The organism is Parahoeflea alexandrii (assembly GCF_027214025.1).
In the GTDB taxonomy this organism is placed as follows: Bacteria; Pseudomonadota; Alphaproteobacteria; order Rhizobiales; family Rhizobiaceae; genus Hoeflea; species Hoeflea alexandrii_A.
This window is the reverse complement of record NZ_JAPWHB010000004.1, coordinates 564,828-616,086: the sequence shown is the minus strand read 5'-3', so window position 1 is coordinate 616,086 and position 51,259 is coordinate 564,828. Positions and strand designations below refer to the sequence as shown.

Sequence of the window (51,259 nt, the reverse complement as noted above, 5' to 3'; positions counted from 1 at the left end):
TTTGGCGGCCCGGGTGACGGCGCCGCCGGCGGGAGCGGCTGCCGCCGGGATCGAGGCGGTGATGATCGGGTCGCGGGTGGTCTGTGCGGTGAGTGAGGGAAGCTCAAGAGATGCCGAGGACAGGCCAGCCGTACCCAGGTCAGGACCTATGGGAGCGAGGCCTGCACGCGTGAGGCGGAGGGTTGTGGCTGGGTGGGCCTGAACAAGCCATTGCGCAACCGGGGATTTGGCTTTTTGGAAGATGGAGGATGTGACTGGCAGGTCCAAGGCCTGGGGTTTTGTGCCGCCGATCTCGTAGACATTGGCCAGTGCGGCAGACGCGCAAAGCAGTGAGATTGCAAGAGTAGTATTGGTGCGAACGATCGCCTTTTTTACTTGGCTATACATTTGCTTTGCCTTCCCCGTTTGATGGGAGAAGTCTATTCGAGCAAATATAAGATCTTGAAAATAAACAAAGACAATAAATGAATATCTAATTCAATAGAAATTGAATGAATTCCCGCAGGAGGCGATAAGCCGAGATGTCGGAATCGGAGGGATAAATTAAGAAATACTAAATTATATATCGCTAAAAACATAAATAATTATGGTTTTCCGTTAACCATTCACTGATTTTCCCGGTTATGGCATAAAATGTTATTCCAATCCGCTTTTATGAAATTGTTTAAGAGATACTAACTGGTTAACAGGGTGTAATTGCCATTCAGGATTTTAATTATGTCTAAGACAAGCCGCCTTGATAATTCGGAAACCATTATCGAAAACGCAGAGGCCGACGGCGGTCTGGATGTGGTCCTGATGGCTCAGGCAGACACCGGTTCCGGAACCGCATCGGGCAGTGAAGCTTCCGGTGGCACTCCGGGGGTCAGCGTGATCGTTCCCGATGCGGAAAACCGGGTGACGCTGGCGGCCAGCGCCAGCATCGAGAATATCCAGCTCGATGGCGACGACCTGCTGCTGATCCAGCCGGACGGCTCGCAGATCCGGATCATCGGCGGTGCGCTGAATGTGCCGACCTTCGTCATCGGCGACATCGAGGTGCCGCAGGAGGTGCTGGTTGCGGCGCTGGAAACCAGCGGCTTCAATGTCGCGGCAGGTCCGAACAACACGCTTTCGGTTACGCCGCAAGCGCCGACTGGCTCGGGGGGTGAACTGGAAGATTCCAGCGGCGCCACCATAATCGACGGCCAGCAGCAGGTGCTGGGTTTGCTGACCGATGATGCAGACGGCGGCGACGATGCTGCCGCAACTGGCGAGATCGTTGACCCTGGCAACATTGCCTCGTCGTTTGCAGGCGGCGTTTCGACCGGCGGGATCGTGGAATCGGTCGACAATCCGGGCGGCATCGATGCCGATCCGGTTGCGGCCACGGGCTCGATCACATTCTTCGATCCGGATTTCGGCGAGACACGCAATGCCGAAGTGGCTGCGCGCACGGTTGTATCGCAGGTGCTCGGCAATGGCGGCACCTTGACCGCCGCGCAACTCGATGCGCTGCTCGCCGGCTTCAGCCTGGACACGCCGGGCGGCATCACCGTCGAATCGACAACGGCCGCAGGCGGATCGATCGCCTGGACCTATGCCGTCGGCAACGCCGCGGTGGATTTCCTTGCCGCGGGCGAAGTCATCACCCTGTCCTTCGATGTGCAGATCAATGACGGCATCTTCACGGCCACCCAGACGGTGACGATCACGGTGACGGGCACCAATGACCAGCCGGTGATCGAGGGGACGTCGGTTCTTGTCGACACGCTCACCGAGCAGACCGACACGACGGGTGCTGCAACGCCGCTGACGGCAACGGGGCAGATCGTTCTGTCCGATGTCGACCTGACCGACACGCACACGGCCAGCCAGAACTTTGTCTCGGCAGTATGGTCGGGCGGCGCCTACCCGGCGACTGATCCGGGAGCACTGGTTATTGATGCGGTCAACCAGGGCGCTGACACGGCTGACTGGACCTACACGGTCGCCGATACCGCGCTCGACTTCCTGTCGGCCGGCGAGACGCTGACCATCACCTATGACGTGACGGTCCAGGATGACAGCGGAACCGGAAATGCCGCCTCGTCCGTAAGCCAGATCGTGGTCACCGTCACCGGTACCAATGATGTGCCGGTCATTGATGTCACGACAGGCGCCTCGACCTCTGAACTCGTCGATTCGACGCTCTCGCTTTCGTCCGTCACGGCATTCGGTCAAATGACATTCACCGATGTCGACCTGTCAGATACTGGGCACAGCGCCAGCGTGGTCGGCGCGGTCAGCCGCTCGGGCGAGGCCGATGGGTTGTCTATCCTCGGATTTCCCCTACCTGACAGCGTTTTGCGCGCTTTCCTGAGTATCGACGGCGTTGCAAAGCCTGCCGGGACCGCCGATGGCACGATCGACTACAGGTTTTCCGCTGCTGACCTGACGTTTGATTACCTGGCGAAGGGACAGTCGGTGACACTGACCTACACGGTGGAACTGAGGGATGGCGATGGCGGAGTGACCACCCAGCAGGTGCCGATCACGATAGCCGGCACCAATGACCGACCGGAAATCCTGTTTGCGGCCACAGCGTCCGGGCGCGAGAACCGCAACCAGACCGGTTCAGACTCGCTGGAAACACACAACGGCACCATGCTGTTTTATGACGCGGACCGGGACGATGTCGGTCACAGCGCGGACGCGGAGTTTGCAGGCGCCACCGGAGTGACAACCGGCCTTGATACCGCGCTGATCGAAAATGCGGTCTCCATCAGCTCTGTCTCCAAGGCGATGAATGCGCAATTCGGATCCGTGTCGTGGAGCTTCAGTGCGGTCGACCGAGCATTCGACTACCTGGCGGTTGGCGAGCAGGTGACGCTTGAGTACACGGTCACTCTTGACGACAATGAAGGCGAAGCCAACAGCACCACCACCTCCACCGTTTCCGTGACCATCACCGGGCGCAATGACCGACCGGTGATCACGTCGGGCGCGCAGACGGGGTCAGTCGAGGAGACGGCCGACGTCGTGGGCGGCGTCGATCCCGATCCGGCCGCTGCGACCGGTATCATCAGCTTTCTGGATGTCGACCTGTCGGACGATCCCGAGGCCAGCCATGACGGCGGCACGGTCACGAACATGTCATTTGCCCATGGCTACACGCCGACGGACGCACAGATTGCGGCGCTGAAGGCGGGTTTCACGCTTGACGATGCGGCCCTGTCGAACTTTTCCAACACGACAGGCGTAGGTTCGACCGGCTGGACCTACCAGGTCGCCAACTCAGTCGTCGATTTCCTCGGCGACGGCGACAGCGTCGAATTGACCTATGTGGTGACCATCGACGACGGCAATGGCGGTACCGTCACGCAGAACGTGGTGGTCACTGTGACCGGCACCAGCGATGCGCCGACGGTCAGCGCGGCTGACGACTTCGTGGTCAACGAGGCAGACCTGACAAATGGCAACAGCGACGCGCTGATCTTCACGGGCGATGTCGGCCTTAATTTCAATGACTACAGTTCCGTCGGCCTGTCCGCCCGGCTCAAGACCTCCGGCGCCATTCCGCTCGATCCTGCCGGGGGGCTCATCCTCCTGAGCTCCGATGGCCAGCAGTTGGGCTACTCGTTGTTGACGCGGCCGAGCGCAGGCTCACAGACACTTTCAGGCTTCGATTTTCGGACCGGCGAGATCATCTTCGTTCTCAAGGTCGAGGTAGTTGCCGACGGCTCCGGCGGATTCAAGGTGGCGTATACCTTCGAACTTCGCGGCAATCTCGATCATATTGGTCCCGGCGACGGGGACAGCATGCCGCTGGATTTCACCGTGACGGCGACCAACAGCGTCGGCGAAACCGCTTCGAACACGTTCACCGTCACCATCAACGACGATGCACCCGATGCGGTGAACGTAACGGCAGCGATGGAAGAGAACACGGCCACGCTCATCTCTCTTGTCGAAGGGGACGGAGCGGATCTCGATCCCGGCGATGCCTACATTTCCGGTGCCGACGATGTGACAGTCACCCTTGGAACGCCGACCTATTCCAACCTGCCTGCGGGTGTGGTGCCGGGCACGCCCGGCCTCAGCCTGGTGCAGACCGCAACCGGTTACGATGTCAGCATCACGCCGGGGACAGCGTTCGATGCCCTGGCGGAAGGCGAATCCCTGCTGATGGAGATCCCCTTCACGGTGGAGGACGGTGACGGCGATACGGTCACCAAGGTTATCGCGGTGACGGTCACCGGCACCAACGACCAGCCGGTGATCGCGGTCCAGACCGATGTTTCGGAAGTCCTCACAGAAACCGATGCCGCATTGTCGACCACCGGATCGTTCGATGTCGCCGATGTGGATGTCAGCGATGTCGTGACGATCACCAGGGTGACGGTCGCGACATCGGGAACCGGTGCCAACGCAGCTACGCCGGATACGGCGGCGCTGCTGGCCATGTTCGGGCCCAATTCGGGCGTCGTTATCGACGGTCTGTCGAACTCCGGAACGGTCAACTGGTCCTTTGATGCGGGTTCTGACGCTTTCGATTATCTCGCGGAAGGTGAAAGCCTTGGCTTGACCTATACCGTGCATGTTGCAGACGGAAACGGGGGCACCGTTGCGCAGGATGTCACCATCACCATCAATGGCAGCAACGACGCGCCAGTGATTTCGCCAATCACGCAACCAGCGACCATTGCCGAGGCCGTCGATGCATCCGTGCAGGATATCGAGGCGGTCACCGGTACATTTTCAGTCTCCGATGCTGATGCCGGCAATACACTCACCGCGCAGGCCGGCACGCCGGTGATCAGTTGGAGCGGCGGCACGCTGTCGCCGGCGCAGATGAGCGCATTGATGGCGGCACTTGGAACCGGCGCGCTCAGCCTCGGAACAACCGTTTCCAATGGTGGTGCTGCCGGCATCGGCTACAGCTGGGATCCGGCCGCCGCCGATCTCGATTTCCTCGCTGCAGGACAAGTTCTGACAGTCAGCTATGACGTTGTTGTCTCTGACGGCACGGCAACATCCGCCGCCCAGTCGCTGGTTTTCACCATCCAGGGCACCAACGATCTGCCGGTCGCAAGCAACGACAATCCGAACGGCTCGCTTCCGGAGTTCAAGATCAACGAAGACGAAACCGTGGCCAGGGTGTTCGACGTGCTTGGCAACGACAGACTGGACGTGGATGCGGGGAGCGCCAACAGCATCAGCCTGGGTACGATCCGGGGCTACGGGGTTCCCGGGGTTGCCAGTGGCGGAGTTCTCGACCCGTTGGCGTCGGGATTCTTCACTATCACCGTCGATGTCAACAACCAGATCCAAGTGGAACTGAATTCCAGCGCATGGCAGAGCATGCGGCGTGGCGAAACCGCGAAGATCGACATCAACTACCGGCTCCATGGAGATGGTTCGGATGTCTCGACCGGTACGCTTCAGGTCGAGGTGACCGGCAGCAACGACGCGCCGGTGCTTGATGTTGCGGCCTCTCCTACGATGACTCAGGCCGAGGATGCCGCCCTGCCGTCCGGCAATGTCGGCACGCTTGTCTCAACGCTGGTCAGCGCTCCGGGTGGCAGCATCGGAAATGTCAACGATGTGGACGGAAATACCTTCGCACCCGGCATGTCGATCACTGCCTTCGATACGAGCCATGGCGTCTGGTACTATCATTTGGACGGGTTCGATGCCCCGGATGGCAGTCCGTATTGGTTCAATGCCAATCTGGCGCCCGGCCAGGTGCTGAACCTGAGGGCCCAGGACCAGCTCTATTTCGCACCCAATGCAGATTTCGTGGGCACCGTCGATCAGGCAATCACCTTCCGTGCCTGGGATGGTGTAGCGAGTCCGGTGGACAAGATACTGGCGCCCGGCAGCGTAGGAGGCGAAACTGCCTATTCTTCCGAAACCGACACCGTCAGCCTGACGGTCGAGAGCGTAAACGATGCACCGGTTCTGGTGACCGGCATCGCCGACGCGACGGTGTTCTCCAACATCGCCGTGGACATTGATGTGTCGGGTTCCTTCGCCGATATCGATCCAGGCGATGTCCTGAGCTATTCGGCGACATTGAACGGCGGTGCACCACTTCCGGCGTGGCTGTCGATCGACGCCACCACCGGACGACTGACCGGAACGCCGCCTTCCGTTGGCGATGCTGGCGCGACCCTCGATGTGATCGTCACCGCTACCGACACCGGCGGCCTTTCAGTCTCCGATACATTCGAACTGGCGATCGACAATGGCAACGATGCACCGGTTATTACGGCGCACACCGACGGCGGGGTGACCGAAGACGCTTCCTTTGCAGGAGCCACGAACCTGATCACCAATGGCGGCTTCGAAACCGGCACAAGCGGATGGGTCGTGACCAACTCCGGCAATGTCTTTGTATCCAGCTACGCCCCCAATGTTCATTCAGGTGGATCTGCAGCCGGGGGATGGAGTGTTTATTCGCACGATATCCCGGTGACCTACAGCCAGACCTTCAACACCGTGGCCGGAGCGACCTACACGATCGGTTTCTGGGCACAGAACAAAGGGAGCGGTCTTCCTGCCGACAATTCGGTGCTGGTCACATGGGATGGTGCGACGGTGGGCTCAGTAATCGACATGCCCTATGGCGGATCGGCCTCAAACTACACCGAGTTCAGCTACACGTTTACCGCAACTTCAAGCAGCTCCACTTTGGTCTTTGCGGTGGTCAACAATGTCAATTACACCTTTCTGGATGATGTTTCGGTGGTACAACAGCCGGGAACGGAAACCACAGGCGGCACCATCAGTTTTACCGATGCTGATGTCGGGGAAACGCACACGGTTTCCTTCGTGCCGTCGGCTGCCGGTTATCTTGGGATATTCGCTGCTGCGGTAAGCACCGAATCGAGCGGCGGTTCGCTTGGCACGGTGGACTGGACGTTCAATGTCGCGGATGCCGACATCCAGCACCTGGCGGCGGGCGAGACTGTCACCCAGACCTATACCGTCACGATCGATGACGGCAATGGCGGGACGGTGAGCGAGGACATCGACGTGACCCTCACCGGGGTCAATGACGACCCAACTTTGACGGGGCTGGACGGGGTGACCTTCCTCGAAAACACCGTCAATAGCGCGCCGCAACTGATCGATGCAGACGTCGACTTCGCGGATGTTGATGCCGGCAATCTCGACACAGGCACTCTGACGGTTTCCGGTTTCGTCAGCGGAGAGGATACGATCGGCATCAACGATCAGGGTGCGGGCGCAGGCAACATCACTCTCAGCGGCGCCAATGTCCTGTACGGTGGAGCGGTGATCGGAACATTCGCCGGGGGCTCCGGCGCCAACAATCTGGTTGTGACTTTCAATTCGAGCGCTACTGCGGCGGCAGTCGATGCCCTCATCGAGAACCTGACCTATGCCAATGCTTCGGATACGCCGACCGCATCGCGCGCACTGACGATCACGGTGACCGATGGTGATGGAGGCACTGTCTCGGCGACGAGCGTGGTCGATGTGACCGCTGAAGCGGATGTTCCCCCGGCTATCGCCGCAAGCGACTTCATAGATCCGATCCCGGTTGGCTGGACCTGGCTCGCGGACAATGGCCACATCTACAAGTATGTCTCCACCAACCATTCCTGGTCCGGTGCGGTGACTGCCGCTGCGGGCGAGATTGCCGGGCAATCCTATCTGGCGACCATCACCAGTGCAGCCGAAGATGCCTTGATCGATACGCTGGCGACCGGCCGGACTCATCTGGGCGGCTCTGACGCGAGCGCGGAAGGCACCTGGCAATGGGTGACCGGACCGGAAGCCGGGCAGGTTTTCTGGATCGGCGGAGCCGGCGGTGCAGCCCAGAACGGTGCCTTCACCAATTGGTCCCCGGCCAATCCGGGCAATGTGTCCGGATATGGAAGTGCGGAGAATTACCTCGCCACGGACTTGTCCGACAACTGGAACGACGTCGACGCCAGCAACAGCGGGTTGCCCACGATCGGTTACATGGCCGAAGCCGGCGGACTCAACGGTCACACCTATGCGGCGATCACCGAGGATGCGGCCTTCACATTTTCGGAAAGCTGGCTTCTCGCCAACGACACGAATGCACCTGATCATATTCTCTCGGTTTCGGCGAGCACGAAGGGGGCAAGCGTGTCCTACAATGCCGGTACCGGAGAAATTACCTACAATGCGATCGGTTCTGCAGAATTGCAGGCATTAGGCGCTGGGGAAACCACGACTGACACGTTCACATATACCATCTCTGACGGCAATGGCGGAGTGAGTTCTCCCATCGTGACGATCACCGTCAACGGTGCGGACGAGCTTCCGATAACAGGCGACGCGGGTGACAATGTGCTTCTCGGAGGCGCCGGTGGCGATCTCCTCAATGGAGGCGCTGGCAGTGATATCTTGATGGGCGGAGATGGGGCCGACACCTTTGTATTCGATGCGGATGCCCTGGCCGATGCAGGCGCAAACATTCGTGATCTGATCGCCGATTACGATTTTGCCGAAGGCGATGTCGTGGATCTCTCGGCCCTGCTCGGAGATGAAACAGTCGCCGGCCATGTTGCGGACTACGTGAAGATAAACGGGGCTTTCCTGGAAGTCGACGTGGATGGAACCGCGGGTGCCGCCGGGTTTGTCCGGATCGCGGAATTCACCGATGTTCCAGCGGCAAACGGGCTTAGAATCCTGGTTGACGACGACCCGGCCCATGTGACCGTGGTTATCTGATCGGTCGAACCGACGCCGGTGAAGTGAGGCGACCGGTGGGCAATTCCGGCTTCGCCGCATCGGCCAGATATGACCCAGGACCTTGCAGACGTTGGAACCACGCCGTCGAGCAGGTCCGGCGGGCCAGCCTCACTGGGCCGGTCCTCATGAATTGATCGATATCATCATGTCCAGCCTTCTCCGCTGCTATCTTTTGCGCGCTCGACCAAAAGAAGAGGGAGCCTGAGGGTATGAAGATGTTTCGTGCGGCCTTGCCTTTTGCCGTTTTAACAGGCTTGGCGCTCGGGCCGACGCCGGCCTCTGCTTCCGAAACCTGCTGGACCGAGGGGGCCAGGCAGTTTTACGATGCTATCCATTATTGCGTCTCCTCGATGCTGAAACCAAGCGGCAAGTGGCGTTACGGGCCGGACAATCTCGTCGGAGACGAAGACGGCCAGCATCTGGCCTGGTGCGAGGGCGTGCGCGGGCCGGGTATCGGCGAGGCGATCACGCTGCGCATCGACAATGGTGCACCGTTCCGCCGGCTGATCATCGCCAATGGCTACGGGAAGTCGGAGAAATCCTATTTCGAGAATGCCCGCGTCCGGATCTTCCACGTGACGACCGATACCGGGCTTTCGACCTCGGTCATGCTGCCTGACCAGCCGGAGCCGGTGCTGTTGCCATTGCCGGACGTTGGCGCGTTCCGCTGGGTGCGCCTGGTGATCGGCGACATCTATTCGGGCAGCCGATATGATGACACCTGCTTCGACAATGTGTGGCCGGACTTCGCGTACGAGAACGAGCTCGCGGCCGAGCAGACGACTCCGCTCCCGGTTCCGCCCGTGGCGGCAGCGCCCCTTGAAACGAAGCCTGACATCGCGCCGCCTCACACTGTCACGCCACCGACCCAACCGCCTGTGGGTGCGGGCGATCCGTTCGGTGATCTCGGCATGCCCGATAGCGATCAGTTGCGGCTGCCGGGGCAATGAGACACGCCGGCGGCATCCTCGTTGTCCTCCTGATGCTCGCCGCCGGCGCTGTTTCCGCTTTGGCCGAACCGGTTCTGATCGTCGAATACCATCCCGATCCGTGCCGCGAGATCGCCAAGGCTGGCCGCGACAAGACCGCGACCATAGGCAAGGTCACGATCTCCTACGAGCCTGTCTACTACGCGGCCTGCGAGCGGGTGCGCACCTCGATCGTCGACAGCATCAAGGCACGCGCCGACCAGCTGCGCGATGATCTGGAAACCGAACTCCAATCACGTGTCGCACCGATCTATGACGGCTTCCTGAAATGGCTGAGCCTTGCGGTCTATGACAGCCTGCCGGAAGCCGACAAGGCAAGGATCAAGCCGGAGGAGCATTTCCAGGAGTGGCTGCAGCATCCCGATCAGGAGTTGGCGACCTATGTCAATTTCTACATGACGGAGCATCTGCCGCTCGTCATGCAAGCGCTGGAGCGCTACCAGAACGACAGCTCGCGCGAGATCGTCGACGGGCTTCGGGCGCTCTGGGAGTCAGGCAGGAAGAAGCTCGAAGCCCTCGACAAGGCTTATGACGACCTCCAGGAGGCGGCACCGGAAACGCCCTATACCGACATTCTGATCAAGCACGGCCTGTCGGGCGAAGGCATCGAGAGGCTCAAGCACTATGAAGGGCAGTTCGACCTTCTCGACAAGAACTACAACATCATCGATACGGCGCGCACGATCCACGGTGCGTTCACGGCCGAGACCTATTCCGGCCGGCTCGAAGGCATGTTCACGCTGATGGAGAAGTTCGGCGGCTATCTGTCCGACACCAATGTTCCCGGCGTTTCGCTGATGGGCACGTTGATCGAGGCCTATGGCCAGATGGCCAAGGAAGTGCTGGCGCGCGCCAACGAACTCGAACAGCTGATCCGCGCCCGCGAAGGTTTCTGCATCGGCGCCGACACGCACACGCTGCTCAATGACCGGTCAAAAGCGCTGGCGGCGCTGGTCGGCGACGGCGTGCAGGCCTGCCCGCTCGATGAAAAGGCGCCGCTGCTCAGCGACATCTATGTTCAGACCGATCCGAACGATACCAACCAGCTTTATTTCTGGGCGACGGACGCGTTCGTGAAGGGGCGTGAGGGCGGTGGCGGCGAAGCCGGCCTGCGCCGGGTTCGCGATTTCATCCGCGAGGCCGCGGCCATCGGTTTTGCGGAATATGTCGGCAAGGACGCCGACATGAAGACGATCGTCGCCGTTTACAACACACCCTACGGGCCGGAGCACTATCTCGCCGACCTGCCGGGGCACCGGCCGTCGCCCGGCCTGCCGGGACTTGTCGCGGAAGCCGACGCGGTGATCGACGCCATCGTCCGCCGGATCGGCGAGTTGCGCGACCATCTGCGTCTTGATGAAAGCTGCGGCGACGACCCCTTCGCCCGGCTGATCGAGGCTGAAACCGGGCTGCGGCTGTCGGCTTTTCCGCTCGATGATCGCGACGCCCAGGCGAAGCTCAAGACCTCCTATGCGCTCGGTTTCATCCAGTCGCATGCCTCGTGGGCAGGGAGCGGACGCACGGAGGCCTACCAGCGCTACCACACTGTCTGGGAGGGGTTGAAGTTCCTGTCGCTGGTGCGCGTCGAGGGGCAGCTGCTCGACAAGGCGAGATCTGATTCAGCATGCGAGAAATGCGCTTCCGCCGCCATCACACTCAGTGTCTCCGAAGGCGCCGAGATGCCGGGGTGCCGGGTTTCGGCTGCCGGGTTTCGGCTGCCGACGGGATGGGTCGTTTCACTGCGCGGATCGTGACGCGCTCGACCGGCGTGTCGCTGCAGCCGCAGGCCAGGGCCGGCGACGTGGTCTCGGAACCGGCGGGCATCGATGCGCGCCATCTCGGGCTCGAGGGTGCAGCCCTGCCGTTCCTGCGTTCCTTTGCCGTCAACCTGTTCATGCCGTTCGAAGCCGACGGCGACTTCGGCGAAATGCTTGATGCGCTGCGCGGCCTGCAGGGCCAGGCCGCGCAGGCTGCCACAGGCGGTCGCACGGCCTGCAGCGAAGCTCGCACCGCCGTCGCCACCATCAAGGCCAAGGCGACCGATCTCGACACCCGGCTCACTGCGCTGAAGCAGGACTACGAGAGGCTCAAGCCTCAGATCGCGGCGCTCGACCGCGGTGTTGCCGATGCCGGCCGGCTTCTCACTGAAGCCGAAGCGGCCGCGGAGAAGGTGGTCAGCGCAAAGCAGGACGCGGAGACCTCCGCACTTGCCGCCTGCAACAAGGCCTCCGAGTTGCGCGCCGAAACAGACGAGGCGAAACAGCGGCGGATGCTGACCGAAATCCGAAGCGCTGTCACCGACGCCGGGTTGAAGGCGCGCGAAGCCGGCCGGTTGCACGGTTCATCCGTGAAGGCAGCGCAGACGCTTGAGGATCTGGTTGGCAAGAGCCTACCTGCCGTCGAGGCAGCGGAGCGGCTGCCCGGGCGGCTTTCCGAAGCCAAGACGCTGGCCGGTGAGATCGAGGTCCTGCGCGGCCAATTGCCGGACCACATCGCGGCGCTTCGCGAGAGCAAGGCGGCGGTCGACGAACTTGTCCCGCGCGCCGAGACCGCGCATGCAGCGGCGACCGGCCTGGCGCATCTGGCCGACGATCCCGGCGTCGCGAAAGCCGAAGCCGACCGTTTGCTGGCAGCGATCAAGGCGATTGCCGCCGAGCTTGCGGCCTGTCTCGGCGAACTGGAGAGGGCGTCCGACGATCTCACCAGGCAGGACCCGGGATCCGTACTGCAGGATATCGCACCCGGCATCGATGCGCTTGCCCGGCAATCCGATGGTGCCTCACCGAAGGACCTGCTCGAAACCAAAGCAAGCGCTGCACGCGCCAGCGCCGACGTCGCCGAGATTTTCGCGGAGGCAGCGGAGGCGGCGGCCGCGGATGCAAAACACTGTCTCGATCTCGGCGAGAGCGCGCTCACCGAGGGACGGGGCGACGACCTTGCCGCGGCGGCCGCTGCGGCGATCGCGCAGTGCCGGTTTGCCGAAGCACGCGAGTTGCTGACCCGGATGACCGGTCATCCGCGCTATGGCGAGCTTGCCGGCAGCTATCAGTCAGCGGTCGATCGCGAGACCCGGACCAAGGCGGAGTATGAGCGCGCCCAGGCACTCTACCAGTCGGGCGACACGGAAAATGCGCTCAAGGTGCTGGACGCCGCGCGGGCCAACACCGCCTGCGACAGCTTCCGGGTGAACATTGACGCGGCGATTGCCGCCATTCGCGGTGTTTCGGGTGACAGTCTCGTGGCGGAAGCCCGGGCAGCGATCGCCGCCTGCCAGTTCGAGGCGGCGAGGGACAGAATTGCCCAGCTCGTGGAGGCCGGCCATCCGTCATCTGCGGCGCTCAGCGCCGACTACGACGCGGCGCTGGAGCGCGAAAACCGCACCAACGCTTTGTGGGAGCAGGCGCGAGCCGCGCATGCTCAAGGCAACAGTGAGGAAGCACTGGCGCTGATGCAAAGCGCGCGCGGCAACACGCAATGCAGCGCCTTTGCCGCGCGGATCGACACGGCCATCGCGGCGCTCGGCGGCGCGCAGCAGCCGGCAGCGGCAGGTCTCACTCAGCCTTGGGCCGGCGAAATTCGGCTGACGGAGATCTATGTCAACGGAAGCGCGATGAATGCCCACTCCATCGTAGCACTCTTCCAAAGGGCCGCCGAGCGCGCCAAGGCAGAGGCGAAGGCCGAAGGCAAGGACGAGACCGTGATCGGCGGGATCGCGTCGTCGATCGCCGAAGCGGTGCTGAGCATCATTTCCTCGGTTCTCAACATTCTCGAACAGGGCGTGCCGATGAGCTTCACGCTGGTGCCGGAAGGTTCCGGCTATCGGCTGACGCCAATCGGCGAAATGGGTGCCGATGCGCAAAAGAACATCCGGAGGATACCGTTGTTCATGCCGGTCAACGAGCGGTCGGTGCGTCTCGAACACACGGTGCCGGAGGATAATCTGCGGATCGTCGTGACGATCGAGATGAACGAGGCCGGCGACACGGCGATGCTGAAGCTGCAGTTCGACGGTGCCAACAAGCCCGATGACAGCATCTACGAGGAAGTCAAAACCATACGGCTGGTGATTTCTGGCGACCTCAAGCCGGGCTCGATCCCGGCCTCGCAACTGGAGGCCGAGATCAGGAAGCGCTTCGAGGCCATCACCCGTCAATAGCGGACGACCGGTCAGGCTGGAATGAACTCGGCCCGTTACCGGGGCATGAGGAAGGTTTGCCGGATCGCGCATCGCGCCGATGGCGGTGAAGGTGGACGGGGTGCTTTTTGCGAAAGGGGTAATCACGTCGGAGCGCGTCGACGATCCGGAATCAACGAACTGCCGATGCTCTGATCCCAGAAAACTGGAAGGAACTCGGGTCTCGGGTCAACCCTTGGAATGTGGTGGTTTCGGTCACCGGTTCGTGGTGGCGCCAGAAGGCGTCCCCTCCTTGACCATGGATTTTCGCTAGAGCATTTCCGGTGCAAACGGAGTCACCGAAAATGCTCTATCCTATTGTTTTCACGCAATTCCGGACGCGAGACCGGTTCCCACTTTCCGAACAATCGGCGGAGCAAATGGCGAAGGCTAGTGGTAGCGTTCCGCGTCGTGTATTCTCTTGGCCGGACGTAGTTTCGCCAACCGCAATCTGTCCGATATTTATGTCCTACCCAATTCGTTAGCCTTGCGTGTCGCCTCTCGCGACCTGTGTACCTCTTTCTCAATTATGGATTTGACATCCATGAAGTTGTCCTTCGTGCAGAATACGGCGTCCAGAACCAGCCGATTGCCTCGCAGCAAAACAATATGTCTCTTCTGATCGGTTTCGAGCGATTGAATTTCATGCCATTCGGTGAATCGCGATGAGTTGCTTCGGGCCAAAAGTCCCGCGCCGGCGACGGTTGGGTTGCGCGCCAGCGCGCCCAGAACAATCGCCAAGGTGCGGCCGAATTTTGCGCGCCTGTCAACGACACGGGATCTGACTCCGTCCGCGTCAATTTCGAAACTCACCGTCATCCGATTGTTGAAAAACAGCACGATAGCGGCGAGCACGAGAACCAACAGAATTGCCGAAACCCCGAAGATCGCCCGAAGGATGGCGCCCAGTTGGTGCAAATTGCCTTCGAACCAAGCCAGACCGATCAACAGCAGTGCAAGAATTGCGAGCGGGATCAAGATCACGGCTGCAAGCTGCCTGACAATGATCGGTGTCGTCAGGAGAGGCACATTGACCGCCCAGGCTATCGGGTGTGACATCATCCAAATCCCTGTTTCAGTAGGGGCTGTATAAACCTCGAAATCGGTTCCTGACTTGACTTCGGTCAATGATCAGGCAGCGCAAAGCTGTTGTCATTACGCCTTGAAAGAAGCCTTTCTGACGCCGGAGGGCAGGGGGAAGAGATATTATTTTCATGAGCTGGCGGCTGATTGCATTACCCTGGATGGGTTCTTTGGCCACGTCAGGCCGGCGAGCCATTGTACTTATGCTCCTTGCCGTCTGCTTCGCCTTCGTGGTGCCTCACAATACGTTTGCCGAGGACGAAGCGGAGCAGAAAGTCTACCAGGAAATGCATTCGGAGGTCAAAACCGCCTTCGACAATGCCAAGGACAATTTCACCAACCTTTATAAAAAAATCAAGTCCATCCAAAGCTCTGTAACCAATTGGCGTGAGGCGACAACCGAACGCACCCAGAACGCTTCGAGGAAGGACATCAACGATCTCTTCGCAGGCGAACTGGTCGCCGGGCGCGACGAATTGCTCAAGCAGGTGTTGGGCAAGGAGTTCGTTGAGGAGATGAAGAAGGTGGAGGAGAAGCTCGGCATCCAGATCGGTATCCCCGATACCGAGAAACTGCTCAAGTTGCTTGTCGACAAGCAGGGCCGCGAAAAACTCTACGGCTATATGTATCAGCTCAGCGGCTACGAGCGGAACCTGCGCAAAAAAGGGGTTTTCAAAGAACTCGACAAATTGAAAGACCGTTTCGAGAAGGGGTCGGGGTATATCAGCAAGGTCGGCGACATGCTGGATTTTGTCGCCCTGTTCGATCCTTCGAATGTCGATCCGGACTCGCCGATCAGCAGCCTCAAGGCCATAGGAAACGTGATCGGTGCCATGAAGGACCTCACCGAGGCCATTCCTGCCATTGGCAGTCTTCTGGATTTCTACATCGATGCGACCGAACAGTTCACCCAGGCGCTCGAAGAGCTGAACACCAAGATCCTTAATGCTCGCGACGGGTCGATCTGTGGTCAGCTTGGCGTGCTGTCGGCAGAACTGAAGGCGCTCGATGAACACATCAAGGGCGGAGCCTGCATCAATTTCTATACCAATTACGAGCTGCAATCGCTGCTCAAGCCGGTGCTCGTCTGGACCCATGCCGAAAGCAACGAAACGTTCTTCTACGACAAGGACCATGATGTTGCTGCCTATCTGACGTCGGACAATCAGCCGGATCTGCTTGATCCGTTCCGTGCGCTCAAGTCAAGCAGGATCGCCTCCAACAGCAAGCGCGCCACCCCGGCCGTGTTCATGGCGCTTGCGCGTGTTGTCACCCGGTCGAAAGCCGTCGTGGCTAAGCCCGAATGCGATGACTATGCGAGGCTTTTTTCGGACAGGAATTTTCGTGCGATCTTGCGCGAGGTCAATGTCCTCGACAATTTCGATGCGATCAGCGCGCCGAGCGAGACAGTGCTCAAGCCGGCGATTACAAGTCCCGCGGAAATTACAGGCTTGTGCCTTTATGATCCGCGGATGCGTCGGCTGATGCGTGACCTGGCGGACCGCTATCGCCATCTTGCTTCTGTAACCATCGATGTCTATCCGCTTGACCGAGAGCTGTCGCCTGATGTGACCGACATCCGGATCGACGGCATGCCGCTGGTTTTCGGCGAGGCCGGGGCCAAAAAGAGGCGGGTGTCGGAATACACCCGGATCGAGGCGCTGGTCGACATCCGCCATCCACTGAGCGTCGAAGTCGATGCGGTAGGATTCAAGCCCGCGCTGGAGTCGCTGAGCTTTTCGGCCGAGCGCAGGTTCAAGACGATCTACATGGCTCGCGAAGAGGCTGTGCAGGCTGTGCCGGAGGCAGATGCTGATGCAAAGCCGGACGCTGATGGCGGGGAAGATGCCGTCGGCATGGCAGATGCGGACGGAGATCAGCGGTCGGTCGAGGGTGAACCTGCCGCAAAGCAGATTGCACCTGCCGCGGTGGACAAGCCGCAGCCCGTGAGCCCGCGACCTGTCCCACAAGAGTCGCAACAATCGTCGGCCCAGCAGGCAACCGCGCAGGATGCGCCCGCACAACCCGCACAGGCCGCCGAGCCCGCCAAGCCGGCAGGTGATGTGCCTGGTGCCGAGACAGTGGGTAATGATACCGCTGCAGCGGCCGGGACCGAGACGGATGCGGATGCTGGAACCGACGACGCAGGTGATGTGGATGCTGGAACCGACGACGCAGGTGATGTGGATGCGCCGCCGGTTCCGGTCAAGCCAGACCCAGCAGAATCCGACACGGATCAAGCCCCCGCTTCAGCCGACGCGCCGGAGCAGACTTCAATGGACCAGACCGATGACGGTCCGGCGGACGAGGCCGGCGAGGACGTTGCCGGGGCCGGCAATGAGGCAGCGCCATCGGCTCCCGGATCCGACAACATTGTCAGCCTTACCATTGCGCGTGGCCAGGTCTATCTTGGCGAAACCGTTCAGATCTCGACGCCCTACCGAGGCGAGGACATCGCCGGTGGAACCGATGAGTGCGACCCGAACAGCACCAACCCGTTTACCGACTGCGAGGTCACGCCGTCAGGAACCGATGGTGCAAGTGTGTATATCGGACGGGCCGATGACACCGAAGATCTCGGTCCAGCCCGGCCGTTGCCAAGCCTTGACTATATCTGGCACGGCAGTGAGGGCGTCACCTTCGAACCGACGACGTCAAGCGATGGCCGGACATTTGCGACCTTCGAGCGTGTTGGTGAAATGAAGATCTGGGCCCAGGTGGTCAAGCAGGGGGCGACCGTCGCCGAGACCGAGCAGCAGACCGTAAATGTGCTGGCGCCATCGCTTTCGATCAAGTTCGATCCGGCCTCGGGGGCCAAGGCTGGATCGAAGATCAAGGCGACGGTCGTCGCGACTCCGTTGGTCTCGCCGAAATACTGGACGGTCCGGTGGCTGGAGCCGCCGACCGCCAACCGGGAGGAGCTCAATGATAACGGCTCCGAGATCCGCTTTTCCGGTGCGGCGGGCAAGTCTGTAACGCTCGAGGCCACCGCCAATGTCGCCTTTTACGGCGACGAGATCGGTTCGGTTTCGGGCAGCTACAGTCTGGAGGCTGGAAGTCTCGATGTCTCGGCGAGGTCGCGTGGGCCGCGGCCGCAAATCTGGGACCGAGCCAGCGGCGGTTTGGTCGATCTGCCCGACGGGCAATATGTCGACGGACAGGAGATCGACTTGCGTGCCGGGTTTGCGGGCGACGATACGCCGGGCGAAGTCCGCTGGCGCTGGTCGGTCAATGAGGGCACCTCGATCTCAAACGAGATCTCGCAGACGCCGACCGTCTCGCGGGCTCAAGCGGGGCAGATCGAGGCCAGGGTGATAGCCACGGACAAGAACGGCGTCGAACTCGCGTCGGGATCGATCAGCCTGAGCGTTCAGGCGCAAGGTCAGCCACCCGCGGACAAATCCGGGTCGGTCGAATCCAAACCCGCACCGGTTCCGGACGCGGCTGACGTATCGGACAGCCAACCTTTGACGCAGAAGCAAGAGCCCGCTCGTCCGATGCCGGCTCCCGGCATACCTGCACCTGTCGCGAAACAACCCATCACGGCGGCGCCGGCACCTGCCAGTCCCACCACAACGCCAGAGCCCGCTAGTCCGCCGCCATTTTCACCACTGCCGCCGCAACCCGCACCGCCGCAACCGGCACCGCCGCCGGCAGCTGCAGCATGCGCGATCGGTTCGCCGCAATATACGGCCGCTGTCGAGTTGTGGACCCGGGGGCTTTCGATGATCTCGGCGGGCAATGCAGAGGTTGGCCTCGGGTCCTTGGAGGCAAGTCTGGTCGTCTGCCCCGATCCAACGCGTCAATCCCAGTTCACGGCCCTGCGCCAGCAGCTTGGCGGGGCAGGGGCCCAAACGTCTCAGCCCCCCTTGCCAGCCGCTGATTGCAGCTCCGGCGGTAGGGATTATGCGGAAGCGATGAGCAACTGGCAGCAGGGTCTATCCCTGCTGGGCACCGGCGATCATAAGGCAGGCGTCGTGGCTCTGGAGCGGAGCCTCGACACATGTCCTGACCCCCAACGTCAGTCCCAGCTCGACCGCTTGAAGACGCAGCTTGAAGCGGCGGCTGCTGAGCAGTCCGGGGAGGCTGGCGCCTGCCTGCCGGGCGGCGACCGGTATGCATCTGCCCAGGATGCCTGGCGGCGCGGCATCGCGCTGATCGGCAGTGGTGAAAGCGGCGCGGGCGTAGCCCTTCTGGAGATGAGCGTCGGGGACTGTCCGGATGACACGCGCCAGTCGCAGCTCGCAACCCTAAGGCAGCAATTGCGCGTCTCCGAGGAACGTGACGGCGAGGTTTCCGGCGACGCTAGCGAACCGGGTGCATCGACCAGCATCGAAGATGCAGTCAAGCAGGCCGCGAAGGCCTGCGAGCCAGGTGGTGCGCGCTACGCGGAGGCCGAAGCAAGCTGGATCCGGGGTAGCGATCTGCTTGGGGCAGGTGATCGGACTGGGGGCTTGGAAGCGCTGCGCAAAAGCGTCTCGATCTGTGCCGATCCCGATCGCGTTGCCAATCTGGAGCAGGTGAGTGTGCTCATCGAAGAAGCCATCGTCAGGGAACAGCAGGCTCAGGTCGATGCCCAGCGCCAGGCCGAAGAGGCGGCAAGGCAGGCTGCAGATGCGGAGCGCACGGCACAACAGGCACCACAGCCTGCCGAGCCCAAGTCGATGGAAGCGCCGTCAACGCCTCAGCCGACACGCTATTCAGGCTCTGTTGAAGGCGCGCCACTATGCCGTCTTTCCTTCGAGTTTTCCAATGGCCAGGTCAATGGCCAGATCACCGGCACCTATGAAGGTGACCAGATCAACCTGACCTTCCGGGGCAATGCCGACGGCAACCAGTTCGGCGTTCCGTTGAGTGGTTACCTTATCGATTCCTCCGGCCATTTCGGGCGCGTTTCGATCACAGGGACCGTGAGGGGAGCCTTTGCCAACGGATTTTTCACCGGTAGCTGGACCGCCGGAAACGACTACCAGACCGATGGAGGGCGCTGGATCGCCGGCCCGGAATAGGAGAGATGTGCATGCCAAGACTCAATTCGGGAATTTATCTGTTGATGCTGTCGGTGCTTCTCGTGACAGCACTTGTGGCCGACGTCGCAAACGCCATGGATCTTGGCAAATCGGGTATTGGTCTCAATCCACCGGCGCGGGGCTGGAAGCTCGAAGATCACGATGACGCCGCTCTCAAGATCTGGCATCTGCGCGCCGACACCTGGGACCCGGCGCCGAAGGAGTCCGGTTTGATCTCGGTGACCGTCACCTTTCTGGACGGCGATCCCTGGCCGGACATCGCGGCGATGCGCGATCAGGCGGCCGACATTGTCGCCCGCCAGCTTATGAGTGCGGTCACCGCCCGCACGCCGTTTGAACTCGTCAGCGGCCGTTTTGAGATAGCGGGCGCGGATTTCGAGGGCGGGCTCGATCTGGTCTCGGAAGGCGACAAGCCTGTCAGCGCCCGGCTTCTTCTGATTCGCACCCGCAGCGGATTTCTGATGATCACGGCTTTCTCGGTGCTGCCGATGAGCGAAAAGCCGTTCTCTGCGCTGTTTGGAGAAACCGGTATTCTGACTGCTTATGGTCCGGGGGCGGCAGGATTGAATGGAACGCCCGCCGCGGCTGAGGCTTCCGTGCCTGCTCCGGCTGATCCTGCCGCCAATCCAGCGGCTATCGAGGATCTGCTCAAACAAATGCAGCAACAGTTCCAGCCGTCGGCGGAAACTGGAAATTGAGGAAGGCGAAGATGACACGTTTCGCAACCATGACACTCGTCGCATTCGCCATTCTGCAGGCCATGCTCTTATCAGTAACGCCGACGCTTGCCGACTATGTCGGCAATCTCAATCCCAACGGGGATAACTACCTTACGCTGCGCCAATATGCGACCGCGAAATCGCGAGAGATCAGCCGCATGGGGCCCGGAACGATTGTCGAAATTTTGGATGCGGATGGCGACTGGTTCTACATCCAAACCCAGGACGGGCGCATCGGCTGGGCGCATGGCAACTACATTCTTCCCGGATTGCCCGGCAGCAATACGCCGCGACCTGACAATGCCGCGCCGTTTGGTGTGGTTAACGATGAAGCCGGAGATGTGCCAGTTGAGGACTATCAGGAACCGGCCGTTGCCGGCGGCATCGCTTCAGGTGCCGCTAACGTTGGAGGTGTTGAGTTCGACTGGCTCGAAGGACACATGACCCAGTTCCATGATCCGTTGAAATACTACCCGTGAGCGAGGGACACACCATGAATATCCGCGTCTTGGCATGGGCAGTCTGCATGGCCACCGTCTCAGCCCCTATGGCGATGGCCAATGACACCTCCGCCCGTCTCGCCAGCGGTGGTCTGGTTTTCGGCAAGCAGCTTGGCGTGGCCATGCAATCGGAAGATCTTTACATCTCTCCCGACGTGATCCGCGTAAGGTATGTGTTTCGCAACGAAACGGCCACTGATCTCGAGACGATTGTTGCCTTCCCGCTCCCGGAGGCCGCACCTTCCGGCGACATCGGCGGAAGTTATAGCTTTGGCGATGGCATCACCGCCAATTTCGTGGATTTCAAGACATGGGCCGACGGAACGCCGGTTGTCACCCAAGTCGAGCAGAAGGCAATGGCGCTCGGCCTTGACCGGACGGAGATACTGACCCGTCTCGGTGTGCCGATCGGGTCCTACATTCCGCCGACAGATCCGCGGTCTGCCTTTCACGGGCTTTCGCGCTTGAGCGAGGCAGAGTGGGGCGAGCTTGCCGCGCTTGGGTTGCTCCGGATCGATCCGCAGGGCAATCCCTCGCCGGGGTGGACGGTGGCGACGACTTTCTACTGGACCCAGGTCTTTCCGGCCGGCAAGGACACGGTGATCGAGCATCAATATCGACCGCTGACCGGATCGAGCTTCGATGCGCCCATCAGCGGCGATCCGGGCGACCAGGACGCGGCCCGGGCTGCGATGAGGTTTTGTATCTCGGAACAGGACAGGAAAGCGGTGCATGCGCTTCATGATGGCAAGAACGATGGCAGGACCTATACGGCGTTTTCCGAAGAGCTTGGCTACATCCTCAAGACTGCGGCGAACTGGAGCGGCGCGATCCGGGATTTTCATCTCGTCATTGAGGCGCGGGAACCGATTGATTTCGTCTTCGCCTGTCTTCCGGGGCTCGAGCGCATCTCTCCTTCGCGGCTTGAGTTGAGCGAGGCTCAATTCTGGCCCTTTTCGGATCTGGACGTGCTTTTCGTGATCTCGAAGCCCCTGGACAATTGACCCTTCCCAAAGGAGACCCGCATGCGTGTTGCAACCCTCTCATTGATCTTGATATCACTCGTGACTGCCGGCACCGCTGCGGCCATGGATTGGCGGCACTATCAGAATGCCCGGTTCGGAACCAGCGCCGATGTCCCCGCCGCTTTCGCCCCAGCGCCACCGCCGGAAAACGGTGACGGCCAGCGATTTGACGGACCCAATGGCACGATTACCGTCTACGGCGCTTTCGATTTCACCGGTAGTTTCTCTGGCTACCGGAGCTTTCTCAAAGACACGCTTGAGAGCGAGGGCTGGAAGCTGACCTACACGCCGTCGGGCGAAAACTGGTTTGTGCTCTCGGGCGTAAACCAGGGGCGCATCCTCTATCAGCGCGTCGAACGTCCGGTCGGCTGTAAAGGTGACATCCTTCACCACATCGAATTCCGTTATCCCGCCCGCGATGGGATGGAGTGGGAGCCGATCGTCGAGCGCGGTGCAAAATCTCTTGATGGGCCATGTGGTTGAACCTGAACGAATAGGTGGGGCATTGAACGTGAGAAGTCTCTACGATCGAACGTTCGATCACCGCACATGAGTTCATATTGTCCATCAGATGCTGCCAGACTGGGAAGCGTGGAAAGCCTGGTTTGAAAACAACTGGCACATGGTCGGGGGGAGGGCGTGGAGCCGCTGTCTTTCTGACAAATTGTGCTTTGCCGGTACCGATACGGAACTTCTCATAGAGATAGGTGCATCCGTTGCGCTTTCGCTCCTCAATGGCGCCAATGAGGCGGGATGCCCTTTCGTCGCGATGAAGGCGCAGCAAGTCCTGGAAGGCGACGACGGCAGCACGGCTTTGAGTGACGATTTCCGTCTGCTTGGTTCCTGGTGTTGTGTGCATAAATTTAATTTTTGCTGCACACAAAAGCGAATGTGCATCAAGAAAAACAATGATGCACACACCAGAATAGGAGGAGCTGTGAAGCGGGCTCGGCCGGTCGGCCGGAAGTTCCTGGACGAGCGAGATCGCAGGGCATTAAAACGTCCGGGAAAGCCGTCAGGCTCGTGAATTCAGGAGCTTGCCGTAGTTTTGGGAGTAGCAAGCAAGTTCAGCCAAGGTTCAGTGAACCTGCCGCCCACTACGTAAACTTGGCCCAAGTGCTTGAAAGGATGGTGGGCGTAACAGGGATTGAACCTGTGACCCCTACAATGTCAATGTAGTGCTCTCCCGCTGAGCTATACGCCCATCCGATGGGCCGCATACACCACATAAACCCATGTGCCGTCAATACGAAAACAATGCGTTTTTTCGTCACCTCTGCCGAAGCTGCCCGGAGGCCGGCTGGCGGTGCAGAAAAGCCGGCCCAAAACGGAAAAACCCGGACACAGGGGGCCGGGTTTTCGCTGCGATGGTGACCTGCAAGTTCGCGCAGGGCCGCGACCTGTCTGATCAGGCGGCGAGAATCATCTTGTTGACCTCGTCGACGAGGTCGCGGAGATGGAATGGCTTGGACAGGACCTTGGCGTCCTTCGGGGCCTTGGAATCCGGGTTGAGTGCGACGGCTGCAAAACCGGTGATGAACATCACTTTGAGATCGGGATCGAGTTCGGTGGCGCGGCGAGCCAGCTCGATACCGTCCATTTCCGGCATGACGATATCTGTCAGGAGCAGCGTGAAGGGTTCTTCACGCAGGCGATCATAGGCGCTTGCGCCATTGTCGAAGGACCGGACCTCGTAGCCTGCCTTTTCCAGCGCCTTGACCAGGAACCGGCGCATATCATTGTCGTCTTCCGCGAGGAGAATTTTCGGGGTCATTCTGTTTCCAAACCTGTCAGCGTGCTCGTCGAGCTCTATCCGCCCCATCTATGGAGCAGTCCAGTAAACATCAGGTGAATCATGGTGATTTTGCGATGGGTTTTGTCCCGGACTGGACAGCTCAAGGGGCAACTGGCAAGGTGATTGAAGCGGTTGCGGGGGCAAAGGGACAGTTATGCAAGAAGCCGAAAGGCCCGGCACGGGTGGCAAGCCAGATGCCGGCTCACAAGCGGTCGCTCCTTTCGAGATCCACCGCCCATTGCAGCAGACCGAACCCTTCGTGTTCAATTCGCCGCATTCGGGCCGGATCTATCCCGACTCATTCCTGAGCCTGTCGCGGCTTGACCGCGTGGCGATCCGGCGCTCGGAGGACCATTTTGTCGATGAGCTGTTTGCCAGCGTGGTCCAGCTCGGGGCGCCGATGCTGGCAGCGCAATTTCCCCGCGCCTGGCTTGACGTCAACCGCGAACCCTATGAACTCGATCCGCGCATGTTCGACGGCCCGCTGCCGCCGTTTGCGAATATCGGATCGATGCGGGTCGCCGGAGGACTGGGGACGATACCGCGGCTGGTGGCCGAGAACATGGATATCTACCGGGGCCGTCTGAGCGTTGAAGAGGGGCTTTCACGCATTGAACAGGTGTACCGTCCGTATCACGCCAATCTGCGCCGAATCATCGCGCAGACCCATGTACAGTTCGGCAAGGCGATCCTGATCGATTGCCATTCGATGCCGGCCAATGTCAGGGTTGCGGGCGGCAGCCGCCGGCCCGACATCATTATTGGCGACCGCTACGGTGCGAGTGCCGCGCATGATCTGTCGCGCGCCGCCGTCTCGTTCCTTTCCGGGCTTGGCTACCACGTGGTGCGCAACAAGCCCTATGCCGGCGGGTTCATCACCGAGCATTACGGCCGCCCGGGGCGTGGCCTGCATGCCCTGCAGATCGAGATCAACCGCGGGCTTTACGTCGACGAGGCAAGCCTTGAAAAGACCGCCGGTTTTGACCTTCTCAAAGCCGATCTGTGGGAATTCGCCAGCCAGATGATGGCCTATGTGCGCGAGGGCTTCTCCGAAGACCGTCTGGCCGCGGAATAGTCCGATGCCAATCGGCGAAGCCCTGCCGGGCAGTCCGCTGCGCAGGTCTGGGGATTGCGATGACGGGTCAAAAAAAACCGCGCTTGCGGCGCGGTAAAATCTAGGGAGGAAACGCCCAAGGAGGGCATTCACAGTCAAAGACTGTAATTTGAAGCTAATGCTGCGTCGCACAAAAGTCAAGCATCCAGACCTTGAACTTTGTGCGGATGCGAAATGATCGCGGAGTGTATCCCCTTGCAATTCGGCGCCAGCCGGGTCAGGAATCGGCCCATTGCAGGCCTCGGCCGCCCCCACCGTCAATTCGTCTCTTACGGAATTCACAATGCTTCCTGATATCGCCTTCCTTGACGCCATTGCCGAAGCGGCTGCCGCGGAAACGCTGCCACGGTTCCGGATGCCGGTGACAATCGACAACAAGCATGCTGTCGGCTTCGACCCGGTGACCGAAGCCGACCGCGCCGCCGAAAAGGCGATTCGGGAGCTGATCACCGAACGGTATCCCGAGCATGGCATTCTCGGCGAGGAGCACGGGGATGTCGGTCTTGACCGGGATTATGTCTGGGTCATCGATCCGATCGATGGAACCCGGGCCTTCATTTCCGGGTTGCCGGTCTGGGGCACCCTGGTGGGCCTGTATCACAAGGGCAAGGCGGTGATGGGGATGATGGACCAGCCCTTCACCGGCGAGCGGTTCATTGCCCGACCGGGTGAAGCAATGGTCCGCCGCAACGGAAAGGCGACCCGGCTGAGCACCCGGCAAGGGGTTTCGCTGGACCAGGCGATCATGATGACCACGTCGCCGAAGATTTTCGCAAAGGAACTCGAGCCGTCCTACGCGCGGGTTGAAGCGAGTGTGCAGCTGGCCCGGTACGGCTGCGATTGCTACGCCTATGCGATGGTCGCCGCCGGCTACATCGATCTCGTCGTGGAAGCGGATCTCAAACCCTACGACGTCGGCGGGCTCATCCCGCTGGTCGAGGAAGCCGGTGGCGTGATGACGACCTGGGACGGCGGCAGGCCGGAAAAGGGCGGCACCATTATCGCCAGCGGTTCCGCCGCGCTGCACGAGGCGGCGCTGGAACTGCTCAACCGGAGCTGACAACTGACGCCGGTTCGGATGCCTGGTCCGGCGGTATGAACGCATCGATGGCGGCTAGCGTCGGCACACGGTAGCGGTCGGCTTCCTGCAGCAGCTCATGGCGTGCGCCATCGATCATGATCGCGCGGCCGGCACGGAAGCGGTTGCCCAGGCTTTCGATGGCCTGGGAGGCGACGATGCTGTCATTGCCGGCGCCGATCAGCAAAGTCGGCACCTTGATCTGGTCGAGATGTTCGAATTTGCCGACGCGGTCGATCGCTTTGAGCATCTCGTTGATCCATCGGGCACTTGGCGGGCCGAGCCGCAGCTCGGGATGCGCCATGTAGAGCGCCTGGTTGCGCGAGAATCTCCCGATATCCGTGGTCAGCGGGTTGCCGGCAAAGGGCTTGGGAAAGCTGTCCCGGCCAGTGCCCACCCAGCCCAGGCCGATCATGCGCATCAGCCTGGTGACCGATCGAAGCACCCATGTCGGCAGGGCCTGGTTGGACAAGTCGACAAACGGGGCGGTCAGAACCATGCGGTCGATGCGGTTGGTCAGCCTTGGCGCCATCGAAAGTGCCACCAGTGCTCCCATCGAATGTGCCACCAGACAAAAGGGCAGGCGGGTTTCGGGCAGAACAATGGTTTCGAGAAATGCGGACAGGTCGGCTTCGAAATCAGCAAAGCGGCGCACATGTCCCCGCAGCGGATTCTTCAGCAGTCGCTCGGAAAGTCCCTGGCCGCGCCAGTCAAAGGTTGCGACCCAGAGCCCTCGTCCGGTGAAATGGCGGATGGTCTCGTAGTATTTCTCGATGCACTCGTTGCGGCCCTGCAGCAGAACGACCGTGCCGCGGGCGACCGGAACATCGGACTTGAAGATGGCATAGCGCAGCCTTTTGCCGCCGGTACCTTCGAACCAGCCGGTAACATGATTGCCGGGCGCCGGGTTTTCTTCGGTCTCGATCAACAGGGGAATGTCATCGCTCATGATGTTTTCGCTTAGTGGTTCGCCCGTGTTTGGTCAAAAGGAAAAGAACAGACACAAGTAAAAAGGCCGGCGCCGTCTTGCGAACGGCCCCGGCCAGTTGCCCGGAACAGAAGGGACGGGATGTTCCCGGCGAGCCAGACTGTTTTGGTCTGATGCCGGGACTATGAGGGGCCGCCGCTGAACCGTGACCGAACAACCGGTTCATCGGAGGTTCATGGAGGCGGTCAGGTTTTCGCGGATATGGGCAGGTCTTGAACCGCTTTGCCGGAATTCCCACATTGGTCATGCAGGCGCCGGAGACCGGGTCTGCTGGCAGGGATGCCGCCCAATGCGGGGCAGCCCGGATGCCAGAACGCTAACTTGAGTCGCTCTGAAGGAGGACACCCATGCGTCACGTTGACTTTTCACCCCTCTACCGTTCCACTGTCGGTTTCGACAAGCTCTTGACCATGCTTGACAGCTTGGCGCCGACCGATCAGTCGCAGTCCTACCCGCCCTACAATATCGAGCGGACCGGAGAGACCACCTACCGCATTACCATGGCGGTTGCCGGTTTCGACGAGACCGAGATCTCCATCGAGGCACGCGAACACGTGCTGACGGTCAAGGGCGAAAAAGCTGAAGACAATGAAGCCGCAGGCACGGAATTCCTGTATCGCGGGATTGCCAAGCGTGCATTCGAGCGCCGCTTCCAGCTTGCCGATCATGTCGAGGTAACCGGCGCATCGCTGCGCAACGGTCTCCTGCATGTCGATCTGGTGCGCGAAATTCCCGAAGCGATGAAGCCGCGGCGCATTGCCATCAGCAAGGATGCCGGTGCAAACCCGAAGCAGATCGAAGCCAAACAGGCCTGATCCAGTTCCCCCCAATGGAACAGGCTTTATGGCGCTCAGGAGACTGAGCGCCATTTTTTATGCCGGCGATCCGGATTTCATGCCGCCGCGAACTGCGGTTTTCCGATCCGGGACCGGGTTAGCCATGCGTCAACGGACAATAATCCCGGGCCCTTGAGGATGATGACGGAGAGCGGCACGATCCACAACAGGCGCTGATCTGCGACGATGCTGTCGGGAAACCTGTCGAACCAGGCGCCGATGCTCTCGGCGCCAATCTGGTGCACGGTGATGTCCACGAATGTCTGGACGGCAATGAAACCGATCATGCCGAGGGCGGCAAGGCGCGAGAACAGGCCGATGACGATGAGAAGCGGCAGGATGAACTCGGCATAGGTGCCCATGAAGACAATCAGGCCCCACGGCAAGAACGACACCGCATCGACATCGCCTCCGGCTGCTTCCACTGCCGGGAGGGCGATCTGGTAATAGGCGCCGGGCGAGATCGAGAAGAAGCCCAGCAGACCGTCGCCAACCTTGGTCTTGGCCGAATTGAGGAAATAGCCCCACAACACGGCGGCGAAGGCGAACCGGGCGATGAGGCCAAGCAGCCAGCTGTCTCCGAGCCGTTCGAGACTGCCGAAAACACGTCGATGCAGGCTGGTTAGGAGATCAATGGTCGATGTCATGCTGTTTCCTCCGAACTTGTCGCGCCAAACGAACAGCCGGAAAACACGCCGGCTTCAAGCATTGCTGAAATGGCTGATGGCAGGTCGAACCCGGGATGCCGGGCGATGGTTTTGCCTGCCGCTTCCCCGAGGGATGCGCCTGCGATCAATGCCGTGAAGAACTCCGCGGCACCGGCCGGCAATCGGCGGATTTGGACTGCATCGGATGGACGGGTTATCAGCCCGTCTTCGGGTTCGTCCGGCCTTATTCCCTCGAGCGTCCGGTCTTCACGGCTTGCCGAGAAGATCGAGACAGCGGCAAACCCGCTCTTGACGATGCGCGCTGCCGGGTGGGCGATGAAGGTCGTGCCGGCGAGGTGTTCGGGCGGGATGGCGCCAAGGCTGCCGGGGTGCAGCGGATCGGCGTCGGTTGCGTGAAACGCATCAAGCCATGCCCGTTCCAGGCGCGCCACATCCGGCAGGTAAGGATATCTGGCCAACGGCTCGAAGCGTTCGAGAAAAGCTGCAAAACCGCCGCCATATTCAAAGATCACCGGAGAACGCGGCGGCTCCTTGGCGATGTACAGCCGCGCCAAGTCGCGGAAGAAGCGCTCCCCGACAAGTCGCTGGATGGCCGGGAATATGCCGGAAAGGGCGTCGATCAGGCTCACCGTCACGTTGTTGCGGTAGACGGCAAAGCGCTTGAGGGCGTTCTTGCCGTGCGGACCGACAATGCCTTCAGGCAAAGGCAGCTCGGGATTGAGCAGGGCCGCGCCAAAATCGTGCTGCCCGGCGCCGATCTCTGTTTCACTCCGCGGCATGACGGGACCCAAGCAGCGATGCCGGCCCAAGCCGGTCGAGAATGGCGTCGGCGAGCAGCGCTTCCCTGCGCAGCACCGGCCATTCCGGCACGTCATTGTCCCATTCGATCAGTGTCGGCAGGGCGCCGGCCTGGCTGATGACAATCTCGAAGAGTTTCCAGACCGTATCGGCCACCGGGCGGTCATGGGCGTCAATGAGGAGGAGATCGCCTTCATCATCGACATCTTCCGCGTGACCGGCGAGATGGATTTCCTCCACCAGTTCCAGCGGGAAATCACGCAGATAGTGCATCGGTTTCCAGCCGTGATTGGTGGCCGAGACGAAGACATTGTTGACGTCGAGCAGCAGACCGCAGCCGGATTTCCGCGCGATGTCGCGGATGAAATCGGTCTCGCTCATGGTCGACTGTTCGAAGGCCACATAGGTGGAGGGGTTTTCCAGCAGGATCGGACGCTTGAGCCGGTCCTGGATCTGGCTGATATGCGCGACAACCCGGTCGAGCGTTTGCGCATTGTAGGGAACCGGCAGAAGGTCATTGAAATAGCCTGCATCATGGCTCGACCAGGCCAGGTGCTCGGACACCATGGCCGGTTCGTAGCGCTCGACGACGCCGGCAAGGCGTTCGAGATGCGCAGGGTCGATTCCGCTCTCGGAGCCGATTGAAAGTCCGACACCGTGGACGGAGAGCGGAAATTCGCGGCGAATGGCGGCAAGCGCACGATGGGCGGGGCCGCCGCCGCCCATGTAGTTTTCGGCGTGAACCTCAAGAAATCCTATTCTGTGCTCATCGGCCAGAATGGCATCGACATGTTCGGTCTTCAGACCCGCCCCCGCACGTGGCGGGAGCGGGCCGGTCGGGAAACGGGATGTCTCGACAATCGGCGATTTGGGGGCGGACTGCGTCATCTCGTGACTCCGTTTTCCGGGTGTTTTCGGATCAGGCCGGCAGGTCGCGATCAAGCGGCTCGAGCGAACCCATGCGGCCGCCTTCGAGGCTCATCGTGGCGCAGGTGCCTGCGTCGACGTTCTTCCAGGCGTTGCCCTGGTAGTCGACCTTGGACGTGCCGGCGCAGGTGGTGCCGGGACCGGCTGCACAATCGTTCTTGCCGGCCATGGCCACGCCATAGCATTTTTCGGTGGCAGCTGCTGCGCCCTGGGTCGATGCGAGGAAGGTTGCGCCCGAAATAGCCATGGCGACTGCGCCAGCCAGAGCCGATGCACCGATAAGTGTCTTCTGCGACATTGTGTTCTCCTTGGATGTTTTGATCTGTTTCCGGACTGTTGTTGTCCGGCAGGAGAACCATGACGAATTGTCGCATCACTTGGAAATCAAGCGCACGTTATCCAGCATCACTTGGGCGTGAGCTTTTCGTGATGCGTTTGTACTTTCCGAGCGGCCTTTTTCGGGGGCGGGATTTAGCCGACGAGCTCGATAAACCGGTCGACGTGATCCTGTGTGGTGGCGAAACTCGTCACCAGCCGGAGCATGGTTTCATCGGGACCGACCAGATGAGCGGCTGAGCGCGGCGCCGACCATTCATAGAACATGGCGCCCTTTGCAGCGAGTTCCTTGGCAAGCGCCTTCGAGACAATCGGAAAGGTTTCGTTTGCCGGGCTCTGCCAGCCCAGATGTGCATTGCCCGAACTGGTGATCCCGGCTTGCAGCCGGGCGGACATGGCATTGGCGTGGCGGGCGGTCTCGAGCCAGAGGCCGTTTTCGAAATAGGCATCGAACTGGGCAGCGATGAACCGGCTCTTGGAAAACAGGTGGGCCGCACGCTTGCGGATGAAGGGAGCCTGCCTGGCCATGTCGGGATTGAGAAAGACCAGAGCTTCGGCGCACCAGCAGCCGTTCTTGGTGCCGCCAAACGAGACGATATCGACGCCGAGGTCTGCGGTCATCTGGGCGGGAGTGAGATCGAGTGCGACCAGCGCATTGGCGAAGCGGGCGCCATCCATGTGCAACGGCAGGCCGTGGGCTCTGGCGATCGCGGCGATCGCGCGGATCTCGTCAGGCGTGTAAACCGTGCCGGCCTCGGTGGCCTGGGTCAGGGTGATGGCCATCGGTTGGCCGGCGTGGACAAAGCCTTCCGGGAACCGGGCGATTTCGGCTTCCAGGGCTGCCGGGTTCATCTTGCCTTCCGGCCCGTCCACCGGCACAAGCCGCGAGCCGTGACTGAAGAATTCCGGCGCTCCGCACTCATCGGCAATGACATGGGCCTCGCGATGGCAGAAGGAGACGCCGCCCGGCCGGTTGACCGCCGACAGCGCCAGTGAATTGGCTGCAGTGCCGGTGCCGACGAAGAAGACCGCGACTTCCTGTCCGAAGATCTGGTTGAAGGTCTGCTCAACCTTGCGATCGAGATCACTGGTTCCATAGGCTGGGGCGAAACCTGCCGAATGGGCCGAGAGCGAAGCCGCGATTGCCGGGTGAGCGCCCGCCCAGTTGTCCGAAGTGAAGATCATGAGCGTCGGTCTCCGATAGCTTGAGTATGACCGGCTATCGCATGATTTTGATGGCTTTCAAAGGGCTCGAGACGGTGGATGATGCATTCGAACGCGTCACGCCGGACTGGCTGGAGCGGGTCCCGGTTGCCGTTGATTCCTTGGGTGCGGCAGCAAAACGCCGCACGGACGTCAGTATACGTAATAATATTGCGCCGATCTGGTCAGGTTGATCATTTCCGGTCGTCTGAGCGAGGTTTTTTGAGTTCGGTATCTTGCGCAATGGGCTGCATTCTGTCATAGAACAATCGAAATAGGACAGCCTTGCTGTCCTATTTGTGTCTGTCCTGGCCGGCTGGCATTGGCCATGGCAGATGCAAGGGGCTGTTGGCGGTATCCGCCAATTCGCGATCCACCTGTTCAAGGTGACCGTTCTGCCCCTTCATGATACAAAACCAAGCCGCGCGCCCGCGCACACCGGGTGAAGCTTGATAGGCGCGCAAGGCCAGACGACAGATGTATCCGGAACATGAAGCGTCGCCGCACCCGGCGGGGGCGAGCGTTGGACCGGGATCAACCGCCACGGCGGCCATGAAGGAGGAATGAAGATGGCAGACCTTTCACCATCTCTGACGAACGCTACCGCTTGTGAGGCTCGTGCCGAAACCAAGGCGGCCACCGCGCGTACCTTCGGATTGCCGCCCAAACAGGGTCTTTATGATCCGCGCAACGAACATGATGCCTGTGGCGTCGGTTTTGTCGCCCATATGAAAGGCCAGAAATCGCATCAGATCGTGCGTGATGGCCTGTTCATGCTCGAGAACCTGACACACCGCGGCGCGGTTGGCGCCGATCCGCTGATGGGCGACGGGGCCGGGCTTCTGGTTCAGATTCCGGACCGCTTCTTCCGCGAGGAAATGGCTGTGCAGGGCGTGACTTTGCCTGCGGCGGGCGATTATGCCGTGGGGTTCATCTTCATGCCCCAGGATGAGGCCGAGTGCGCGCATCTCAAGGGCATCATTGCAGAGATTGTCGCCGCCGAAGGCCAGACGCTGCTGGGTTTCCGCGATGTGCCGGTGGACAATTCGTCCCTGTCAAAGGCACCCGAGATCGCCGCGACCGAACCCCGCCATGTGCAGGTCTTCATAGGCCGTGGCGAAGGTGTCGAGGATCACAACGCCTTCAAGCGCCAGCTCTTCGTGCTCAGGAAGGTGATTTCGAACCGCGTCCACGACGAGGCCGAAAACGGCGACAAGGACTTCTATTTCGTTTCGCTGTCGACGCAGACCATCGTCTACAAGGGCATGTTCCTGGCCTATCAGGTCGGCGCCTATTACAAGGACCTGAGCGATCCGCGCTTTGAATCCGCGGTCGCATTGGTCCACCAGCGGTTTTCGACCAACACGTTCCCGTCCTGGCGGCTTGCCCACCCGTACCGGATGGTGGCGCACAACGGCGAAATCAACACGCTGCGCGGCAACGTCAACTGGATGGCGGCGCGCCAGGCTTCGGTTTCCTCGCCGCTGTTCGGAGACGACATCTCCAAGCTGTGGCCGATCTCCTATGAAGGGCAGTCGGATACGGCCTGTTTCGACAATGCGCTCGAATTCCTGATCCGTGGCGGCTACTCGATGGCGCATGCGGTGATGATGCTGATCCCGGAAGCCTGGGCCGGCAACGCTCTGATGAGTGCCGAACGCAAGGCGTTCTATGAATATCACGCGGCCTTGATGGAGCCATGGGACGGTCCGGCGGCAGTCGCCTTTACCGATGGCCAGCAGATCGGCGCGACGCTCGACCGCAACGGGCTGAGGCCGGCACGCTACATCGTCACCAATGACGACCGGGTGATCATGGCGTCCGAAGCCGGCGTGCTGCCGGTGGACGAAGCCTCGATCGTGTCCAAGTGGCGGCTGCAGCCCGGCAAGATGCTGCTGATCGACATGGAAGAAGGCCGGATCATCTCCGACGAGGAGGTCAAGTCGGGACTGGCGGCAAAGCATCCCTACCGGGAATGGCTGGAACGCACCCAGTTGATCCTGGAAGATCTCAAGCCGGTCGAACCGCGCGCGCTTCGCAAGGATGTGTCCCTGCTCGATCGACAGCAGGCTTTCGGCTACACGCAGGAAGACACCAAGATCCTGATGTCGCCGATGGCGACGACCGGGCAGGAAGCCATCGGCTCGATGGGAACCGACACGCCGATTTCCGCGATGTCGCAGAAGTCGAAGCTGCTCTACACCTATTTCAAGCAGAATTTCGCGCAGGTGACCAACCCGCCGATCGATCCGATCCGGGAAGAGCTGGTGATGAGCCTGGTGTCCTTCATCGGACCGCGCCCGAACCTTCTCGATCACAAGGGGGCGGCAAAGAAGAAGCGGCTTGAAGTGCGTCAGCCGATTCTTACCAATGGCGATCTCGAAAAGATCCGCTCGATCGGCCACACCGAGGACCGGTTCGACACCAAGACGCTGGACTTCACCTATGCGAGCGAAAAGGGCTCGGATGGCATGAAGGCGGCACTGGACCGGCTATGCGACCGGGCCGAGGAAGCCGTGACCGGCGGTTACAACATCATTATCCTGTCGGATCGCCAGATCGGGCCCGACCGGATTGCCATTCCGGCGCTGCTGGCGACGGCGGCCGTGCATCATCACCTGATCCGCAAGGGCCTGCGCACATCGGTCGGCCTCGTGGTCGAATCCGGCGAGCCGCGTGAGGTGCACCATTTTGCCTGCCTGGCGGGCTATGGCGCCGAGGCGATCAATCCGTACCTGGCGTTCGACACGCTGCTCGACATGCACAAGCGCGGCGAGTTTCCGCCGGAAGTCGACCAGTACGAGGTTGTCTCGCGCTACATCAAGGCGATCGGCAAGGGCATCCTCAAGGTGATGTCGAAGATGGGGATTTCGACCTATCAGTCCTATTGCGGGGCCCAGATCTTCGACGCTATCGGGTTGTCGAGCGCCTTTGTGGACACCTATTTCACCGGCACGGCGACGACGATCGAAGGCGCCGGTCTGAACGAGGTCGCATCCGAGACTGCCGAGCGGCATCGCCTGGCGTTCTCCAATGATCCGGTTCTCGCCACCTCCCTGGAAGTGGGCGGCGAATATGCCTACCGGATGCGGGGCGAGGAACACGCCTGGACGCCGGATGCGGTGGCCACGCTGCAGCATGCCGTTCGCGGCAATGCGAAGGACCGCTACCGGGAATTCGCCGACATGGTCAATCGCTCGACACTCCGGATGAACGCCATCCGCGGCCTGTTCGACATTCGCACCGCGGAAGCCGCCGGACGCAAGCCGGTGCCGCTGGATGAAGTCGAGCCCGCGGCTGAAATCGTCAAGCGGTTTTCGACCGGCGCCATGTCGTTCGGATCGATCAGCCGGGAAGCGCATACCACGCTGGCGATCGCGATGAACCAGATCGGCGGGAAGTCGAACACCGGCGAGGGCGGCGAGGAGCCGGATCGCTACCTGCCGCTCTATGGCGGTGGCCGCAACCCGGAACGCTCGGCGATCAAGCAGGTGGCCTCGGGCCGGTTTGGTGTGACCACCGAATACCTGGTCAACGCCGACATGATTCAGATCAAGGTCGCCCAGGGCGCCAAGCCCGGCGAGGGCGGGCAGTTGCCCGGCCACAAGGTCGACGCGACGATCGCCAAGACCCGGCACTCCACGCCGGGCGTCGGCCTGATTTCGCCGCCGCCGCACCATGACATCTACTCGATCGAGGATCTGGCGCAGCTGATCTTCGACCTGAAGAACGTCAACCCGGAGGCCGACATCTCGGTCAAGCTGGTGTCGGAAGTGGGTGTCGGTACGGTTGCGGCCGGCGTGGCCAAGGCGCGCGCCGATCACATCACCATCTCGGGTTATGACGGCGGCACCGGTGCATCGCCGCTGACCTCGCTCAAGCATGCCGGAAGTCCCTGGGAAATCGGCCTGGCCGAAACCCATCAGACGCTGGTGCTCAACGGCTTGCGGTCACGTATCGCGCTGCAGGTCGATGGCGGGCTCAAGACCGGGCGTGACGTCATTGTCGGTGCGCTGCTCGGGGCCGACGAGTTCGGCTTCTCCACCGCGCCGCTGATCGCCGCCGGCTGCATCATGATGCGCAAGTGCCACCTCAACACCTGCCCTGTTGGCGTCGCCACCCAGGATCCGGTGCTGCGCAAGCGCTTCAAGGGAACGCCCGAGCATGTCGTCAACTACTTCTTCTTCATCGCAGAGGAAGTGCGTGAGTGGCTGGCCGCGATGGGCTACCGCAATCTCGACGAGATCATCGGCCAGTCGGAACTGCTCGCCAAGGACGGCATGATCGAGCACTGGAAGGCCAAGGGACTGGATTTCAGCCGGATCTTCCACAAGCCCGATGCGCCCAAGGAAAAGACCTACTGGACCGAGCGGCAGAACCACCCGATCGCCGATGTTCTCGACAGGACACTGATCGAGAAGGCAATGCCGGCGCTCGAGAACAAGGAGAAGGTCGAGTTCGACGTCGAGATCAAGAATGTCGACCGCTCGGCCGGCGCTATGCTGTCGGGCGAAGTCGCCAAGCGGTACGGCCACAAGGGCCTGCCGGAAGACACGATCACGGTCAAGATGACCGGAACAGCCGGGCAGTCCTTCGGCGCCTTCCTGGCCCATGGGGTTACGTTCGATCTCTCGGGAGACGCCAACGATTATGTCGGCAAGGGCCTGTCGGGTGGTTGCATCATCGTCCGTCCGCCGGAAAATTCGCCGATCGTGGCGGAGAAGTCGATCATTGTCGGCAACACCGTGCTTTACGGCGCGATCGAGGGTGAGTGCTATTTCCGCGGCGTCGCAGGCGAGCGCTTCGCCGTGCGCAACTCGGGCGCCATCGCGGTGGTCGAGGGCGTCGGCGACCATGGCTGCGAATACATGACCGGCGGCCTTGTCGTTGTTATCGGCGAGACCGGCCGCAACTTCGCGGCCGGCATGTCGGGCGGCGTGGCCTACGTGCTGGACGAGGCCGGTGATTTCGCCAGCCGCTGCAACATGGCGATGGTGGAGCTGGAACCGGTTCCCGAGGAGGACGATATCCTCGAGAAGCTGCATCACCATGGTGGCGACCTGGCGCACAAGGGACGGGTCGATGTCAGCGGTGACATGACCCGGCATGACGAGGAGCGGCTGTTCCAGCTGATCTCCAACCACATGCATTACACCGGTTCGTCCCGCGCCAAGGAGATCCTCGACAACTGGGCCGATTTCCGTCCGAAGTTCCGCAAGGTCATGCCGGTCGAATACCGCCGCGCACTTGTGGAAATGGAACGGATGCGGATGGGCGTGGCGGCGGAATGAGATCCATGATCACATCGACAACCAACACGATCGAGGGCCGGGAGATCACCGAATACAGGGGCATCGTCACCGGCGAGGCTATCCTCGGAACAAACATCTTCCGCGATATCTTCGCAGGCATTCGAGACATAGTCGGCGGCCGATCGGGCGCTTACGAAAAAGCATTGCGCGAAGCGCGCGAAATCGCGCTTTCGGAGATGCAGGACGAGGCGCGAAAGTTGGGTGCGAATGCCGTTATCGGCATCGACCTGGACTATGAAAATATTTCAACCGGATCCAGTGGTTCGATGCTGATGGTATCGGCATCGGGAACCGCGGTCGTGATCCGTTGAGGGAGTAGACTATGGGTAAGGTAACGGGTTTTCTCGAAATCGACAGGCAGACGGCAAAGTATCAGCCGGCGTCCGACCGCATCCGGCATTTCCGTGAGTTCACCATCCGGATGAGCGACCAGGAAGTGCAGAAGCAGGCGGCACGCTGCATGGATTGCGGCATTCCGTATTGCCACGGTCCGACCGGGTGTCCGGTGCACAACCAGATCCCCGACTGGAACGATCTGGTCTACAACAACAACTGGGAAGAGGCGATCCGCAACCTGCATTCGACCAACAACTTCCCCGAATTCACCGGCCGCATCTGCCCGGCACCGTGCGAGGAAGCCTGCACGCTCAATCTCGAGGATGCGCCGGTCACGATCAAGACCGTCGAGCAGGCGATCGCCGACAAGGCCTATGAAATGGGCTTCATCGTGCCGCAGCCGGTGACCACGAAGACCGGCAAGAAGGTCGCGATCATCGGTTCCGGCCCTGCCGGCATGGCAGCGGCCCAGCAGCTTGGCCGCGTCGGGCACGACGTCCATGTCTACGAGCGCGAAAGCCGGCCCGGCGGGCTACTGCGCTACGGCATTCCGGACTTCAAGATGGAGAAACACTTTATCGACCGCCGCGTCGAGCAGATGGAAGGCGAAGGTGTCACCTTCTTCTGCAACGTCAATGTCGGAGTCGACAAGACGACGGAAGACCTGCTCGCCGAATATGATGCCGTGCTTTACTGCGGCGGTTCGGAAAAGCCGCGCGATGTCGGTATTCCCGGCGCGGACCTGATCGGCGTGCATGATGCGATGCCGTACCTGGTTCAGCAGAACAAGCGCGTCGCCCGCGAAAGCATCGACAATGTCGGCTGGCCCTCGGACCCGGTGCTGGCCGGAGGCAAGCATGTCGTGGTCATTGGCGGCGGTGACACGGCTTCCGACTGCGTTGGCACCGCATTCCGCCAGGGAGCCGTCAAGGTCACGCAGCTCGACATCCGTCCGCAGCCGCCCGAGAAGGAAGACAAGCTCGCCGTCTGGCCCTACTGGGCGACGAAGATGCGCACGTCATCCTCGCAGGCGGAAGGCGCGGTTCGCGAGTTCCAGGTCGGCACGCTCGAACTGGTTGGTGAAAACGGCATTCTGGCCGGCGTCAAGTGCTGTCACGTCGATGAGAAGCGCAAACCGATTGCCGGCACCGAGTTCGTCATCAAGGCCGATCTTGTGTTCGTGGCGATCGGGTTCCGCGGTGTTCTCGACACGGGTGTCGTCAGCGATCTTGGTGATCGGCTGTCGATCGATGTTGACCGGCGTGGATCAACCAACGTCGCGGCAAACGAGACCGATTACCGCACGTCGGTGGACAAGCTCTGGGCTGCCGGAGACGTGCGCCGCGGCCAGAGCCTGGTTGTCTGGGCAATCCGTGAGGGCCGCCAGGCGGCAAGGGAAATCGATATGAGCCTGATGGGGGCAACGGACCTGCCGCGCTGAGCGCCGGTCCTCAAGTCCTGCCGTGCCCGGGGAACGTGACCGGGCGCGGCGCTGGCATAGACTGACTGCCGCAAATCTACTGTTCTTCTCGTGGCCAGGCGAAATTATCGACGCGCCCCTCGGGCGCTTCGGGCAAGACGCCATCGAGTACCAGCTGGTCGCGCGGTGAGCGGACAAGGCCGGCCGTGGATGGCATTTCGCCCAAAAGTGCCGAGCCCCCGTCAAGGGCCGGATCGGTCATGGCAACGGGCATCGTCCGCATGAAGGCTGCGGCGTTTTCGCCAGGGGCGGGCGGCATGAATATTTCCGGAAAGTTGGAGGAGTCGAGCGTGGAGATACCTGTCGAAGCGGCGTCACCGAGCAGTCTCCTGATCGATTTCTCGGCATAGAAAGCGATCTTGCGGCTGCCGGCCTTGGTCATGTTGATGCCATCCGAGCCGCGAAGCCGCACCTGTTGTCCGTTGATGTCGGATCCGGTGAAGATGAACTTGCCATCTTCGTCGACGAACCCGTCCCATATGTCGATGAATTCGCCGCCGGCCTTCTCGACCTGGGTGCGGAAGACACCGTTGAAGGCCACCATGTCGGTGGTCATGGACGTAGACTTGAAAGCCGGCATGCCGATCCAAAGCAGCGGCACCTTCCTCTGCTGCAAGGCGTCGATCAGCAACTGGGCGCGGCGTTCGTACTCGGCAAGCCATTTGACCGAGCGGACAGGTTCACGCTCACCATCCACCACAAGCTGCTGCCGGTCGTTGGAGCCAAGTTGCACCACGATAATCGAGGGCTGTACCTCCTCGACGATCTGACGGGCTTCACCAGGCCAATCGTAATAATCGTCGCGAACAAGACCGGATGACCCATTGGCGCGGTCGATAATGACAACGCCGGGGGCTTCCGCAAATGCTTCGCTCAATCCATCCGCTGTTCGATTGGCGAGAAAGTCTCCCACAACAAGGATCTTGCGGGCATTTTCCAGTTTCTCGACAACCGGTTCCGGCGGCGGGGCAACTCTTGGGGCGGTTCTGGCGACCCTGCTGGTCCGCGCCGGTTGTCGCTCCTGCTTCTTGGTGGACCCGCCTCCGCCAAACAACAGCTGCAGAAAGGATTTTCGTTCAACGCGTTCCTGCGCCTGGGCGGGTTGCAGGACGATCGGCCCAGCCAGCGCCGTGACCAGCAAGAAGACAATACAGCGCAGCAATGGTAGGCGGTTTGACACGCGGAAGTCGTCTCCTGTTCAGCCTATGGCCGGATGCATTCCGGCCCGAACGGACCATCACTTGCGCCGGATCGCATCCAGTATCTTCTGCGATGGAATTGCCTCGCCGGTCAAGCCGGCGCGCGACTGGAAGGCGGCGATGGCGGCCTTTGAGCCCGAGCCGAAATTGCCGTCGATCTCGCCGTCGTAGTAACCGAGGCTCTTGAGCCTGGTCTGCAACTCGAACTTCTCCTTGACGTCAAGGGCACCGTCCGGCCGTGGCCAGCGCTGGTCGACACCGCCATAGCCGGCAATTTCATCGGCCAGCACACCGACGCCAAGGGCGTAGGAATCGGAATTGTTGTAGCGCTTGATGACGAAGAAATTCTTGGTCATCAGGAAGGCCGGACCGTTGGCGCCGCCAGGCATCTTGAGCTCGGCGCGGCGGCTGCCGACCGGAAAGCCCTTTCCGCCGGGCCGGGTGAAGCCGAGGGCTGCCCATTCCGACAAGGTCTTCGTCTGGCCGTCATACTTGGCGCCCCCCCTCGGGAGGACGGCTTCGTAACCCCAGGTCTCACCGGTTCGCCAGCCATTCTTCTTGAGAAGGTTTGCGGCGGTCGCCAGGGCATCCGGGATCGAATTCCAGATGTCGCGATGCCCGTTGCCATCGGCGTCGATTGCAAAGGCGAGATAGCTCGTCGGGATGAACTGGGTGTGGCCCATGGCGCCGGCCCATGAGCCGGTCATCTCGCGCGTCGAAATGTCGCCTGCCTGAAGGATCTTCAGCGCCGCCACGAGTTGCTGGCGGGCGAACTTGGCGCGTTTCCGGTCGGCATAGGCTAGGGTGGCAAGGGCCTGCGGAACATAGTGCAGGCGATCCGTCTTGGTCAGGATCTCGCCGTAATTTGATTCCATCGACCAGATGGCCAGCAGAACCGACGCATCGACGCCAAAATGGCGCTCGATGGCGGTCAGTGTTCTGGCGTGCTGGGCGGCCATCTCGCGTCCCTTGGCAATGGTGTAGGGATTGACTCGGGAATCGAGGTAGTCCCAGACCTTGGTGGTGAATTCGGGCTGAAAGCGCGCTTTTTCGAGCACCACTGGATCTGGGGCGGTCACGCCCCTAAATGCTGTCTCGTAGGTCGAGCGGGAAATACCGGCTTTCGCCGCGGTGCTGTAAAAGCCTGAGACCCATTTTTGAAAACCTGCATCGGCTTGTGCCGTCAGCGGGGTAAAAACGCCGGCAAAGAGGCAAAAACCGGCGGCGCGAACAAATTTGCTGGGTGTTCGGATCATGTTCCAAGCATCCTGTTGTCTAGAGCTGTTGCGTGTGACTGCTCGACAATCATAGTCTGGAGCCGTCAACAAACCGTTTACCATATTCGCTGTCCCAGTGTCCGCGTTTGCCACTTCCTAACAAATGGTGCGTACTGCCCGGAATGCGCCGGGATGCACCGGGAAGATCATTTATGAGAAATGAGGAAAATACATGACGAAAATACGCAAGGTCCGGAAAGCTGTCCTGCCGGTTGCAGGTCTGGGCACCCGCTTTCTTCCGGCAACCAAGGCCGTGCCGAAGGAGATGCTGACGGTCGTCGACAAGCCGGTGGTTCAGTATGTCGTCGAAGAGGCAATGGCTGCCGGGATCGAGCATTTCGTATTTGTCACGGGCCGCAACAAGGCGGTCATCGAAGATCATTTCGACATTCAGGTCGAACTTGACGACACGCTGCGCGAGCGCGGCAAGAGCGCCGAACTGAAAGCCCTGGAAGACATGCTGCCAAAGGCCGGGGCGACGAGTTTCACACGCCAGCAGGCCCCTCTCGGGCTCGGCCATGCCGTCTGGTGCGCCCGTGACATCATTGGCGACGAACCCTTCGCGCTGCTGCTTCCCGACATGGTGATGCGCGACAAGGTGGGATGCCTGACCGGCATGGTTGAGCTTTACAACAAGGTGGGCGGCAACATCGTCGCGGTGGCCGAATGCGACCCCGATGAGGCTCACAAGTACGGCATCGTCGGCAAGGGCGAGGACCTCGACGGCGGCTTTCGCATCACCCAAATGGTCGAAAAGCCGGCACCGGGGACAGCTCCGTCAAACTACTTCATCAATGGCCGTTATATCCTGCAGCCGGAGATTTTCGATATCCTGTCGAAACAGGAGCGCGGCGCTGGCAACGAGATCCAGGTGACAGACGCGATGCTGAAGCTGGCCGATCAACAGCCGTTCTCGGCCTACGAGTTTGGCGGTGAGACCTTCGATTGCGGCTCCAAGGCCGGGTTCATCCTGGCCAACGTCGCCTTCGCGCTTGAGCGGGCGGATATCAAGTCGCTGGTGGCGGAAGACTTGAAAAAGATGATCTCGAAGGCCTGATCAGAATCGGGCCTCGGAGTTTCGGCCGGCGGCGGCCATCATATGCCGTCGCCTATCTGCGCAACTTGAGGCCCAGTCCGACACGTGCGGTATCTTCGTCGGTGCCGCCGGGTTCCTTGGTCCGTTCGTAGCTCGCATCGGCTTCCAGGTCGAGATAGCGGTTGATGCTCCAGGTCAGGCCCGCAGAGGCGCCGTAACTGCGTTGATTGCTGCGTCCGCTGCCCGAATCGTAATCCCGGTAACCTGCGGTGGCGCCGAGCCTGGCCACCAGGTTGCTGCGGATCTGCTGTGACAGGGTCGCGTCGAGTTCATAGACCACGGCGCCGGATTGGCCTGCCGTGGTGGCCGATTCGAGCGTGGTTGCAAGGCCGAGATTAACGTTGGTTCCCCGCAAGGGTGACCAAGTGACATCGCCGTCTAGGGTCAGTCCCGAAATGTCGGCCAGGTTGGCGTCGTCAAGGTTTCGCAGCACGTATCCGGCGGCGAACTCTCCCGAGAGCTTTTCACCGAAATTGACTTCGGCTCCGGCCCGCGCGCCGAATGTTTTCGAAGACCGTGCCGCTCCCGTTGAATCGATCCGCTGGTCGTATTTCTCGCGGCCGACGGTTCCCTCGACAAAGGGCACCAGCGCGGGCGATACCTCGTAACCGATCCGGGCGGTAAGCTCTGCGCCCAGCGTGTCACGATCGTCCAATAGGACGGTGGTTCCATCGGCGAGGGTGGCATCGCCATAAAGCTTGCGGGTGACCTCGAGCGTGGTTGAGCCACGCAACAGGCCCAAATTCTTCTCAAGGCCGATGCTGGCACGCAATTCGTGAACACCCGCCTGGCTGGTGGCGCCTGAGATCGCATTCGGATCGGTACGGCTTTCGCGGGAATAGCTGTAACCCGCTCCGAGAACGCCGGTGATGTCGTTGATGAGGTCGAGGTTCAGCCGTGCATTGACGTTGGCGCTGGGTGTTTCGGTTCCGGTGCCCGAGAGGTTCTTCTGCCAGGTGCCGGAGCCGTCGACATTGAGTTGGTGCCGCGACCAGTCGGACTCGAGCGTGCCGGACAAGGTGGTCTGGCTGTAGGTCCGGCTCGTTCTGGTCGGGCCGTAGCGAACCGACTCATGGACGACCCGCTGATCCAGCGTCGGGCGCAGCGTCAGGGAACCGAACGAGAAACCGGGAACTCCGGCCTCTTGTTCCAGGGGATCCAGCGGCAGGCCGTCAACGGTTCCCACGCGGGCGTTCTGGCGCGCAAGGCTCGCGGCGTAATCCTGGTCGGCCTGGCTCAGGTTCGACGGAGAGCCGATCGATCCGGTGAGATCTTCCGCTGCGGGCTGAACCGGGTTTGCTGCTGTGTCCAACGGTCCGGCGGGAGCCGTTGCGCCAAAACCGTCGGTCGTCGCCATTGTGGCGCCGCCGGGGCGCGGAGCGGGCAGGGCGCCATAGAGTGTCGAGGCGGCGGTGGACGCGGTCGACGAAGTCCCGTCAGAAGTGCCGCGGAGTTCAAACCGGCCGGCGTCGGAATTCGACCCCGTTGCGCTTTGCGCAAGGGCCGCAGGAATCGCCGTCATCAGGCAAAGTGCGGATACGGTGAGGCGAAGGCCATCCCGACGGACCGCCATTCGTCTCTGTTCCGTGTTGATGCGGTCGCGCATGCGTCTCCGGTTCCGGACTCATCCAAATCTTGTCAAAGCGTAAACACTTGTGGTTAACGCAAGGTTTCGATCCTCTGCATTGCGGATCGGCAACGTGGTTGATGGACACAGGCGAGGCGAAGGGGTATTCGGGCCTGATGAAGAATATCCTGCCAGACTATCCGCGCATCGACATGCTGGCCTCGGCCGGACGTACGATCCAGACCGAGAAAGCCGGCCTTGAGGCGCTCGCGGCAGCGCTCGAAAACGGGCTGTCGGAGCCGTTTACCCGCGCGGTCGAAACCCTCGGGAGCATCACGGGTCGGGTCATCGTCACTGGCGTCGGCAAGAGCGGGCACATCGGGGCCAAGATTGCCGCCACACTGGCGTCGACCGGAACACCGTCGCATTTCGTTCACCCGGCAGAAGCAAATCACGGCGATCTTGGAATGATCGCGAAGGATGATGCGATCATCGTGTTGTCCTGGTCCGGCGAGAGCGCCGAGTTGAAGGGAATCCTTGCCTACTCAAGGCGTTTCGGGATTCCGCTGGTGGCGTTTACGGCCGGCGCCGATTCCGCGCTCGGGCGGGAGGCGGACATCGTGCTGCTGATGCCGCGCGAACAGGAGGCCTGCCCGCATGGGCTGGCGCCAACCACCTCGACATTGATGCAGCTTGTGCTGGGCGATGCGCTTGCGGTGGCGTTGCTGGAAGCCAAGGGTTTTACCGCCGGCGATTTCCACACGTTCCATCCGGGCGGGAAACTCGGCGCAACTCTTGCGCATGTCGCGGACGTCATGCACACCGGCGATGCGGTTCCGCTTGTGCCCTCGGGGACACCGGCGCCCGAGGCGATCATGACGCTGTCGCAAAGGAAATTCGGCTGCGTGGGGGTGACCGGGCCGGACGGACGCCTGATCGGGATCGTCACCGATGGCGATGTGGCCCGTAATCTCGGCCGCAACCTGGTGGATCAGCCGATCGATGCGATCATGACGAGCCAGCCCAAGACCATCGCGCCAACGGCGCTGGCCAGTACCGCGATGGCCATTCTGAACAAGAATTCGATCGGCGCGCTGATGGTGACCGACCAGAACCTGTCACCGATCGGCATCGTGCATTTCCATGATCTGCTCAGGATCGGCGTGGCCTGAAATCAGGCCCGCTCCACCGTCAGGCCGCCGGCCTGCGCCGTGGTGATGCGCACGCGCGCGCCTGCCGGCATGTCAGGGCCCTGCACGATCCAGGTGGTGTCATCGAGCCTGATGCGCCCCTTGCCCTCGGAGATCGGTTCTTCCAGCGTGGCCGTCCGGCCCACCAGGCCTTCGACGCGACGGTTGAGCATGGGTTGATCGCTTTCCGTGCTCGATCCGGATATCCGCCGGCCGACCAGGGCGAAGGCAATGGCCAGCACGGCGAAAATCATGAGCTGCAACTGCCAGCCCCAGAATTCCGCGTTCCAGAAGCCGAGCGATACTGCGCCGACGACAATCGCGGCAAGCCCGATCCAGAGCAGGAAAACGCCGGGGATCAGGATCTCTAGACCGAGAAACACCAGGCCCACGATCCACCAGCTCCACGGACCGAGTTCGGCGACCAGGCCGGCGATCATGTGTCCTGCTCTCCCTGCGGGCCGGTGGGATAGCCCGGCGTCGTTGCGCGTGGCTGGCGCGGCGGTTGGGCGGGGGCGCGTCTCGGGCCCGGGGCGGCTGCATTGCCGCCATCCCTGCCGAACACTTCCTGCGCGATCGCGCCGATGCCACCCAGCGAACCGATCAGCGACGAGGCTTCCAGCGGCATCAGGATGACCTTCTGGTTCGGTGCCGAGGCAATCTGGCCCAGCGCCTCGGTGTATTTCTGCGCAACGAAATAGTTGATCGCGGTGATGTCGCCTTCAGCGATTGCCGTCGACATCATCTGGGTGGCCTTGGCTTCGGCCTCGGCAAGGCGTTCGCGGGCCTCTGCGTCGCGGAAGGCGGCGTCGCGGCGGCCTTCCGCCTCGAGAATCGCGGATTGCTTGGCGCCTTCGGCACGCAGGATCTGGGCGTTGCGCGAGCCTTCGGCTTCCAGAACGTCGGCGCGCTTCTCGCGCTCGGCCTTCATCTGCCGGCCCATGGCTTCGACCAGGTCGACGGGGGGAGCAATGTCCTTGATCTCGACACGGGTGATCTTGATGCCCCAGGGAGCGGCCGCTTGGTCGACCACGCGCAGCAGACGGTCGTTGATGGCATCGCGGTTGGACAACAGCTCGTCAAGATCCATTGATCCCATCACCGAGCGGATGTTGGTCATGGTCAGGTTGAGCAGCGCCTGTTCAAGATCGGAGACCTGATAGGCGGCCTCCGCGGCGTTGAGCACCTGGTAAAACGAGACCGCGTCCGCGGAGACGGAGGCGTTGTCGCGGGTGATGACTTCCTGGGTGGGAATGTCGAGCACCTGCTCCATGATGTTTATCTTGCGGCCGATGCGGTCGATGAACGGGACGATGATGTTCAGGCCCGGCGTCAGCGTGCGGGTGTAGCGTCCAAACCGTTCAACCGTGTAGGCGTAGCCCTGCGGCACCGTCTTGACCCCGGAGAACAGAACCAGGATCGCAATGACAACGACGACAATGACCGTGATATCCAGTCCCAACATGCCCGAAGATCTCCTCTGCCCGGAATTGATGTGCGGGCCAGCGCCGCCTTCCTAAACAGGTAGTGGGTCTGGCCAGCGCTTGCAATCTTCCTTGGGCATTATCTTGGCCTCCGGATTGCCCGGCACGGCCTCGATGGAGCGCGGGGCTGACTTCAGATCCAGCCCTGGAGTTCGCGGCGGACAACGGCTTCGAGCACCTTCATTCCGCCGTCGCTGTCGTTGAGGCAGGGGATGTGGGTAAAGTGTTCGCCGCCGTTCTCGTGGAAGATCTCGCCGGCTTCACCGGCGATCTCCTCAAGCGTTTCAAGACAATCGGAGACGAAGCCCGGATTGATCACGGCGATGCGCTTTACGCCCTCCTTCGCCAGTTTTTCAACAGTCTTGTCGGTGTATGGCTGCAGCCACTCTTCCGGACCGAAGCGCGACTGGAACGTCGGCATCAGCTTTTCCTTGGGCCAGCCCAGCCGCTCACGCACCAGGCGCGCTGTCTTCAGGCACTGGCAATGATAGGGGTCGCCCTTGAGGAAATAGGATTGCGGAATGCCGTGGAACGACATCAGCAGGATCTCCGGATCCCAATCGAGACCGGCGACATGGGTTTCGATCGATTGGGCGATCGCCTCGATATAGGCCGGATCGTCGTGATAGGGCGGGACGGTCCTGAGCGCCGGCTGCCAGCGCATCTTCATCAACGCCTCGAAGGCCTTGTCGTTGACCGTCGCCGTGGTGGCGGCGGCATATTGCGGGTAGAGCGGAAACAGCACGATCCGGTCGCAGCCGGCGTCCTTGAGGGCATTGAGCTTGTCGGAAATGGATGGCTGGCCGTAGCGCATGGCCCAGTCGACCATCACGGAAGGGTGGGAGGCGAGCATCTCGCCGAGCCTGTCCGACTGGTTGCGGGTGTAGGTTCGCAGATAGCTCTCATCGAGATCCTTGTTCCAGATCTCCTCATAGGCCTTGCCGACGCGTCCCGGACGGGTGTTGAGAACGATGCCGAACAGGATCGGGTACCAGAGGAAACGCGACCACTCGATCACCCGCCTGTCGGTGAGGAACTCCTTGAGATAGCGCCGCATGGATTTGTAATCGGTACCGTCCGGGGTTCCGAGATTGACGATCAGCACTCCGACTTTCTGGATTTTCACCGGCGGATGCTGGGGGGGCAACTCGCCCACAGCGCGGCTCTGTTCTTCAGTCAGGATCATGGGGCTGTTCAAGGTCGCATTCCATTCGAGTGTTTTTCGGTCTTGCCCGACCGGCACCGGGCGGACAAGGCGCTTTGGCGCCGGCCGCTACGGCAGCCGATCAGCCGTTGAGCGGGAACATAGACACATCAAACGACAAATCAATCTTCAGGGGATGCGGCTTTTTTACAAAATCCGCAAAACAAAAGGGCCCGGAAAACCGGGCCCTCTCTTCATGCTGACTGCAAAATCACTTGGCGGGGATCGAGAGCTTTTCGCCGATTACAAGATTTTTCGGATCCGCCGATGGATTGGCTTCCGCAATCCTGGTCCACATTGTGGCATCGCCGTAATAGGTCTTGGCGAGGTCCCACAGGTTGTCGCCGGAAGCCACAACGTGCTCCTTGCCTGACATCGCCGCATCTGCGGCGGGCTCTTCCTTGGTCATCGCTGCGCCTTCAGCCGGTGCAGCTTCCCCGGAAATCATCGGTGCTGACGTGGTCAGATCCTTGAATCCGGGCAGCGGCTCGGGCACCTGCACTGCTTCGGCTGCAGGTGCGGCTTCAGCGGCCGGAGCGGCGGCTTCCATCGGCTTTTCCGCAGCCGCCATCACACGCCCATCGGTGTACGGCGTGTAGGGATTGTTCTTGGCAAGATAGTCCGCGACCACCTGTTCAAGGCCCGGACCGTAGTCATAGGCATTCATGCCGCCCGACTTGAAGATCGAGTAGCCGTCGCCGCCACCACGCATGTAGTTGTTGGTTGCAACCATGTAGGTGGCTGCCGGGTCCATCGGCTCGAAGCCGTCGCCCTTCTTGACGTCGACCGAAACGATGCGGGAGCCTGGCTCGGCGGTCTTGTCAAAGGTGTAGCGAAGTCCTGCGACCTGTGCGAAGCGGCCAGCGCCTTCTTCGATCTGGCTGACGCCATTTTCGAGAGCGGCGACAACATCGGACCCCTTGAGTTCAAAGGTCGCCAACGTGTTCTGGAACGGCAGCACATTGAGCACTTCGCCCATGGTGATTTCGCCTGAATCGATCGAGGCGCGGAGACCGCCGCCATTCTGGATGGCAATGGTTACACCCTGATCGCCGACCCGGTCGAGCATGGCGTCGGCAACGAGATTGCCCATCGAGCATTCGCCGGCACGGCAGGTGTCGCGGCTGCCGTCGATATCCGAGGTGGATGCGGAAACGAGCTTTGTCTTGAGCTCTTCGATCGGCGCGCCGAGTTCCTTGATGCGCGCCAGAACTCCCTCATCGGGTACAATCGAGCTGTCGAGCAGGATCGGATCGCCCTTGGCTTCCTTCACCACGCCATTGTCATCGAAGGTGACCGAGAATTCGCCAAGATATTTCGAGTAGGACGCTGCCTGCGTCACCGGCACCTTGTAGCCCTCGGGGTTGTCGATCATCGTCGGATAGGGCCCTTCGGCCTTTTCGTCGGTGTTGGACAGAAGCGAGTGCGAATGGCCACCGACGACGACATCGACGCCCGGGATCTTCGCGATCATTTCCTTGTCGCGCGGGTAGCCGACATGGGTCAGCGCAATGATCTTGTTGATGCCCTGGGCCTGAAGCTTTTCGACTTCGGCAGTGATTGTGTTGATGTCATCGGCAATCAGGATGTTGGGGCCGGGAGAGGCAATCTCCGGAGTGTCGTTGGTGACGGCACCGACAATACCGATCTTCTCGCCACCGACTTCGAGCACGATCGACGGCTTGATACGGTCGCCGACCTTCGACGATGCGCTGGCCGCAACGTTGGCGGACAGAACCGGGAACGCGATCACGTCGAGGAATGGAACCAGTGCCTCTTCGCCGTCGTCAAATTCATGGTTGCCGACAGTCATGGCATCGAATTTCATCTGGTTGAGGAATTCGGCTTCGACCGCACCCTTGTAGGTGGTGTAGAACAACGAGCCCTGGAAGTTGTCGCCGCCGTTGAGCAGCAGGACATTCTCGCCCTCAAGCGCCTTGCGGCGATCGGCGATAGCCGTCACCAGGCGCGCGGCGCCACCGAAGCACTTGCCTTCGGTCTCGTCTTCTGCCGAGCAGGTGGATTCGTACTTGTTGTTGGATTCGATACGGCTGTGCCAGTCATTGATGTGCATGATCGTCAAGGTATAGTCGGCGAAGGCCGCGCCTGACGTCACTCCGAGGACCGATACGGTCAACAAAGCACGCTTGATGATTTTGTTCATGGAATAGCTCCCTGTTTCGCTGCTCACAGCGTGCCAGAGCCAGCCCTTGCGGACGCTCACGGCAGGCTTGGCGGGATGGTTTCACTAACGGCAGGGAACTTCAAGTGCCGGATATCGCCGGGGCGATATTTTGGCTGGATTCAAGCCGTGTAATCGCGCTCGTCGGCAATCACCTTGCCGTCATTGGGCAGGCTTGAAGGGGCGACGATTTCCACCGTTCCGCGGAGTTTGGCGATGGCCGTCAATGTCGCCTCGATGTCGCTGGCCACGGGAGCGGCGCCGGCTGCCGGCTCAACCCTGAGGGTCATCACATCGGCATCATTGGAGCGGCTGACGACCAGACGCGCCCGGCCAATCTCGGGATGCGCCTTGAGGATTTCGGCCACCTGCTTGGGATCGACGAACATGCCCTTGATCTTGGTGCGCTGGTCGGCGCGGCCCATCCAGCCCTGGATGCGGGGAGCCGTCCGGCCGCAAGGCGACAGGCCAGGCAGGATCGCCGACAGATCGCCGGTGCCGAAACGGATCAGTGGGTAGCCGGGATTGAGGGTGGTCACCACGAGTTCGCCGACCTCGCCCTCGGGCACCGGATCGCCGGTGCCGGGACGGACGATTTCGACGATCATGTTCTCGTTGACGATCATGCCCGGATGCGGCGCGCCATCGGCATTGGCACTCTCGTAGGCAATCACACCAAGATCGGCGGTGGCGTAGCTCTGAAGCACCGATACGCCACGATCTGCATAATACTGACGCAAGGAGGGAAACAGCGCCCCGCCCGAGACCAGTGCACGCTTGATAGACGAGAGATCGCTGCCCAGCTCGTCGGCTTTTTCGAGGATGGTCTTGAGGTAATCCGGCGTTCCGGTGAAGCCCGAGGGTTTCAGTCTCCTGGCCGCGTCGACCTGGGCTTCGGTGTTGCCAACGCCGGCGGGAAACACCAGGCAGCCCAGAGCGCGTGCGCCCTCGTCGAGA

General features: G+C 61.2%; 36 protein-coding genes and 1 tRNA gene (1 of these 37 running past the window's edge). 19 read left to right on the top strand and 18 right to left on the bottom strand.

Annotated features, from left to right (window positions below; genetic code table 11):
* Positions 1 to 387: hypothetical protein (locus O4H62_RS16480; RefSeq protein ID WP_269389456.1), on the bottom strand; the 387-nt coding region annotated here is incomplete at its 3' end.
* 330 nt (positions 388 to 717) lie between these two features.
* Between O4H62_RS16480 and O4H62_RS16475 the strand changes: the two genes are divergently transcribed.
* The 4 genes from O4H62_RS16475 to O4H62_RS16460 all read left to right on the top strand — a co-directional run bounded on the left by O4H62_RS16475 (position 718) and on the right by O4H62_RS16460 (position 13,857).
* Positions 718 to 8,691, top strand: a complete 7,974-nt coding sequence (locus O4H62_RS16475; RefSeq protein WP_269389454.1) for a beta strand repeat-containing protein — start codon at positions 718 to 720, stop codon at positions 8,689 to 8,691.
* 230 nt (positions 8,692 to 8,921) lie between these two features.
* Positions 8,922 to 9,662, top strand: a complete 741-nt coding sequence (locus tag O4H62_RS16470) for an NADase-type glycan-binding domain-containing protein (protein WP_269389452.1) — start codon at positions 8,922 to 8,924, stop codon at positions 9,660 to 9,662.
* Positions 9,659 to 11,455 (top strand): hypothetical protein, encoded by a 1,797-nt coding sequence (locus O4H62_RS16465; RefSeq protein WP_269389450.1) that lies wholly within the window; start codon positions 9,659 to 9,661, stop codon positions 11,453 to 11,455. The genes O4H62_RS16470 and O4H62_RS16465 overlap by 4 nt, the downstream gene beginning before the upstream one ends.
* Positions 11,428 to 13,857, top strand: coding sequence for a hypothetical protein (locus tag O4H62_RS16460; protein WP_269389448.1), 2,430 nt, complete (start codon positions 11,428 to 11,430; stop codon positions 13,855 to 13,857). Before O4H62_RS16465 ends, O4H62_RS16460 begins: the two co-directional genes overlap by 28 nt.
* 480 nt (positions 13,858 to 14,337) lie before the next feature.
* Here the strand turns inward: O4H62_RS16460 and O4H62_RS16455 are convergent, their stop codons facing one another.
* Positions 14,338 to 15,003 carry a hypothetical protein gene (locus O4H62_RS16455; protein WP_269389446.1) on the bottom strand — a complete coding sequence of 222 codons (666 nt, stop codon included), beginning with the start codon at positions 15,001 to 15,003 and terminating at the stop codon, positions 14,338 to 14,340.
* A 158-nt stretch (positions 15,004 to 15,161) separates the two neighbouring features.
* Between O4H62_RS16455 and O4H62_RS16450 the strand changes: the two genes are divergently transcribed.
* The 6 genes from O4H62_RS16450 to O4H62_RS16425 all read left to right on the top strand — a co-directional run bounded on the left by O4H62_RS16450 (position 15,162) and on the right by O4H62_RS16425 (position 23,259).
* The gene (locus tag O4H62_RS16450; protein ID WP_269389444.1) at positions 15,162 to 19,967 is read left to right on the top strand and encodes a hypothetical protein; all 4,806 of its coding nucleotides are present in this window, start codon (positions 15,162 to 15,164) and stop codon (positions 19,965 to 19,967) included.
* 11 nt (positions 19,968 to 19,978) lie between these two features.
* Positions 19,979 to 20,686, top strand: coding sequence for a hypothetical protein (locus O4H62_RS16445; protein ID WP_269389442.1), 708 nt, complete (start codon positions 19,979 to 19,981; stop codon positions 20,684 to 20,686).
* Between the two features lie 11 nt (positions 20,687 to 20,697).
* On the top strand, positions 20,698 to 21,186 hold the full coding sequence (locus tag O4H62_RS16440; RefSeq protein ID WP_269389441.1) for an SH3 domain-containing protein: 489 nt from the start codon (positions 20,698 to 20,700) through the stop codon (positions 21,184 to 21,186).
* Positions 21,187 to 21,200: 14 nt separating this feature from the next.
* Positions 21,201 to 22,211: a DUF4424 family protein gene (locus tag O4H62_RS16435; RefSeq protein ID WP_269389439.1), complete on the top strand. Its 1,011-nt coding sequence runs from the start codon at positions 21,201 to 21,203 to the stop codon at positions 22,209 to 22,211.
* A gap of 21 nt (positions 22,212 to 22,232) precedes the next feature.
* A complete protein-coding gene (locus tag O4H62_RS16430) occupies positions 22,233 to 22,715 on the top strand; it encodes a hypothetical protein (RefSeq protein WP_269389438.1) in 483 nt (160 codons plus the stop codon).
* 88 nt (positions 22,716 to 22,803) lie between these two features.
* Positions 22,804 to 23,259 carry a hypothetical protein gene (locus O4H62_RS16425; RefSeq protein ID WP_269389437.1) on the top strand — a complete coding sequence of 152 codons (456 nt, stop codon included), beginning with the start codon at positions 22,804 to 22,806 and terminating at the stop codon, positions 23,257 to 23,259.
* Positions 23,260 to 23,361: 102 nt separating this feature from the next.
* Here O4H62_RS16425 and O4H62_RS16420 read toward each other — a convergent pair.
* Positions 23,362 to 23,436, bottom strand: a tRNA-Val gene (locus O4H62_RS16420).
* A gap of 204 nt (positions 23,437 to 23,640) precedes the next feature.
* A complete protein-coding gene (gene cpdR, locus O4H62_RS16415; RefSeq protein ID WP_269389435.1) occupies positions 23,641 to 24,006 on the bottom strand; it encodes a cell cycle two-component system response regulator CpdR in 366 nt (121 codons plus the stop codon).
* Between the two features lie 175 nt (positions 24,007 to 24,181).
* Between cpdR and O4H62_RS16410 the strand changes: the two genes are divergently transcribed.
* Both O4H62_RS16410 and hisN read left to right on the top strand, forming a co-directional pair.
* Entirely contained in the window at positions 24,182 to 25,102 is a 921-nt protein-coding gene (locus O4H62_RS16410) for an N-formylglutamate amidohydrolase (protein ID WP_269389434.1), read from the top strand.
* A gap of 322 nt (positions 25,103 to 25,424) precedes the next feature.
* Positions 25,425 to 26,201 (top strand): histidinol-phosphatase, encoded by a 777-nt coding sequence (hisN, locus tag O4H62_RS16405; RefSeq protein ID WP_269389433.1) that lies wholly within the window; start codon positions 25,425 to 25,427, stop codon positions 26,199 to 26,201.
* Here the strand turns inward: hisN and O4H62_RS16400 are convergent.
* Positions 26,188 to 27,168: an alpha/beta fold hydrolase gene (locus tag O4H62_RS16400; protein ID WP_269389432.1), complete on the bottom strand. Its 981-nt coding sequence runs from the start codon at positions 27,166 to 27,168 to the stop codon at positions 26,188 to 26,190. The genes hisN and O4H62_RS16400 overlap by 14 nt on opposite strands.
* 386 nt (positions 27,169 to 27,554) lie before the next feature.
* Here O4H62_RS16400 and O4H62_RS16395 point away from each other — a divergent pair, with 386 nt between their 5' ends.
* Positions 27,555 to 28,022, top strand: a complete 468-nt coding sequence (locus O4H62_RS16395) for an Hsp20 family protein (RefSeq protein WP_269389431.1) — start codon at positions 27,555 to 27,557, stop codon at positions 28,020 to 28,022.
* A 77-nt stretch (positions 28,023 to 28,099) separates the two neighbouring features.
* Here O4H62_RS16395 and O4H62_RS16390 read toward each other — a convergent pair whose 3' ends face one another.
* From O4H62_RS16390 to O4H62_RS16370, 5 genes are all read right to left on the bottom strand, one after another.
* Complete coding sequence (locus O4H62_RS16390; RefSeq protein WP_269389430.1) at positions 28,100 to 28,690, bottom strand: DoxX family protein; 591 nt, start codon at positions 28,688 to 28,690, stop codon at positions 28,100 to 28,102.
* Positions 28,687 to 29,490 carry a DNA-binding domain-containing protein gene (locus O4H62_RS16385; protein ID WP_269389429.1) on the bottom strand — a complete coding sequence of 268 codons (804 nt, stop codon included), beginning with the start codon at positions 29,488 to 29,490 and terminating at the stop codon, positions 28,687 to 28,689. Before O4H62_RS16385 ends, O4H62_RS16390 begins: the two co-directional genes overlap by 4 nt.
* On the bottom strand, positions 29,477 to 30,397 hold the full coding sequence (bufB, locus tag O4H62_RS16380; protein ID WP_269389428.1) for an MNIO family bufferin maturase: 921 nt from the start codon (positions 30,395 to 30,397) through the stop codon (positions 29,477 to 29,479). Before bufB ends, O4H62_RS16385 begins: the two co-directional genes overlap by 14 nt.
* A 31-nt stretch (positions 30,398 to 30,428) precedes the next feature.
* Positions 30,429 to 30,734 carry a BufA1 family periplasmic bufferin-type metallophore gene (locus O4H62_RS16375; RefSeq protein ID WP_269389426.1) on the bottom strand — a complete coding sequence of 102 codons (306 nt, stop codon included), beginning with the start codon at positions 30,732 to 30,734 and terminating at the stop codon, positions 30,429 to 30,431.
* 173 nt (positions 30,735 to 30,907) lie between these two features.
* On the bottom strand, positions 30,908 to 31,957 hold the full coding sequence (locus O4H62_RS16370; protein WP_269389424.1) for a threonine aldolase family protein: 1,050 nt from the start codon (positions 31,955 to 31,957) through the stop codon (positions 30,908 to 30,910).
* A 26-nt stretch (positions 31,958 to 31,983) separates the two neighbouring features.
* Between O4H62_RS16370 and O4H62_RS16365 the strand changes: the two genes are divergently transcribed.
* The 4 genes from O4H62_RS16365 to O4H62_RS16350 all read left to right on the top strand — a co-directional run bounded on the left by O4H62_RS16365 (position 31,984) and on the right by O4H62_RS16350 (position 39,064).
* Positions 31,984 to 32,169: a hypothetical protein gene (locus O4H62_RS16365; protein ID WP_269389422.1), complete on the top strand. Its 186-nt coding sequence runs from the start codon at positions 31,984 to 31,986 to the stop codon at positions 32,167 to 32,169.
* Between the two features lie 375 nt (positions 32,170 to 32,544).
* Complete coding sequence (gene gltB, locus O4H62_RS16360) at positions 32,545 to 37,266, top strand: glutamate synthase large subunit (RefSeq protein WP_269389420.1); 4,722 nt, start codon at positions 32,545 to 32,547, stop codon at positions 37,264 to 37,266.
* 5 nt (positions 37,267 to 37,271) lie between these two features.
* Entirely contained in the window at positions 37,272 to 37,598 is a 327-nt protein-coding gene (locus tag O4H62_RS16355; protein WP_269389418.1) for a heavy metal-binding domain-containing protein, read from the top strand.
* Between the two features lie 11 nt (positions 37,599 to 37,609).
* Positions 37,610 to 39,064, top strand: coding sequence for a glutamate synthase subunit beta (locus O4H62_RS16350; RefSeq protein WP_269389416.1), 1,455 nt, complete (start codon positions 37,610 to 37,612; stop codon positions 39,062 to 39,064).
* A 76-nt stretch (positions 39,065 to 39,140) separates the two neighbouring features.
* On the opposite strand, the gene O4H62_RS16345 is transcribed toward O4H62_RS16350, so the two are convergent.
* Positions 39,141 to 40,283: an SGNH/GDSL hydrolase family protein gene (locus O4H62_RS16345; RefSeq protein WP_269389414.1), complete on the bottom strand. Its 1,143-nt coding sequence runs from the start codon at positions 40,281 to 40,283 to the stop codon at positions 39,141 to 39,143.
* 57 nt (positions 40,284 to 40,340) lie between these two features.
* Positions 40,341 to 41,558, bottom strand: a complete 1,218-nt coding sequence (locus O4H62_RS16340) for a lytic murein transglycosylase (protein WP_269389412.1) — start codon at positions 41,556 to 41,558, stop codon at positions 40,341 to 40,343.
* Between the two features lie 193 nt (positions 41,559 to 41,751).
* Here O4H62_RS16340 and galU point away from each other — a divergent pair, with 193 nt between their 5' ends.
* A complete protein-coding gene (gene galU / locus O4H62_RS16335) occupies positions 41,752 to 42,636 on the top strand; it encodes a UTP--glucose-1-phosphate uridylyltransferase GalU (protein WP_269389410.1) in 885 nt (294 codons plus the stop codon).
* A 52-nt stretch (positions 42,637 to 42,688) separates the two neighbouring features.
* On the opposite strand, the gene O4H62_RS16330 is transcribed toward galU, so the two are convergent.
* Positions 42,689 to 44,248: an outer membrane beta-barrel protein gene (locus O4H62_RS16330; RefSeq protein WP_269389409.1), complete on the bottom strand. Its 1,560-nt coding sequence runs from the start codon at positions 44,246 to 44,248 to the stop codon at positions 42,689 to 42,691.
* A gap of 170 nt (positions 44,249 to 44,418) precedes the next feature.
* On the opposite strand from O4H62_RS16330, the gene O4H62_RS16325 reads away from it, so the two are divergent.
* Positions 44,419 to 45,414, top strand: coding sequence for a KpsF/GutQ family sugar-phosphate isomerase (locus tag O4H62_RS16325; protein WP_269389498.1), 996 nt, complete (start codon positions 44,419 to 44,421; stop codon positions 45,412 to 45,414).
* Between the two features lie 2 nt (positions 45,415 to 45,416).
* Here the strand turns inward: O4H62_RS16325 and O4H62_RS16320 are convergent, their stop codons facing one another.
* The 5 genes from O4H62_RS16320 to O4H62_RS16300 form a co-directional block, all read right to left on the bottom strand.
* Positions 45,417 to 45,872: an NfeD family protein gene (locus tag O4H62_RS16320; RefSeq protein WP_269389407.1), complete on the bottom strand. Its 456-nt coding sequence runs from the start codon at positions 45,870 to 45,872 to the stop codon at positions 45,417 to 45,419.
* Complete coding sequence (locus O4H62_RS16315) at positions 45,869 to 46,897, bottom strand: SPFH domain-containing protein (RefSeq protein ID WP_269389405.1); 1,029 nt, start codon at positions 46,895 to 46,897, stop codon at positions 45,869 to 45,871. Before O4H62_RS16315 ends, O4H62_RS16320 begins: the two co-directional genes overlap by 4 nt.
* 152 nt (positions 46,898 to 47,049) lie before the next feature.
* Positions 47,050 to 48,102: a ferrochelatase gene (hemH, locus tag O4H62_RS16310; protein ID WP_269389403.1), complete on the bottom strand. Its 1,053-nt coding sequence runs from the start codon at positions 48,100 to 48,102 to the stop codon at positions 47,050 to 47,052.
* Between the two features lie 229 nt (positions 48,103 to 48,331).
* Positions 48,332 to 50,284 (bottom strand): 5'-nucleotidase C-terminal domain-containing protein, encoded by a 1,953-nt coding sequence (locus O4H62_RS16305; RefSeq protein ID WP_269389401.1) that lies wholly within the window; start codon positions 50,282 to 50,284, stop codon positions 48,332 to 48,334.
* Positions 50,285 to 50,424: 140 nt separating this feature from the next.
* Positions 50,425 to 51,259, bottom strand: partial view of a phenylacetate--CoA ligase family protein gene (locus tag O4H62_RS16300; RefSeq protein WP_269389399.1) — the 3' portion only. The gene runs 419 nt beyond the window's last position; only the last 835 of its 1,254 coding nucleotides appear in the window; the start codon falls outside the window, past its right edge; its stop codon occupies positions 50,425 to 50,427.

Bases quoted from the DNA above. Each gene is read 5' to 3' on its own strand.
- O4H62_RS16400 (WP_269389432.1), bottom strand. From the start codon at position 27,168: ATGAGCGATGACATTCCCCTGTTGATCGAGACCGAAGAAAACCCGGCG.
- hemH (WP_269389403.1), bottom strand. From the start codon at position 48,102: ATGATCCTGACTGAAGAACAGAGCCGCGCTGTGGGCGAGTTGCCCCCC.
- galU (WP_269389410.1), top strand. From the start codon at position 41,752: ATGACGAAAATACGCAAGGTCCGGAAAGCTGTCCTGCCGGTTGCAGGT.
- hisN (WP_269389433.1), top strand. From the start codon at position 25,425: ATGCTTCCTGATATCGCCTTCCTTGACGCCATTGCCGAAGCGGCTGCC.
- O4H62_RS16375 (WP_269389426.1), bottom strand. From the start codon at position 30,734: ATGTCGCAGAAGACACTTATCGGTGCATCGGCTCTGGCTGGCGCAGTC.
- bufB (WP_269389428.1), bottom strand. From the start codon at position 30,397: ATGACGCAGTCCGCCCCCAAATCGCCGATTGTCGAGACATCCCGTTTC.
- O4H62_RS16365 (WP_269389422.1), top strand. From the start codon at position 31,984: ATGACCGGCTATCGCATGATTTTGATGGCTTTCAAAGGGCTCGAGACG.
- O4H62_RS16305 (WP_269389401.1), bottom strand. From the start codon at position 50,284: ATGAACAAAATCATCAAGCGTGCTTTGTTGACCGTATCGGTCCTCGGA.
- O4H62_RS16315 (WP_269389405.1), bottom strand. From the start codon at position 46,897: ATGTTGGGACTGGATATCACGGTCATTGTCGTCGTTGTCATTGCGATC.
- O4H62_RS16340 (WP_269389412.1), bottom strand. From the start codon at position 41,558: ATGATCCGAACACCCAGCAAATTTGTTCGCGCCGCCGGTTTTTGCCTC.
- O4H62_RS16460 (WP_269389448.1), top strand. From the start codon at position 11,428: ATGGGTCGTTTCACTGCGCGGATCGTGACGCGCTCGACCGGCGTGTCG.
- O4H62_RS16425 (WP_269389437.1), top strand. From the start codon at position 22,804: ATGCTGCCAGACTGGGAAGCGTGGAAAGCCTGGTTTGAAAACAACTGG.
- O4H62_RS16370 (WP_269389424.1), bottom strand. From the start codon at position 31,957: ATGATCTTCACTTCGGACAACTGGGCGGGCGCTCACCCGGCAATCGCG.
- O4H62_RS16385 (WP_269389429.1), bottom strand. From the start codon at position 29,490: ATGCCGCGGAGTGAAACAGAGATCGGCGCCGGGCAGCACGATTTTGGC.
- O4H62_RS16395 (WP_269389431.1), top strand. From the start codon at position 27,555: ATGCGTCACGTTGACTTTTCACCCCTCTACCGTTCCACTGTCGGTTTC.
- O4H62_RS16330 (WP_269389409.1), bottom strand. From the start codon at position 44,248: ATGGCGGTCCGTCGGGATGGCCTTCGCCTCACCGTATCCGCACTTTGC.
- O4H62_RS16430 (WP_269389438.1), top strand. From the start codon at position 22,233: ATGCGTGTTGCAACCCTCTCATTGATCTTGATATCACTCGTGACTGCC.
- O4H62_RS16475 (WP_269389454.1), top strand. From the start codon at position 718: ATGTCTAAGACAAGCCGCCTTGATAATTCGGAAACCATTATCGAAAAC.
- O4H62_RS16445 (WP_269389442.1), top strand. From the start codon at position 19,979: ATGCCAAGACTCAATTCGGGAATTTATCTGTTGATGCTGTCGGTGCTT.
- O4H62_RS16435 (WP_269389439.1), top strand. From the start codon at position 21,201: ATGAATATCCGCGTCTTGGCATGGGCAGTCTGCATGGCCACCGTCTCA.
- O4H62_RS16470 (WP_269389452.1), top strand. From the start codon at position 8,922: ATGAAGATGTTTCGTGCGGCCTTGCCTTTTGCCGTTTTAACAGGCTTG.
- O4H62_RS16355 (WP_269389418.1), top strand. From the start codon at position 37,272: ATGATCACATCGACAACCAACACGATCGAGGGCCGGGAGATCACCGAA.
- O4H62_RS16465 (WP_269389450.1), top strand. From the start codon at position 9,659: ATGAGACACGCCGGCGGCATCCTCGTTGTCCTCCTGATGCTCGCCGCC.
- gltB (WP_269389420.1), top strand. From the start codon at position 32,545: ATGGCAGACCTTTCACCATCTCTGACGAACGCTACCGCTTGTGAGGCT.
- O4H62_RS16325 (WP_269389498.1), top strand. From the start codon at position 44,419: ATGAAGAATATCCTGCCAGACTATCCGCGCATCGACATGCTGGCCTCG.
- O4H62_RS16350 (WP_269389416.1), top strand. From the start codon at position 37,610: ATGGGTAAGGTAACGGGTTTTCTCGAAATCGACAGGCAGACGGCAAAG.
- O4H62_RS16450 (WP_269389444.1), top strand. From the start codon at position 15,162: ATGCTCCTTGCCGTCTGCTTCGCCTTCGTGGTGCCTCACAATACGTTT.
- O4H62_RS16440 (WP_269389441.1), top strand. From the start codon at position 20,698: ATGACACGTTTCGCAACCATGACACTCGTCGCATTCGCCATTCTGCAG.
- O4H62_RS16390 (WP_269389430.1), bottom strand. From the start codon at position 28,690: ATGACATCGACCATTGATCTCCTAACCAGCCTGCATCGACGTGTTTTC.
- O4H62_RS16410 (WP_269389434.1), top strand. From the start codon at position 24,182: ATGCAAGAAGCCGAAAGGCCCGGCACGGGTGGCAAGCCAGATGCCGGC.
- O4H62_RS16320 (WP_269389407.1), bottom strand. From the start codon at position 45,872: ATGATCGCCGGCCTGGTCGCCGAACTCGGTCCGTGGAGCTGGTGGATC.
- cpdR (WP_269389435.1), bottom strand. From the start codon at position 24,006: ATGACCCCGAAAATTCTCCTCGCGGAAGACGACAATGATATGCGCCGG.